Annotated in this window: 49 protein-coding genes (1 of these 49 only partly in view); 28 read left to right on the plus strand and 21 right to left on the minus strand. The window is 60.5% G+C overall.

Features of this window, described 5'->3' with window-relative positions; translation table 11 throughout:
* Window positions 1-100: 100 nt before the first annotated feature.
* The 10 genes from D8U69_RS07030 to D8U69_RS07075 form a co-directional block, all read right to left on the minus strand.
* Window positions 101-721 carry a TetR/AcrR family transcriptional regulator gene (locus D8U69_RS07030; RefSeq protein WP_130906989.1) on the minus strand — a complete coding sequence of 207 codons (621 nt, stop codon included), beginning with the start codon at window positions 719-721 and terminating at the stop codon, window positions 101-103.
* Window positions 722-781: 60 nt separating this feature from the next.
* Window positions 782-2,464 (minus strand): class II poly(R)-hydroxyalkanoic acid synthase, encoded by a 1,683-nt coding sequence (gene phaC, locus D8U69_RS07035; protein ID WP_056852251.1) that lies wholly within the window; start codon window positions 2,462-2,464, stop codon window positions 782-784.
* Between the two features lie 114 nt (window positions 2,465-2,578).
* On the minus strand, window positions 2,579-3,433 hold the full coding sequence (phaZ, locus tag D8U69_RS07040; protein WP_056852252.1) for a poly(3-hydroxyalkanoate) depolymerase: 855 nt from the start codon (window positions 3,431-3,433) through the stop codon (window positions 2,579-2,581).
* A 141-nt stretch (window positions 3,434-3,574) separates the two neighbouring features.
* On the minus strand, window positions 3,575-5,254 hold the full coding sequence (gene phaC / locus D8U69_RS07045) for a class II poly(R)-hydroxyalkanoic acid synthase (protein ID WP_130903897.1): 1,680 nt from the start codon (window positions 5,252-5,254) through the stop codon (window positions 3,575-3,577).
* A 261-nt stretch (window positions 5,255-5,515) separates the two neighbouring features.
* Window positions 5,516-5,887, minus strand: coding sequence for a DUF971 domain-containing protein (locus tag D8U69_RS07050; protein ID WP_056852254.1), 372 nt, complete (start codon window positions 5,885-5,887; stop codon window positions 5,516-5,518).
* Between the two features lie 119 nt (window positions 5,888-6,006).
* Window positions 6,007-7,344 (minus strand): HslU--HslV peptidase ATPase subunit, encoded by a 1,338-nt coding sequence (gene hslU, locus D8U69_RS07055; RefSeq protein ID WP_056852255.1) that lies wholly within the window; start codon window positions 7,342-7,344, stop codon window positions 6,007-6,009.
* 55 nt (window positions 7,345-7,399) lie between these two features.
* The gene (hslV, locus tag D8U69_RS07060; RefSeq protein WP_007975582.1) at window positions 7,400-7,930 is read right to left on the minus strand and encodes an ATP-dependent protease subunit HslV; all 531 of its coding nucleotides are present in this window, start codon (window positions 7,928-7,930) and stop codon (window positions 7,400-7,402) included.
* 232 nt (window positions 7,931-8,162) lie between these two features.
* Window positions 8,163-8,873: an SPOR domain-containing protein gene (locus D8U69_RS07065; RefSeq protein WP_056852256.1), complete on the minus strand. Its 711-nt coding sequence runs from the start codon at window positions 8,871-8,873 to the stop codon at window positions 8,163-8,165.
* 1 nt (window position 8,874) lies between these two features.
* Window positions 8,875-10,611, minus strand: coding sequence for an arginine--tRNA ligase (gene argS / locus D8U69_RS07070; protein ID WP_056852538.1), 1,737 nt, complete (start codon window positions 10,609-10,611; stop codon window positions 8,875-8,877).
* 270 nt (window positions 10,612-10,881) lie between these two features.
* On the minus strand, window positions 10,882-13,101 hold the full coding sequence (locus D8U69_RS07075; RefSeq protein WP_056852257.1) for a primosomal protein N': 2,220 nt from the start codon (window positions 13,099-13,101) through the stop codon (window positions 10,882-10,884).
* Between the two features lie 166 nt (window positions 13,102-13,267).
* Here D8U69_RS07075 and rpmE point away from each other — a divergent pair, with 166 nt between their 5' ends.
* The 3 genes from rpmE (at window position 13,268) to D8U69_RS07090 (ending at window position 15,761) form a co-directional block, all read left to right on the plus strand.
* The gene (gene rpmE / locus D8U69_RS07080; protein WP_008047849.1) at window positions 13,268-13,486 is read left to right on the plus strand and encodes a 50S ribosomal protein L31; all 219 of its coding nucleotides are present in this window, start codon (window positions 13,268-13,270) and stop codon (window positions 13,484-13,486) included.
* Window positions 13,487-13,521: 35 nt separating this feature from the next.
* The gene (locus D8U69_RS07085; protein WP_130906990.1) at window positions 13,522-14,310 is read left to right on the plus strand and encodes a thermonuclease family protein; all 789 of its coding nucleotides are present in this window, start codon (window positions 13,522-13,524) and stop codon (window positions 14,308-14,310) included.
* 182 nt (window positions 14,311-14,492) lie between these two features.
* Window positions 14,493-15,761 (plus strand): malic enzyme-like NAD(P)-binding protein, encoded by a 1,269-nt coding sequence (locus tag D8U69_RS07090; protein ID WP_056852259.1) that lies wholly within the window; start codon window positions 14,493-14,495, stop codon window positions 15,759-15,761.
* A 233-nt stretch (window positions 15,762-15,994) separates the two neighbouring features.
* Here D8U69_RS07090 and D8U69_RS07095 read toward each other — a convergent pair whose 3' ends face one another.
* Entirely contained in the window at window positions 15,995-18,436 is a 2,442-nt protein-coding gene (locus D8U69_RS07095) for a penicillin-binding protein 1A (protein WP_130906991.1), read from the minus strand.
* 212 nt (window positions 18,437-18,648) lie between these two features.
* Here D8U69_RS07095 and D8U69_RS07100 point away from each other — a divergent pair, with 212 nt between their 5' ends.
* From D8U69_RS07100 to gspM, 24 genes are all read left to right on the plus strand, one after another.
* Window positions 18,649-19,710, plus strand: a complete 1,062-nt coding sequence (locus D8U69_RS07100) for a pilus assembly protein PilM (protein WP_130906992.1) — start codon at window positions 18,649-18,651, stop codon at window positions 19,708-19,710.
* Window positions 19,710-20,276, plus strand: coding sequence for a PilN domain-containing protein (locus D8U69_RS07105; protein ID WP_130906993.1), 567 nt, complete (start codon window positions 19,710-19,712; stop codon window positions 20,274-20,276). The genes D8U69_RS07100 and D8U69_RS07105 overlap by 1 nt, the downstream gene beginning before the upstream one ends.
* A complete protein-coding gene (gene pilO, locus D8U69_RS07110) occupies window positions 20,273-20,896 on the plus strand; it encodes a type 4a pilus biogenesis protein PilO (RefSeq protein WP_056852263.1) in 624 nt (207 codons plus the stop codon). The genes D8U69_RS07105 and pilO overlap by 4 nt, the downstream gene beginning before the upstream one ends.
* Complete coding sequence (locus D8U69_RS07115) at window positions 20,893-21,420, plus strand: pilus assembly protein PilP (protein ID WP_130906994.1); 528 nt, start codon at window positions 20,893-20,895, stop codon at window positions 21,418-21,420. Before pilO ends, D8U69_RS07115 begins: the two co-directional genes overlap by 4 nt.
* Before the next feature lie 13 nt (window positions 21,421-21,433).
* Window positions 21,434-23,509 (plus strand): type IV pilus secretin PilQ family protein, encoded by a 2,076-nt coding sequence (locus D8U69_RS07120; RefSeq protein WP_056852265.1) that lies wholly within the window; start codon window positions 21,434-21,436, stop codon window positions 23,507-23,509.
* Window positions 23,510-23,513: 4 nt separating this feature from the next.
* The gene (aroK, locus tag D8U69_RS07125) at window positions 23,514-24,032 is read left to right on the plus strand and encodes a shikimate kinase AroK (RefSeq protein ID WP_056725695.1); all 519 of its coding nucleotides are present in this window, start codon (window positions 23,514-23,516) and stop codon (window positions 24,030-24,032) included.
* 151 nt (window positions 24,033-24,183) lie between these two features.
* Window positions 24,184-25,284 (plus strand): 3-dehydroquinate synthase, encoded by a 1,101-nt coding sequence (aroB, locus tag D8U69_RS07130; RefSeq protein WP_056852266.1) that lies wholly within the window; start codon window positions 24,184-24,186, stop codon window positions 25,282-25,284.
* Between the two features lie 10 nt (window positions 25,285-25,294).
* Window positions 25,295-26,887, plus strand: a complete 1,593-nt coding sequence (locus D8U69_RS07135; RefSeq protein ID WP_130903904.1) for an AAA family ATPase — start codon at window positions 25,295-25,297, stop codon at window positions 26,885-26,887.
* Between the two features lie 350 nt (window positions 26,888-27,237).
* Window positions 27,238-31,683: a glutamate synthase large subunit gene (gltB, locus tag D8U69_RS07145; protein WP_130906995.1), complete on the plus strand. Its 4,446-nt coding sequence runs from the start codon at window positions 27,238-27,240 to the stop codon at window positions 31,681-31,683.
* 33 nt (window positions 31,684-31,716) lie between these two features.
* A complete protein-coding gene (locus tag D8U69_RS07150; protein WP_056852269.1) occupies window positions 31,717-33,135 on the plus strand; it encodes an FAD-dependent oxidoreductase in 1,419 nt (472 codons plus the stop codon).
* A 246-nt stretch (window positions 33,136-33,381) separates the two neighbouring features.
* Entirely contained in the window at window positions 33,382-34,449 is a 1,068-nt protein-coding gene (gene hemE / locus D8U69_RS07155; protein WP_056852270.1) for a uroporphyrinogen decarboxylase, read from the plus strand.
* A gap of 293 nt (window positions 34,450-34,742) precedes the next feature.
* Window positions 34,743-36,209 carry an N-acetylglucosamine-binding protein GbpA gene (gbpA, locus tag D8U69_RS07160; RefSeq protein ID WP_130906996.1) on the plus strand — a complete coding sequence of 489 codons (1,467 nt, stop codon included), beginning with the start codon at window positions 34,743-34,745 and terminating at the stop codon, window positions 36,207-36,209.
* 49 nt (window positions 36,210-36,258) lie between these two features.
* Window positions 36,259-36,825, plus strand: a complete 567-nt coding sequence (locus tag D8U69_RS07165; RefSeq protein WP_347238261.1) for a cytochrome b/b6 domain-containing protein — start codon at window positions 36,259-36,261, stop codon at window positions 36,823-36,825.
* A 7-nt stretch (window positions 36,826-36,832) separates the two neighbouring features.
* Entirely contained in the window at window positions 36,833-37,348 is a 516-nt protein-coding gene (locus D8U69_RS07170) for a type II secretion system protein N (RefSeq protein WP_130906997.1), read from the plus strand.
* A gap of 8 nt (window positions 37,349-37,356) precedes the next feature.
* Window positions 37,357-39,285, plus strand: a complete 1,929-nt coding sequence (gspD, locus tag D8U69_RS07175; protein ID WP_130906998.1) for a type II secretion system secretin GspD — start codon at window positions 37,357-37,359, stop codon at window positions 39,283-39,285.
* A complete protein-coding gene (gene gspE, locus D8U69_RS07180; RefSeq protein WP_130906999.1) occupies window positions 39,282-40,763 on the plus strand; it encodes a type II secretion system ATPase GspE in 1,482 nt (493 codons plus the stop codon). Before gspD ends, gspE begins: the two co-directional genes overlap by 4 nt.
* A 3-nt stretch (window positions 40,764-40,766) precedes the next feature.
* Window positions 40,767-41,975, plus strand: a complete 1,209-nt coding sequence (gspF, locus tag D8U69_RS07185; protein ID WP_130903910.1) for a type II secretion system inner membrane protein GspF — start codon at window positions 40,767-40,769, stop codon at window positions 41,973-41,975.
* Between the two features lie 3 nt (window positions 41,976-41,978).
* The gene (gspG, locus tag D8U69_RS07190) at window positions 41,979-42,428 is read left to right on the plus strand and encodes a type II secretion system major pseudopilin GspG (protein ID WP_056852275.1); all 450 of its coding nucleotides are present in this window, start codon (window positions 41,979-41,981) and stop codon (window positions 42,426-42,428) included.
* A 3-nt stretch (window positions 42,429-42,431) separates the two neighbouring features.
* Window positions 42,432-42,899 (plus strand): type II secretion system minor pseudopilin GspH, encoded by a 468-nt coding sequence (gspH, locus tag D8U69_RS07195; protein WP_056852276.1) that lies wholly within the window; start codon window positions 42,432-42,434, stop codon window positions 42,897-42,899.
* The gene (gspI, locus tag D8U69_RS07200) at window positions 42,892-43,275 is read left to right on the plus strand and encodes a type II secretion system minor pseudopilin GspI (protein WP_130907000.1); all 384 of its coding nucleotides are present in this window, start codon (window positions 42,892-42,894) and stop codon (window positions 43,273-43,275) included. The genes gspH and gspI overlap by 8 nt, the downstream gene beginning before the upstream one ends.
* The gene (locus D8U69_RS07205; RefSeq protein WP_130907001.1) at window positions 43,268-43,801 is read left to right on the plus strand and encodes a type II secretion system protein GspJ; all 534 of its coding nucleotides are present in this window, start codon (window positions 43,268-43,270) and stop codon (window positions 43,799-43,801) included. The genes gspI and D8U69_RS07205 overlap by 8 nt, the downstream gene beginning before the upstream one ends.
* A complete protein-coding gene (locus D8U69_RS07210) occupies window positions 43,798-44,628 on the plus strand; it encodes a type II secretion system protein GspK (protein WP_130903913.1) in 831 nt (276 codons plus the stop codon). The genes D8U69_RS07205 and D8U69_RS07210 overlap by 4 nt, the downstream gene beginning before the upstream one ends.
* Window positions 44,625-45,734: a type II secretion system protein GspL gene (gene gspL, locus D8U69_RS07215; protein ID WP_130907002.1), complete on the plus strand. Its 1,110-nt coding sequence runs from the start codon at window positions 44,625-44,627 to the stop codon at window positions 45,732-45,734. Before D8U69_RS07210 ends, gspL begins: the two co-directional genes overlap by 4 nt.
* Complete coding sequence (gene gspM, locus D8U69_RS07220) at window positions 45,731-46,183, plus strand: type II secretion system protein GspM (protein ID WP_241667780.1); 453 nt, start codon at window positions 45,731-45,733, stop codon at window positions 46,181-46,183. The genes gspL and gspM overlap by 4 nt, the downstream gene beginning before the upstream one ends.
* Here gspM and D8U69_RS07225 read toward each other — a convergent pair.
* Window positions 46,176-47,453: an MFS transporter gene (locus D8U69_RS07225; protein WP_130907003.1), complete on the minus strand. Its 1,278-nt coding sequence runs from the start codon at window positions 47,451-47,453 to the stop codon at window positions 46,176-46,178. The genes gspM and D8U69_RS07225 overlap by 8 nt on opposite strands.
* A gap of 119 nt (window positions 47,454-47,572) precedes the next feature.
* Here D8U69_RS07225 and D8U69_RS07230 point away from each other — a divergent pair, with 119 nt between their 5' ends.
* Complete coding sequence (locus tag D8U69_RS07230; protein ID WP_056852282.1) at window positions 47,573-48,475, plus strand: LysR family transcriptional regulator; 903 nt, start codon at window positions 47,573-47,575, stop codon at window positions 48,473-48,475.
* Between the two features lie 142 nt (window positions 48,476-48,617).
* On the opposite strand, the gene D8U69_RS07235 is transcribed toward D8U69_RS07230, so the two are convergent.
* The 9 genes in view from D8U69_RS07235 to D8U69_RS07275 are tightly spaced (each overlapping or abutting the next) and all read right to left on the minus strand, a layout consistent with a single transcriptional unit that may run on beyond the window.
* Window positions 48,618-49,844 carry a beta-ketoacyl-ACP synthase gene (locus D8U69_RS07235; RefSeq protein WP_056852283.1) on the minus strand — a complete coding sequence of 409 codons (1,227 nt, stop codon included), beginning with the start codon at window positions 49,842-49,844 and terminating at the stop codon, window positions 48,618-48,620.
* Window positions 49,844-50,572: a 3-oxoacyl-ACP reductase FabG gene (fabG, locus tag D8U69_RS07240; RefSeq protein WP_130903916.1), complete on the minus strand. Its 729-nt coding sequence runs from the start codon at window positions 50,570-50,572 to the stop codon at window positions 49,844-49,846. Before fabG ends, D8U69_RS07235 begins: the two co-directional genes overlap by 1 nt.
* A complete protein-coding gene (locus tag D8U69_RS07245; protein ID WP_056852285.1) occupies window positions 50,569-51,030 on the minus strand; it encodes a hotdog family protein in 462 nt (153 codons plus the stop codon). The genes fabG and D8U69_RS07245 overlap by 4 nt, the downstream gene beginning before the upstream one ends.
* A complete protein-coding gene (locus D8U69_RS07250) occupies window positions 51,027-52,223 on the minus strand; it encodes a beta-ketoacyl-[acyl-carrier-protein] synthase family protein (RefSeq protein WP_130907004.1) in 1,197 nt (398 codons plus the stop codon). Before D8U69_RS07250 ends, D8U69_RS07245 begins: the two co-directional genes overlap by 4 nt.
* Entirely contained in the window at window positions 52,220-52,723 is a 504-nt protein-coding gene (locus tag D8U69_RS07255; protein ID WP_177434553.1) for a hypothetical protein, read from the minus strand. The genes D8U69_RS07250 and D8U69_RS07255 overlap by 4 nt, the downstream gene beginning before the upstream one ends.
* Entirely contained in the window at window positions 52,723-53,448 is a 726-nt protein-coding gene (locus D8U69_RS07260) for a class I SAM-dependent methyltransferase (RefSeq protein WP_130903918.1), read from the minus strand. The genes D8U69_RS07255 and D8U69_RS07260 overlap by 1 nt, the downstream gene beginning before the upstream one ends.
* Window positions 53,445-54,692, minus strand: a complete 1,248-nt coding sequence (locus tag D8U69_RS07265) for an NAD(P)/FAD-dependent oxidoreductase (protein ID WP_130907005.1) — start codon at window positions 54,690-54,692, stop codon at window positions 53,445-53,447. The genes D8U69_RS07260 and D8U69_RS07265 overlap by 4 nt, the downstream gene beginning before the upstream one ends.
* Window positions 54,679-55,839: a sodium:proton antiporter gene (locus tag D8U69_RS07270; protein WP_130907006.1), complete on the minus strand. Its 1,161-nt coding sequence runs from the start codon at window positions 55,837-55,839 to the stop codon at window positions 54,679-54,681. The genes D8U69_RS07265 and D8U69_RS07270 overlap by 14 nt, the downstream gene beginning before the upstream one ends.
* Window positions 55,836-57,671, minus strand: the 3' portion of a protein-coding gene (locus tag D8U69_RS07275) for an MMPL family transporter (protein WP_130907007.1). It continues 504 nt past the right edge of the window; 1,836 of the gene's 2,340 nt are visible here — the last part of the coding sequence; its start codon lies off the right edge, out of view — the gene reads right to left on this strand; the stop codon is at window positions 55,836-55,838. Before D8U69_RS07275 ends, D8U69_RS07270 begins: the two co-directional genes overlap by 4 nt.

Below are 57,671 nucleotides of genomic sequence, written 5' to 3' on the forward strand. Positions count from 1 at the left end.
GGGAACGATCACGCCCGATCTGCCAAGGTCGGGCGTTTTTGTTTGTGCACGGTTTTATGCGTTCCCTGCAGACGCCGAGCTTGCTCGATGCCTAAAGAGGCTAGTCGTGTTCTTCCAGATACTGCATCGCCATCTGCTCGGTCGCAGCTTTCATCGATGGCAGCAGGTGAGGCGCCACCAGCATCATGATCTGGTACACCACCAGACGTACTTCCCCCGCTCGATCAAGAATCCGCTGGTAGTCCAGTGAGAACAGCAGCGTCATGGTTATCTGCTCCACCAGTTGCCCCAGTGCCTGGGTATCGCTGACCAGCAGCCCTTGAGCTTGCAAGCGCGCCAGCAATGAAGCCAGCGTGCGTTTGAGCCCGTTTAGCAGGTTGCGAATGCCTTTGGCCAGTTTCGGCAGGCGTCCTGCCAGATTCGACAGGTCCTGGAACAGAAACCGGTAGTGAGCCAGGCGTTCGACGATCAGGTGCAGGAACAGCCAGTAATCTTCAGGGGCCAGCTCGACGTCCGCCGGTGGGTCGAGCAGCGGCGCCCATTCGGCCTGAAAGCGCTCGAACAGCCCGAGGATCAATGGCTCCTTGCCGTGGAAGTGGTAGTAGAGGTTGCCCGGGCTGATGCCCATTTCGTTGGCAACTTCCATGGTGGAAACGTTCGGTTCGCCCTTCTGATTGAACAACTGCAGGGCACATTCGAGGATGCGGTCGCGGGTTTTCATCCAGTCTTCTTAGTGTTCGGGTCCTGCCACGGCCGACATCGGCCGTGGTTCGTTTGAACGTCAGCGCACGCGCACGTAAGTACCGGGCGCCGCCTCCATCGGTGGATAGTTCTGGTTGCCGAGGGCCATGTGGGTTTCCTTTTGCGCACCCGAGCGTTGCTGTATCCAGGCCAGCCATTGCGTCCACCAACTGCCATCCACACGCTTGGCATCGTAATACCAGGCCCGTGGGTCGCTACTCAATTTGCCATTCTCGACGTAATTGGCTTTCGGGTTGCTCGGCGGGTTGAGGATGCTCTGCACATGGCCGCTGTTGGACAGGACGAAGCGACGTTCGCCACCCAGCAGTAACGTTGAGCGGTACACCGCATCCCACGGCGTGATGTGGTCGTTGATTCCGGCGACGCTGAAGCTGTCGACAGTGACCTTCTGCAAGTCGATCGGCGTGCCACACACTTCGAGACCGCCCGGATGGCTCAGCGGGTTGTGCTTGAAAAAGTCCAGCAGGTCACCATGCAGAGCCGCCGGCAGGCGCGTGTTGTCGTTGTTCCAGTAGAGGATGTCGAAGGCGGGCGGCTCCTTGCCCAGCAGGTAATTGTTGACGAAGTAACTCCAGATCAAATCGTTGGGGCGCATCCAGGCGAAGACCTTGGCCATGTCGCGGCCATCGAGCACGCCTTTTTGATAGGAGCGACGTTTGGCGGCTTCCAGGGTCTGTTCGTCGGCGAACAAGGTCGCCGGGGACTCCAGCTCGCTGTCGAGCAGGCTGACCAGGTAGGTTGCGCTGGAGACACGGCGCAGTTGGCGCTTGGCCTGCAGATGGCCTTGCAGGGCGGCGATGGTCAGTCCGCCGGCACAGGCACCCATCAGGTTGACCTCGCGGGCGCCGGTGATCGCGCGGCAGACGTTCATGGCCTCTTCGACCGCTTCAACGTAAGTCGACAGTCCCCATTCGCGATGGCGTACGTCCGGATTGCGCCAACTGATCATGAAGGTCTGCAAGCCATTCTTGAGCGCGAACTGGACGAAACTGTTGTGCGGGCTCAGATCGAAAATGTAGTACTTGTTGATTTGCGGCGGCACCACCAGCAGCGGTTTGGAGTACTGCTTTTCGCTCATCGGCTTGTACTGAATCAGCTCCAGCAATTCGTTGCGAAACACCACGGAGCCCGTCGTGGTGGCGACGGTCTTGCCGACTTCGAATGCCTGTTTGGTGACCTGCCGGGGCAGGCCGTCGTTGTGCAGCAGATCGTCAACCAGATGACTGATGCCGCGCACCAGGCTGTTGCCGCCGGTGTTGAAGATTTCCTTGATCGCCAGGGGATTGAGCAGGCTGTTGGATGGCGATACGGCATCGTTGAGCAGGGCGAAGGCAAAGTGCGCACGAGCACGATCATCAGGGCTCATGGTGCTTTGGTCGATCCAGCTTTTGACCTCTTTCTGCCAGCTCAGGTAGGCCTGCAGGCTGCGACGATAAAACGGATTGAGGCTCCATGCCGGGTCGGCGAATCGACTGTCGTGCGGATTGGTCGGGTGCAGGGTATCGCCCAACAACACTCGCCCTAGTTGCCCGCCCAGTTTCAAGGCATGCCGAGCCGTGTGTACCGGGTTGCGCAAGCCATGGACAGCAACACTGCGCAACGTCGAAATCAGATCCCGGCCGCGCAGACCGGTAATCGCACTCTGTGCGTTGATGAACACGGCGGGAGTGGGCAAAGACTCCCTCGCTGGTTTTTCACGCATCAGTCAACACTCCTTCGTCTTCAGGCCAAAAACAAACACACCGAACCAGAACACCATAGACGCTGTAGCGGGTTGTTGCGCGGCGCGGCATCCTGCCGACCGACAATGCGTCGGTTAACCGCCCAATGGCGCCGGATGCGGGTGCATCACGGCACGCTGCCGTTCTTCCTGGAGGAATTTCATGATGATCGGCGCCACCGCTTCGGCACGCGTGATCAGGAACAGGTGCCCGTCATCGATGATGTGCAACTGGGCATTGGGAATCCGCCAGGCCAGTAGACGCATGTTGACCAGAGGGATCAGCGGATCGTCGTCCCCCGCCAGCACCAGGGTCGGCTGATTGATCTTGTGCAGCCAGTGAATGCTGGTCCAGCCGAGCCCGGCGAACAGCTGCCAGTAGTAACCGAGCTTGCCCGCCGAACGCACTTTCGCCGCATGGCTGGCGGCCAGCGTCGGGTCGCGTCGGAACGCGCCGCCGTAGATCATCGGGGCAATGCGGATCACGTGAGACGGCTGGATGTAGCGTCGCGGGCTGGCCATCATCCACAGCACTTTTGGCTTGCCCGGCACCATCACCGCGCCTGCCGCCGTCGCCGCCAGCACCAGTTTCTTGCAGCGCTCCGGATAGTCATAAGCGAATTGCTGCGCAAGGGCACCGCCCCACGACACGCCGATCACGTTGACCTGACCATAGTCGAGATAATCGAGCATCCGCGCCGTCAGCTTGGCCAGGCCGGGAAAGCGATAAGGCCGGTTGGGCGTCGACGAACCACCGACACCGGGAACATCGAAAGCAATCACTTCCAGGTCCGGATCCAGCGCTGCCACAAACGGAAACACCAGCTCAAGGTTGGCGCCGATGCCATTGAAAATCAGCAAGGGCGTCAAATGAGGCTTGCCGGGACGTACCGCCGTGCGGAGGGTCTGACCATCCAGGTCGACGGTACGGAATATGAACGGTTGCGGCATGCTTCAAGCCCTGTGGGTGGATCGTTGTCCCTGACTCCCATTCCGTAGGAGCCGGCTTGCTGGCGATTGAATCTGCGCGGTGTACATGATGCACCGCGGTGCTCGCATCGCCAGCAAGCCGGCTCCTACAGGTCTGTGCGTCTAGCGTTCGTGTACATACGTGCCCGGTGCAGCTTCGCCCGCCGGATACGCCTTGTTGCCGAGTTTCGTCGGGGCCTTTTTCAGTTCGCCGGAACGCTGGGCCTGCCAGGCCTGCCAATGCAGCCACCAGGAATCGGTGTGTTTGGTGGCATTCTCTTGCCATTCATCTGCAGTGCTCGCCATTTCGGTGCTGGTCATATAGCGGGATTTCGGATTGCCCGGCGGGTTCAGGATGCTCTGGATATGCCCGCTGCTGGACAGTACGAATTCAACGTTGCCACCGAACAGTTGCGCCGACTTGTAGCAGGACTTCCACGGGGTGATGTGGTCGTTGGTGCCGGCCAGGCAAAAAATGTCGGCCGTCACTTGCTTGAGGTCAATAGCGGTGCCGCACACTTCCAGTGCATTCGGACGAATCAATGGATTGTTTTTGAACATCTCGATCAGGTCGCCGTGGAACGCTGCGGGCAACCGCGTGGTGTCGTTGTTCCAGAACAGGATGTCGAAGACCGGAGGCTCATTGCCCAGCAAGTAGTTATTGACCCAGTAATTCCAGATCAAGTCGTTGGGACGCATCCAGGCGAAGACTTTCGCCATGTCACGGCCTTCCAGCACGCCGGCCTGGTAGGAGTGGCGCTTGGCGGCTTCGAGCGTCTGTTCGTTGACGAACAGGGCGACGTCGCTGTCCAGGGTCGTATCAAGCACGCTGACCAGCAAGGTGAGGGCATTGACTTTGTTCTCGCCGATCGCGGCGTAATGACCCAGCAGCGCGGTGCAAGTGATGCCACCGGAGCAGGCGCCGAGCATGTTCACGTCCTTGCTGCCGGTGATTGCAGTGACGACGTCAACCGCTTCCTTGAGCGCATCGATATAGGTCGTCAGGCCCCATTCGCGCTGTTCCTTGGTCGGATTGCGCCAGCTGACGATGAAAGTCTGCACGTTGCTGCGAAGGCAGAATCGCGCCAGGCTCTTGTCCGGGCTCAGGTCGAAAACGTAGAACTTGTTGATTTGCGGCGGCACCACCAGCAGTGGCCGTTCGTAGACCTGCTCGGTGATCGGCCTGTATTGGATCAGCTCCAGCACGTCGTTGCGGAACACCACCGCGCCTTCGGTCACACCCAGGCTCTTGCCGACCTCGAACGCACCCATGTTGACCTGGCTCGGCATCCCGCCGTTGTGCACCATGTCCTTGGCCAGATGCGAGAGACCGTCGAGCAGGCTCTTGCCGCCGGTTTCGAAGAAGCGTTTGACCGCGGCCGGGTTGGCCGCGCTGTTGGTCGGGGCCATGGCTTCGGTCATGAGGTTAATCACGAAGTGCCCGCGAGCTGCATCGCTGGCCGGGAGGTTGCTTTCGTCAATCCAGTCGTGGAGTTCCTTGCGCCACGCCAGGTAAGTTTGCAGATAACGTTTGTAGAGCGGGTTCTGGCTCCAGGCCGGATCAGTGAAGCGACGGTCATCGCTGTTCGGTTGCAGTTCGGATTTACCGAACAGCACGTTCTTGAGTTCAAGACCGAAATGCGCAACGTGTTTCGCGCTGTGCACCGGTTGCTTGATGGCCTGCCTGAGCACCATTCGAGCAGAAGCCAGTAGATCCTTTCCACGCAGCCCAACGACAGGATTCAGTCCCAAGGTGTTTTCCGAGGCCTGATACTTCAAGTCATCGTTATTCTTGTTACTCATCTACGACGCTCCATTGTCCTGAGACGAGTACCCGGGGCCTCGCTGTGCAGTCACACAGCCAATGCCAGGTACTACTGCTCGGGGTGACCGTTAATACTGCATCGCTGCTTTTTGTTCGCAGAGAACACTGCAGGGAACTTGCCAGCTCCATTGGTTACCCGAGTTTAATTTTTTTCGCAAGCAGGCCAATCACCGGCGCTGAAGCGGAGCATTCAAACAGATGAAATTAGAAAATGCCCTCTAAAGAGCAAGAGGCTCAGGCTAGAGCATCAGCTTGACGACAGATTCGTTGGGGTCGCGGGTTTTTCCGGCGGCTTTGAGCTCTGCGAGATAATCTTCCCAGAGTGCGTCATGACGTCGCCCCAGCTCGTAAAGATATTCCCAAGTGAACAGGCCGCTGTCGTGGCCGTCGTCGAAGGTCAGTTTCAGTGCGTACTGACCGGCCGGTTCTACCTTGCTCAGTCCTACGTTGATCTTGCCAAATTGCAGGATGGGTTTGCCGTGGCCCTGGACCTCGGCGGAAGGCGAGTGCACGCGCAGGAATTCCGCGGGAAGGGTGTATTCCTCGCCAGACGCATATTTGAGCGTCAGGGTTTTCGAGGCTTTGTGCAGTTTGATGTCGGTGGGGATCATGACCGGGTATCCGTCTGTAGGCGTATGGTCAGCCACCTGTAGGAGCACGGCTTGCCGGCGATGGCGATTTCAAATGCGCCATCGCCAGCAAGCTGTGCTCCTACAAGGGGTCGCATGGCTTACAGGATATAACGGGACAGGTCTTCGTTCTGCGCCAATTCACCGAGGTGGCTGTTGACGTAGTCAGCGTCGATCTGGATGACCTTGCCGTCGTGGCTGCTGGCCAGGTCGCCGGCACTGAACGATACCTCTTCCAGCAGGCGCTCGAGCAGCGTGTGCAGGCGACGGGCACCGATGTTTTCGGTTTTCTCGTTGACCTGCCAGGCGATCTCGGCGATGCGCTTGATGCCGCTCGGCTGGAACTCGATGCCCAGGCCCTCGGTTTTCAGCAGTGCGCAATATTGCTCGGTGAGCGAAGCGTGCGGCTCGCTGAGGATGCGCTCGAAATCTTCCGGCGACAGCGCCTTGAGTTCGACGCGAATCGGCAGGCGACCTTGCAGCTCGGGCACCAGGTCGCTCGGCTTGCTCAGGTGGAAGGCGCCGGAGGCAATGAACAGGATGTGGTCGGTCTTGACCATGCCCAGCTTGGTGTTGACGGTGCAGCCTTCGATCAGCGGCAGCAGGTCGCGCTGCACGCCTTCGCGGGACACGTCGACGCCACCGGAATTGCCGCGCTTGGCGACCTTGTCGATTTCGTCGATGAACACGATGCCGTGCTGCTCGACCGCTTCCAGGGCCTTGGCCTTCAATTCCTCATCGTTGACCAGGCGGCTGGCTTCTTCGTCGCGCACCAGTTTCAGCGCTTCTTTGACCTTGAGCTTGCGGGACTTCTTTTTGCCCTTGCCCATGTTGGCGAACAGGCTTTGCAGCTGGTTGGTCATTTCTTCCATGCCCGGCGGCGTGGCGATCTCGATGCCGGCCATTTCGGCGACTTCGATTTCGATCTCCTTGTCATCCAGCTGACCTTCGCGCAGGCGTTTGCGGAACAGTTGGCGGGTGTTGGAATCGGCTGTCGGGGTGTCGTCGTTGCTGAAGCCCATGCGCGCCGGCGGCAGCAGGGCGTCGAGGATGCGCTCTTCGGCGGCGTCTTCGGCGCGGTGGCGAACCTTGACGATTTCCTGCTCGCGCAAGAGCTTGATGGCCGCATCGGCAAGGTCACGAATGATCGACTCGACATCACGGCCAACGTAGCCGACTTCGGTGAACTTGGTCGCTTCGACCTTGATGAACGGAGCATTGGCCAACTTGGCCAGGCGCCGGGCGATCTCGGTTTTACCGACACCGGTCGGGCCGATCATCAGGATGTTCTTCGGCGTTACTTCGACGCGCAGCTCTTCGGGCAGCTGCATCCGGCGCCAGCGATTGCGCAGGGCAATGGCGACGGCGCGCTTGGCATCGTCCTGGCCGATGATATGGCGATTGAGTTCGTGGACGATTTCACGGGGAGTCATGGACATAGTATTTAGCGGACCTCAAGCAAGAATGAGCCGTGGCGCGATGGCCTGCACGGGCTTACTCGGCGCAGTCCTGCTCCTCAATGGTCTGGGTGTGGTTGGTGAATACACAGATGTCGCCGGCGATGCCGAGAGCGGTCTCGACGATTTCCCGGGCCGACAGATCGGTTTTTTTCAGCAGCGCGCTGGCGGCTGCCTGAGCGTAGGCGCCGCCGGAGCCCATGGCGATCAAACCGTCTTCGGGTTCAACCACGTCACCGTTGCCGGTGATGATCAGGGACGCGTCTTTGTTGGCGACGGCGAGCATGGCTTCGAGGCGGCTCAAGGAACGGTCGGTACGCCATTCTTTGGCGAGCTCGACAGCGGCGCGGACCAGATGGCCCTGGTGTTTTTCCAGCTGGCCTTCGAAGCGTTCGAAGAGGGTAAAGGCGTCAGCGGTGGCACCGGCAAAACCGGCGATGACCTGGCCGTGGTACAGGCGACGAACTTTTTTCGCGTTGCCTTTCATCACGGTGTTGCCAAGCGAAACCTGGCCGTCGCCGCCCATGACGACTTTGCCGTGGCGGCGAACTGAAACGATGGTGGTCAAGGGAAGAGTCTCCACGCAGCGGGGCGAAAATGCCTTATGCCCCTTCATATGGGGGTGGTGGAGTGGATTTCAACTGCGGGACGGGAGAGGGGACGAGCGGTGTTTAGCGTGATCGTTCCCACGCTCTGCGTGGGAATGCAGCCCGGGACGCTCTGCGTCCCTCCCGGCGCTGGAACGCGGAGCGTCCCTTGAGGCGTTCCCACGCAGAGCGTGGGAACGATCGAACACGGCGTTAGCGGCTCTGGCGTTGTTGTAACAGCAGGTTGCTGAACCCGGCGCCGGCCAGTTGTTTCTGTGCAGTGGTCAGTTGTTCGCGATTGCTGAACGGTCCGACCAGTACCCGGTACCAGGTTTCGTCTTTCACCGTTCCCGATTCCACCGCCACCGCCTGGCCGAGCAGGATGATCTGCGCCCGAACCTTGTCCGCATCAGTCTCCTTGCGGAACGAACCGGCCTGCAGGAAGAACTTGGTTACCGGCGCGGCCTTGGTGACAGGTGGCGCGGGTGGCGGCGTAATGCCGGCCAGGGCTGCCTGGGCGCGGGCGGTGTCGATCTTCGCCGCTTCGGCCGGGGTCACCGGCGTGGTCGGAATGGCTGGCACTTGTGGCGTCGGCAGGGTTTTCTCCGGCACGGCATCCGGCGGCACGATGACTTCCGATTCCGGCAGCAGGGTGTAGAAGTCGTATTTCGGCTTTACCGGTTGCGTCGGGCTCGGCGGAGTCTTGTTGGCCTCGGCAATCTTGCTGGCTTTCTGCTGTTGCTCGACCTTCTCGCGCTTGACCGTATCGCTGCCTTTGCCCGGCTCCAGTTTCATCAGGAACACGATGAATGCACCGACCGTCAGGCCGATGGCCATCCACAGCCAACCCGGGATCGGTTGCTTCGCTGGAGCTTGGTAACGGCTGGCGCCACGTTTGGGTGCAGGTTTTTTCTTGGCAGCCAACTTACATGCGCTCCAGTGTTTCCAGGCCCAAGAGTTCCAGGCCTTGCTTGAGAGTGCGACCGGTCAGCGCGGCGAGGCGCAGACGGCTCTGCATTTGTGCCGGGGTGTCGGCGGCGAGGATCGGGCAGTTCTCGTAGAAGCTGGAGAACAGGCCGGCGACGTCGTACAGGTAGGTGCAGAGGATGTGCGGCGTGCCTTTTTCAGCCACATTGTTCAGGATCTCGCCGAACTGCGCGAGTTTCGCTGCCAACTCATGTTCGTGGGCCGCTTCGAGCACGATCTGGCCTTCGACTTCGCTGAAGTCCTTGCCGAGTTTGCGGAACACACCGGCCACGCGGGTGTAGGCGTACAGCAAGTACGGCGCGGTGTTGCCTTCGAAGTTGAGCATCAGGTCGAAGTTGAAGCTGTAGTCGCTGGTGCGATGCTTGGACAGGTCGGCGTATTTCACCGCACCGATGCCCACCACCTTGGCGATGTTGCGCAACTCGGCTTCGGCCAGCTCGGGGTTCTTGTCTTTCACCAGGGTGTAGGCGCGTTCCTGGGCTTCGGTCAGCAGGTCGATCAGCTTGACGGTGCCACCGTCTCGGGTCTTGAACGGACGGCCATCGGCGCCGTTCATGGTGCCGAAGCCCATGTGTTCCATCTCCATCGGATGGGTCACGAAGCCGGCCTTGCGCGCCACGGCGAACACTTGCTGGAAGTGCAGGGCCTGACGCTGGTCGACGAAGTACAGCGCGCGATCAGCCTTGAGTGTGCCGCTGCGGTAGCGCACGGCCGCCAGGTCGGTGGTGGCGTAGAGGTAGCCGCCGTCGGCCTTGACGATGATCACCGGCAGCGGGTCGCCATCGGCATTCTTGAACTCGTCAAGGAACACGCATTGCGCGCCGTTGCTCTCGACCAGCATGCCGGCGGCCTTGAGGTCGTTGACCACGTTGATCAGGTCGTCGTTGTAGGCGCTTTCGCCCATGACGTCGGCCATGGTCAGTTTGACGTTGAGCAGCTCGTAGATTTTCTGGCAGTGCGACAGCGAGATGTCCTTGAACTTGGTCCACAGCGCCAGGCAGTCGGCGTCACCAGCCTGCAACTTGACCACCAGGCCGCGGGCGCGGTCGGCGAACTCTGCGGATTCGTCGAAGCGTTGCTTGGCGGCGCGGTAGAAGTTCTCCAGGTCCGACAGCTCGTCGCTGGTGATCGGGTTTTCCTGCAGGTACGCCATCAGCATGCCGAACTGGGTGCCCCAGTCGCCGACGTGGTTCTGACGGATCACGGTGTCGCCCAGGAACTCCAATACGCGAGCCACGCCATCGCCGATGATGGTCGAGCGCAAGTGGCCGACGTGCATCTCTTTGGCCAGGTTCGGTGCCGACAGGTCGACAACGGTGCGCTGCAGCGGGCCAGCCTTGCGCACGCCGATATTGCCATCGGCCAGGGCCGCGTCGAGGCGTGAGGCCAGGGCATCGGTGTTCTGGAAGAAATTCAGGAAGCCGGGACCGGCGATTTCGGTCTTGCTGACGTTTTCGTCGGCCGGCAGCGCAGCGATGATTTTTTCCGCCAGGTCGCGCGGTTTCATGCCCGCCGGTTTGGCCAGCATCATGGCGATGTTGCTGGCGAAATCGCCGTTTTTCTTGTCGCGCGAGTTTTCCACCTGGATCGCCGGCGACAGGCCTTCAGGCAACACACCTTCGTTGACGAGTTGGGTGATGGCTTGTTGGATCAGCTGGCGAATGGTGTCTTTCATGGTCTTCTCTTTCGACCGCTGGCGCGGCGGGCGCATCATGCGCTGGTGGAAAAACTGGGCATTATCCGTTGCCGGAGCAGGCTTGCCAACCATTGTAGGTTCATTGCGGACTTACGGCAGACGATTAACCTGTGGCGAGGGAGCTTGCTCCCGGTGGGGCGCGGAGCGGCCCTGAATTCAGGCCCCGCGGTCTCACTGAACGGCTCGAGGTGCCATATTTACGACTGCTTTGCAGTCGAGCGGGAGCAAGCTCCCTCGCCACAGTTGCCATCAATACAAATCGACTGGATCAACATCCAGAGACCAGCGCACCGCACGCCCACTCGGCATCTGCTCCAGTACCAGCAACCAACTGGCCAGCAATCGATGCAGCGGCGCCCGGGCGGTCGCCTGCAACAGCAACTGCGCGCGATACCGCCCTGCCCGGCGCTCCATCGGCGCTGGCACCGGGCCCAGCAGCTCGATGCCGGTCAGGTTCTGTTCGATCAGCAGGCGCTCGGCCTCGCTGCACGCCTCATCGAGAAAGCCTTCCGCTTGCCCTGGTTTATGCGCTTCGGCGCGCAGCAACGCCAGGTGCGCAAACGGCGGCAAGCCCGCTGCGCGGCGTTCGCTCAAGGCTTGTTCGGCAAAGGCGAAATAGCCCTGTTCGGTCAGTTGGATCAACAACGGATGGTCAGCAAGATGCGTCTGGATGATCACCTTGCCCGGTTCTTCGGCACGGCCTGCGCGGCCCGCGACCTGAACAATCAATTGCGCCATGCGTTCACTGGCACGGAAGTCGCCGGAGAACAGCCCGCCGTCGGCGTCGAGAATCGACACCAGCGTCACTCGCGGAAAGTGATGACCTTTGGCAAGCATTTGCGTGCCGATCAAAATGCACGGTTGGCCTTTCTGGATGGTCGCGAACAACTGGTTCATCGCGTCCTTTCGTGAGGTACTGTCGCGGTCGACCCGCAGGACCGGATAGTCCGGAAACAGGATCGCCAGACGCTCTTCAGCCCGTTCGGTGCCGGCACCCACCGGGCGCAAGTCGACCTTGTTGCATTTAGGGCATTGGCGGGGTACGCGTTCGACATAGCCGCAATGGTGGCAACGCAGTTCGCCGTAACGCTGGTGCACGGTCATGCGTGCGTCGCAGCGCTGGCATTCGGACATCCAGCCGCAGTCATGGCAAAGCAGGGTCGGCGCAAAGCCTCGGCGATTGAGGAACACCAGCACCTGCTGACCGGCAGCCAGGGTCTGGCCGATGGCTTGTTGCATCGGTCCGGAAATGCCGCTGTCCAGCGGACGACTCTTCACATCCAGGCGCAGGAAGCGCGGTTGCTTGGCACCGCCAGCGCGTTCATTCAGTCGCAGCAAGCCGTAGCGACCGGTATAGGCGTTGTGCAGGCTTTCCAGAGAGGGCGTGGCCGAGCCGAGCACGATCGGGATGTTTTCCTGCCGTGCCCGCACCAATGCCAGGTCGCGGGCATGGTAGCGCAGGCCTTCCTGCTGTTTATAGGAGCCGTCATGCTCCTCGTCGATGATGATCAGCCCCGGATTTTTCATCGGTGTGAACAGCGCCGAGCGGGTGCCGATAATAATGTCGGCTTCGCCATCTCGGGCGGCCAGCCAGGCCTCAAGGCGTTCGCGGTCGTTGACCGCCGAGTGGATCAGCGCGATGCGCGCATTGAAGCGCTGCTCGAATCGCGCCAGGGTTTGCGGACCGAGATTGATTTCCGGGATCAGCACTAACGCTTGCTTGCCGGCCTCAAGGGTCTCGCGGATCAGCTGCAAGTAGACTTCGGTCTTGCCGCTGCCGGTGACACCGGCCAGCAGAAAAGCGTGATAACTGTCGAACCCGGCGCGGATCGCTTCGTACGCTGCACGCTGTTCCGCGTTGAGCGGCAATTCGGGCTGGGCCAGCCAGTGTTCATGGCGGACACCAGGCGCGTGGCGGCGGATTTCAACTTGCACCAGATCCTTGGCCAGCAGCAAATCCAGGCTGTCTTTGCTCAGCATCAGCTTGCTCAGCAACTGGTGAGCGACGCCATGGGGGTGCTGCGCCAGTGTCGCCAAAGCTTCACGCTGGCGCGGGGCGCGGGCGATACGCGGGTCATCGAGACTCGCACCCGGCGCGGCAGACCAGAAGCGTTCCTGCCGCGCTTCGGCCAGTTCGCCCTGGCGCAGCAATACGGGCAAGGCCCAGCTCAAGGTATCGCCGAGGCTGTGCTGGTAATACTGGGAGGTCCACAGGCACAACTTGAATAACGCCGGGGGAAGTGGTGGTGTGGCGTCGAGCAAGGCCAGCGCGGGCTTGAGTTTTTCCGCTGGCACTTCGCTGGTGTCGGTGACTTCCACCAGGATCCCGATCATCTCGCGACGGCCAAATGGCACTCGCAGGCGCATGCCGGGGTGCAACTGTTCGCGCCGAACGCCGGCCGGAGCGCGGTAGTCGAACAGGCGGCGCAGCGGCGAAGGCAGGGCGAGGCGCAGAATGGCGTCGGGCACGCGTTTTCTCGATGTAGGGGTGAAGTAGCAGGCCGCGAGCCTAGCAGACGACCGGTTTGAGGGACAGCTTGCGTGATTGGCATTGTCTGGTAGAATCCGCGGCCTAATTACGTGCGGTATTCAACAATAGTGTTGGGTGGCGGCACGCTAGCCTGAGGAAAACACCATGAAAGCTGATATCCATCCAGAATACCCAGCAGTTGCTGTTACCTGCAGCTGCGGCAACAAGTTCGAAACCCGTTCGACCTTCGGCAAAGCCCTGGCGATCGACGTTTGCAACGAATGCCACCCGTTCTACACCGGTAAGCAGAAGACTCTGGACACTGGCGGCCGCGTTCAGCGCTTCGCAGACCGTTTCGGTGCTTTCGGCGCGAAAAAGGCCTAAGGCCGATCAACTTGGGAGGCCGTTGCGGTTTTTCCATGCTGATGAAAAAGGCGTCCCTTGCGGGCGCCTTTTTTCTGTCTGCGATTTGGCTCTCAGCGGCCCAGGCCTTTTGTCCGGCTCCGGCCGGGCTGGCATCGGTCGCAGTCCAGCGAGTGGTCGACGGCGACACGCTGCGCCTGAGCGATGGTCGCAATGTGCGCATGATCGGCTTGAATACGCCGGAGTTGGGCAAGAAAGGGCGCTCCGACGAGCCGTTCGCCGTCGCTGCACGAAAACGCCTGGAAGATTTGGTGGCGGCGAGTGATGGGCGAGTCGGCCTGCGGCCCGGCAAAGAAAGCAAAGACCGCTATGGCCGGACGTTGGCCCATGTCTATGGTGCCGACGGCGCCAACCTCGAAGCGCAAATGCTCGCCGAAGGCCTGGGGTTTCTCGTGGCAGTCGCGCCGAATACCGATCTGATCGACTGTCAGCAGGCAGCGGAACGCAGTGCCCGCCAATCCGGACTCGGCGTGTGGCGCCAGTCGCCCGTGTTGCAGGCGGATCAAATCAGCGTTTCCGGATTCGCTCTGCTCAGTGGCCGTGTGAGCAGGGTTCAGCGCAATCGTGGCGGGATTTGGATCGAGTTGCAGGACTCGGTTGTATTGCGCGTTGCACCCAATTTGCTGACCCGATTCGATGTGGCCTCGCTGGAAAGTCTCAAGGGCAAGCAGATTGAGGCGCGTGGCTGGGTGCTGGACCGTTCCCGTCGTGGCGGTCTCAAGGAGGGTCAGGCGCGCTGGGTGTTGCCGCTGACCGATCCGGCGATGCTGCAAGTGGCACATTGATAAAAAATTGTAGACATTTTTTCTATCGATTGTGAACAGTCTATCCCTTGTGTTCCGTGGCTCTTGGGCCAAAGTCGTATGGCCGGGCGCTTGACAGGGGTGACCGGTCAGTCTTGTGGGGATTTTGCGAGGCGCGTATCCTCGCTGACCAGTCTGTCCAACAGTAAAAGCGGAATGCCAAAATGTCTGATCTGAAAACTGCCGCTCTCGAATATCACGCCCATCCTCGTCCAGGGAAGCTGAGTGTCGAGCTCACCAAGGCCACCGCTACCGCCCGCGACCTGTCGCTGGCCTACAGCCCCGGCGTAGCCGAACCAGTACGCGAAATCGCCCGCGATCCTGAACTGGCCTACAAATACACCGGCAAAGGCAACCTGGTTGCAGTCATTTCCGATGGCACCGCGATTCTCGGCCTGGGTAACCTCGGCCCATTGGCTTCCAAGCCAGTGATGGAAGGTAAAGGCGTGCTGTTCAAGCGCTTCGCCGGCATCGACGTTTTCGACATCGAAGTCGACTCCGAAAGCCCGCAAGCCTTCATCGACACCGTCAAGCGCATCTCCATCACCTTCGGTGGCATCAACCTGGAAGACATCAAGGCACCTGAGTGCTTTGAGATCGAACGCGCTCTGATCGAACAGTGCGACATCCCGGTATTCCACGATGACCAGCACGGCACCGCGATCGTGACCGCAGCCGGTATGATCAACGCCCTGGAAATCGCCGGCAAAACCCTGCCGCAAGCCAAGATCGTCTGCCTGGGCGCCGGTGCTGCCGCCATCTCCTGCATGAAATTGCTGGTGAGCATGGGCGCCAATATCGAAAACATCTACATGATCGACCGTACCGGCGTGATCCACTCCGGCCGTGACGACCTGAACCAGTACAAGGCTGTTTTCGCTCACGCGACCGAAAAGCGCACCCTGGCTGATGCACTGCAAGGTGCTGACGTGTTCGTCGGCCTGTCCGGCCCGAACCTGCTGAGCGCTGAAGGCCTGCTGTCCATGGCGCCTAACCCGATCGTGTTCGCTTGCTCGAACCCTGATCCGGAAATCTCCCCGGAACTGGCCCATGCCACCCGTAACGACGTGATCATGGCCACCGGCCGTTCGGACTACCCGAACCAGGTCAACAACGTACTTGGCTTCCCGTTCATCTTCCGTGGTGCCCTGGATGTTCGCGCCAAGCGCATCAACGAAGAAATGAAAGTGGCAGCAGCCAACGCCCTGCGCGAACTGGCCAAACTGCCGGTACCTCAGGAAGTGTGCGACGCCTACGGCGGCATCAAGCTGGAATTCGGTCGTGAGTACATCATTCCGAAGCCAATGGACAAGCGTCTGATCACCCTGATCTCCGATGCCGTGGCTAAAGCCGCAATCGAGACCGGTGTGGCAACCCTGCCGTATCCGAAGAACTACCCGCTCAAAAGCGTGGATGACGTGTTCAACGGCTAAGTCGTTGTAGCGCTTCAACCGAAAAGCCCCGGCTCGTTTTGAGTCGGGGCTTTTTTTTGTCTGGCGGGTGATCGTTCCCACGCTCCGCGTGGGAATGCCTCTGCGTTCGGCTCTGGATGGGACGCGGAGCGTCCCTGGCTGCATTCCCACGCGAAGCGTGGGAACGATCAATCCTGCAGGCACAAAAAAGCCCCGCACTTTCACGAAGGCAGGGCTTTCTGTTGGCGCTGAAATCAGAACAAATCGATCGGCGCCGCTTCATCCGCCGGCAGCGGGCTGCCCGGCGTAATGCCGTTACCCAGCTCGTTCATCGACGGTGGCGTGTCCTCGGCCTTGAACAGCTCGAAGTAGGCGCCCGGCGTGCCTGGAGTGGCGGCGCGGCCGCTGATCGGGTCGACTCGCAAGCTGAGGATGCCTTCGGGCTCTGGCTGCGTATGCGGCGGCAGGTCCTTGAGCGCGGCGGCCATGTAGTTCATCCAGATCGGCAGGGCTACGGTGCCGCCAAACTCCTTGCGCCCCAGGCTTTCAGGCTGGTCGAAGCCGGTCCAGACGGTGGTCACGTAATCGGCGTTGTAACCGGAGAACCAGGCGTCCTTGGATTCGTTGGTGGTACCGGTTTTACCCGCGATGTCGCTGCGACCCAAGGCCAGCGCACGACGCCCGGTGCCGAGTTTTATAACGTCCTCGAGCATGCTGTTGAGGATGTAGGTCGTGCGGCCATCAACAATGCGTTCAGCCACCGCCGGTGCTTGGGGTGTCGGTTGTGCGTTCATGGCATCGCTCGGCGTTGCGTTGACCGTGAAAGCTTCGGCAACTGGCGCGGCAATGCCGTCGGTGGCTGCGCCGCCCTTCGGCACGCTGGGCGGATTGGCGACGAAAAGCGTGTCGCCGTTGCGGCTTTCGATTTTGTCGATGATGTAAGGAGTGATCTTGTAGCCACCGTTGGCAAACGTGGCCCAACCGGTGGCGATCTCCATCGGCGTCAGCGTTGCGGTGCCCAGTGCCAGCGACAGGTTGGGTGGCAAATCCTGCTTGTTGAAGCCGAAGCGGCTGATGTAGTCGATGGTCTTGCCGACGCCCATCGCTTGCAGCAAGCGGATCGATACCAGGTTGCGCGACTTGTACAGCGCCTCACGCAAACGAATCGGGCCAAGGAAGGTGTTGGTATCGTTCTTCGGGCGCCAGACCTTGTCCAGGTACTCATCGACGAAAACGATCGGCGCATCGTTCACCAGGCTGGCGGCGGTGTAGCCATTGTCCAGCGCAGCGCTGTACACGAATGGCTTGAAGCTCGACCCAGGCTGACGCTTGGCCTGCAGTGCGCGGTTGTAGTTGCTCTGCTCAAAGGCAAAGCCACCCACCAGCGAGCGGATCGCGCCATTTTGTGGGTCGAGGGACACCAGCGCACCCTGAGCCTGGGGAACCTGACTGAACTTCAGCGAATTGTCCGGCTGGCGTTGTACACGGATCAAGTCGCCAACCTGGGCGACATCCGACGGCTGCTTCGGATTGGGCCCCATACTGTTGGTGTTCAGGAAAGGGCGAGCCCATTTCATGGTTTCCCAGCTGACGTGTTCCTTTCCGGTGCGGGTCAGCACCTGCAGCCCGGTCTTGTCGACCTGGGTAACGATGGCCGGCTCAAGGCTGCTGATGGTGCGCTGCTTGGTCAGTTCGGTGGCCCAGGCTTCGCGGGTCTTGCCCGGCAGGCGTGATTCGGGGCCTCGGTAGCCGTGACGCTGGTCGTAGGTCATCAGGCCTTCGTGGAGGGCGGTGTTGGCCATTTCCTGAAGGTTGCTGGGCACGGTAGTGGTGACGCGGAAACCTTCGGTATAGGCGTCGCTACCATAGCGGCCGACCATTTCGGCGCGGGCCATCTCGGCGATGTAAGGGGCGTTCACTTCCGGTGTCGGCACGTGATAGCTGGCGTTCAGCGGTTCGTTGATCGCCGCGGTGTAATCGGCTTCAGTGATTTTGCCCAGTTTGTACATGCGCCCCAGGATCCAGTCGCGCCGCTCTTTGCTGCGGGCCGGGTTGGCCAACGGGTTGAAACGAGACGGGGCCTTGGGCAGGCCGGCGATCATGGCCATCTGCGCCAGGCTGACGTCGCGAATCGACTTGCCGTAATACACCTGCGCGGCAGCTTCGATACCGTAGGCACGGTTGCCCAGGTAGATCTTGTTGACGTACAGCTCAAGGATTTCGTCCTTGGTCAGCTGGCGTTCAATCTGCAGTGCCAGGAGGATTTCCGTGGTCTTGCGGGAAAAGCTGCGTTCGCTGGTCAGGAAGAAGTTCTTCGCTACCTGCATGGTAATGGTGCTGCCGCCGGACTGGATGTGGCCACTTTTGACCAGTTGGGTCGCCGCGCGCATCAGGCTGCTGGGGTCGACGCCGTAATGGTTGGCGAAGTTGTCGTCTTCAGCACTTAGTAACGCATTTATGAAATTGGGTGGAATGTCGGCGAACTTGATCGGGGTACGGCGCATTTCGCCAAATTCTGCGATCAACTTGTTATCGCTGCTGTAGACCCGCAATGGAATCTGCAACTGAATGCTTCTCAAAGCCTCCACGGACGGCAATCCGGGGCTAAGGTAAAGAAACGCCCCGCTCAGACCCAGAAGCAGTCCGCAGAAAACCGCGACGATGGACCAACCGAAAAATTTCAGCAGACGAATCAAGGCTTTTGGATATCCAGGGCAAAAAATGAATTAGGCATCAGGGTTCAGGCTAAAGGCGAACGACCCGCGCTTGAGAAAGCGGAAAAAAACGCTGGGCATTATAAGCATTTTTCCGCCGCAGGCGTCATTGACGGCAGCTGTCAAGACGGGCGGAGGGAACGCAATACACATTACAGAGTCCGTAACTCACGGATAGTCATAGGGAATTGCTAGTGCCAGGACTCTTCAACAAAAAAGCCAATACGCTTTTAGGGATCGACATCAGCTCAACTTCGGTGAAGCTCCTGGAGCTGAGCCGTCAGGGCGACCGTTACCGGGTGGAGGCCTACGCGGTCGAGCCACTGCCTGCCAGTGCGGTTATCGAGAAAAACATCGCAGAGCTCGAAGGTGTGGGCCAGGCCCTTTCCCGCGTAGTGGTCAAGGCCAGAACCAATGTCAGGAACGTCGCCGTCGCCGTGGCCGGCTCGGCGGTGATCACCAAGACTATCGAAATGGATGCGGGGCTTTCCGATGACGAGATGGAAAGCCAGCTCAAGATCGAGGCCGATCAGTACATCCCTTATCCGCTGGATGAAGTCGCCATCGATTTCGAAGTCCAGGGCGCGTCGACACGTAACCCCGAGCGGGTCAATGTGCTGCTCGCCGCCTGTCGCAAGGAAAACGTCGAGGTTCGTGAAGCGGCATTGACCCTGGCCGGCCTGACTGCACGGGTGGTTGATGTCGAAGCCTACGCGCTGGAACGTTCGTTCGGCTTGCTGGCCAATCAGTTGGCGGCGTCGAAGGAGCGCCTGGTAGCGGTGGTCGATATCGGCGCAACCATGACCACCCTGAGCGTGCTGCACAAAGGGCGGATCATCTATACCCGCGAACAACTGTTTGGCGGGCGACAACTGACCGAGGAAATCCAGCGTCGCTACAACCTGACCGTTGAACAGGCGGGGCGGGCGAAGAAGCAGGGCGGGCTGCCTGACGACTATGAGCGTGAAGTGTTGCAGCCTTTTCGCGAAGCTCTGGTTCAGCAGGTATCCCGCTCGTTGCAGTTTTTCTTTGCTTCCGGTCAGTACCACTCCGTTGATCAGATCCTTTTGGCAGGCGGGACCGCTTCGGTTCCGGGGCTGGACCAATTGATCGAGCAGCAATTGGGCACGCCGACGCAGGTAGCCAATCCGTTTTTCGAGATGACCCTGAGCAGCAAGGTCAATGCCGCGGCCCTGACCAGCGATGCCCCGGCCATGATGATTGCCTGCGGGCTGGCCCTCAGGAGTTTCGACTGATGGCACGGATCAATCTTTTACCTTGGCGGGAAGAACTGCGCGAGCAACGTCGCAAACGCTTTCTGCTGACTCTGGTCGGCGTGCTGGTGGGATCGGCAGGCGCTGTGCTGATCGCCAATCAGGCCATCGACGGTGCCATCAGCCGTCAGATTGCGCGCAATGATTACATCGGCAAGCAAATTGTCGTGGTCGACGAGCGGATCAAGCAGATCAGTGAGCTCAAGGCTCGCCGTCAGCAACTGGTCGAGCGCATGCGGATCATCCAGGACTTGCAGGGCAACCGGCCGATCAGCGGGCGGATTTTTGATCAGCTGGCGCGAACCCTGCCGGATGGGGTGTATTTCACTGAAGTCAAAATGTCAGGCAAGACCCTGTCGATCACCGGTGCGGCAGAGTCGAACAATCGTGTATCCGATTTGATGCGCAACCTGGATGCCTCCGATTGGTTTGATGCCCCCAGCCTGACCGAGGTGAAAGCGACCACTGCCGGACAACTGGATCAAGCCAACGTCTTTCAGTTGAGCGTGCGGCAGACCCAGCCGGCTGCGGTGGAGGGCGGGAAATGACTCCGTCTGAATGGTTCGAAGGGCTGCGCAAGATCGATATCAACGAACTGGATACGAGCAATATCGGTTCCTGGCCGCCCGCGATCAAGGTGTTGGTGGGTGTGCTGCTGATGGTTCTGGTGTTGTCGCTGGGTTACAGCATGTCCACCAGCGAGCTTGAGAACCAGCTAGATCTCAAGCGTGAGGAAGAGTCGACCCTCAAAGAGCAGTTCGCCACCAAGGCGCACATGGCGGCAAACCTCGAGCTTTACACGCAACAGATGAAAGAGATGGAAAACTCCTTTGGTGTGCTGCTGCGGCAATTGCCCAGTGATACCGAAGTCCCCGGTCTGCTGGAAGACATCACTCGCACCGGTCTGGGCAGTGGCCTGGAATTCGAAGAAATCAAACTGCTGCCGGAGGTGACCCAGCCGTTCTACATCGAATTGCCGATCCAGATTACCGTCACCGGCGCTTATCACGACCTGGCGACGTTCGTCAGCGGTGTAGCCGGTCTGCCGCGCATCGTCACCCTGCACGATTTCGACCTGGCCCCGGCCAACCCTGACGGCGGGCCGAAACTGCGCATGAGCATCCTGGCCAAGACCTACCGCTACAACGACAAAGGGCTGCAGCAATGAGCCTTGTTCGCGGACTTTGCATGGTGATGTTGCTGGTCGTGCTCGGCGGTTGTAACAGTGGCGAAGACTTCAGCGACCTGGACGCCTACATGAACGAAATGCGTCTGCGAGCACCGGGGAAGATTGAACCAACGCCCACATTTCGGTCTTACCCGACATTCACCTACAACGCTGCCAACCTGCGCAGCCCGTTTTCCCGGCAAGTCAGAATCGACCTGGCCGGTCAGAAACACGGGTCGCGCAACGTCAAGCCGGACCCGAACCGGGTCAAGCAGTACCTCGAGGGATTCAATATCGAGCAGTTTGAAATGGTCGGCACAATTTCCAATGCGGCTGGCTCCTTTGCATTGTTACGCGGGGCTGGCGGAGTGCATCGGCTGAAGGTCGGCGATTACCTGGGGCGCAACGAAGGCCGGATAGTCGCCATCAGCAGCGCCCAGGTCGATGTGGTCGAAATCGTCCCGGATGGCCAGGGTGCCTGGCTGGAAAGGCCGCGGACCATCCCTTTGAAAGAGCACTCATAGTGGGATTCGAAAAATGAACAGGATTTTCTCCACCCTCGGAATGTCGCTATGGATAGCGTTGCTGTCGCCGATGGTACAAGCGGCCAACCTCAAAGCGCTCGATGTCGCTGCACTGCCGGGCGACCGCGTCGAGTTGAAGCTGGCGTTCGATGAGCCACCGCCGGCTCCCCATGGGTACACCACTGAGTCGCCAGCACGGATCGCACTCGACCTGCCAGGTGTGGTCAGCCAACTGGCCAGCAAGACTCGTGACCTGGGGGCGGGTAACGCCCGCAGCGCAACCGTGGTCGAGGCCAAGGATCGTACGCGGCTGATCATCAATTTGACCCAGCTGACGCCGTACGACACCCGAATCGAAGGCAATAATCTGTTTGTAGTGGTTGGGCAGGGTGGCAAAAGCGCGACTCGCAGGCCGGTTGCCACTACCACTGCCGCCCCGACCCCGGCACGCCCGGTTGCGACGGCAAGCAAAGCCATACGCGGAGTGGATTTTCAGCGTGGCACGCAAGGAGAAGGCAATGTAGTGATTGATCTGTCGGACCCTTCCATTGCGCCCGACATACAGGAGCGCGAGGGCAAGATCATTCTCGGTTTCGCCAGGACCCGTCTGCCCGAACCGTTGCGAGTACGCCTGGACGTCAAGGATTTCGCCACGCCTGTGCAGTTCGTCAATGCCAATGTCACCGGCGACAGAGCCACCATCACCATCGAGCCCAGCGGCGCCTTCGATTATTCGACTTACCAGACCGACAACAAGCTGACCGTCAGCATCCGCCCGATGACCGTCGACGACCTGCAAAAGCGCAATGCCGACCGCTACGCCTACAGCGGCGAAAAGCTCTCGCTGAATTTCCAGGACATCGATGTGCGCTCGGTACTGCAATTGATCGCCGATTTCACCAATCTCAATCTGGTGGCCAGTGACACGGTGCAGGGTGGCATCACATTGCGCCTGCAAAACGTGCCTTGGGACCAGGCGCTGGACCTGGTGTTGAAGACCAAGGGGCTGGACAAGCGCAAGATTGGTAACGTCCTGTTGGTGGCGCCGGCCGATGAAATCGCCGCAAGAGAGCGTCAGGAACTGGAGTCGCAGAAACAGATCGCCGATCTGGCACCGCTGCGGCGGGAGCTGCTTCAGGTCAATTACGCCAAGGCAGCCGATATCTCGAAGCTGTTCCAGTCGGTAACAAGTGCCGAAGCGAAGGTCGACGAGCGGGGGTCGATCACTGTCGATGAGCGCACCAATAACATCATTGCCTACCAGACACAGGATCGGCTCGACGAGTTGCGGCGGATCGTGGCGCAACTGGATATTCCGGTGCGCCAGGTGATGATCGAGGCGCGAATCGTCGAAGCCAACGTCGATTACGACAAGAGTCTTGGCGTGCGCTGGGGTGGCTCGATCCAGAATAAAGGCAACTGGAATACTTCGGGGGTCAGCAATGGTGCCAATTCGTCATCGACCATCGGTACACCGGGTAGCACCAGCACCAACTCGCCGTTCGTCGATTTGGGGGCGGTCAACAATACCTCGGGTATCGGCATTGCCTTCATCACCGACAATGTCCTCCTGGACCTTGAACTGACAGCCATGGAGAAAACCGGTAACGGCGAAATTGTCTCGCAGCCCAAGGTGGTCACGTCCGACAAGGAAACGGCGAAGATCCTCAAGGGCACCGAGATTCCTTACCAGGAAGCCAGTTCCAGCGGCGCCACTTCCGTGTCGTTCAAGGAGGCTTCGCTGTCGCTGGAAGTAACGCCGCAAATCACGCCGGATAACCGGATCATCATGGAAGTGAAGGTCACCAAGGACGAGCCGGACTACCTCAACAAAGTCCAGGATGTGCCGCCGATCAAGAAAAACGAAGTCAACGCCAAGGTCCTGGTCAACGACGGGGAGACCATCGTTATTGGCGGCGTTTTCTCAAATACTCAGAGCAAGGTTGTAGATAAGGTGCCATTTCTTGGCGATGTGCCGTATCTTGGCCGCCTTTTCCGGCGTGACGTGGTTTCGGAGAAAAAATCCGAGCTGTTGGTGTTTCTCACTCCGCGTATCATGAATAACCAGGCGATTGCTGTGAGTCGTTGATTCTGTGCGAAATTTGATTCTTGTAGGACCGATGGGCGCTGGAAAAAGCACCATCGGCCGGTTGCTGGCCAAAGAGCTGCGCTTGCCATTCAAAGATTCCGATAAGGAAATTGAATTACGCACGGGCGCCAATATCCCATGGATCTTCGATAAAGAAGGCGAACCGGGCTTTCGCGATCGCGAGCAGGCAATGATTGCCGAACTATGCGATTACGACGGCGTGGTGCTGGCGACCGGTGGTGGCGCAGTCATGCGCGAAGCCAATCGTCGGGCACTGCACGCCGGCGGACGCGTGGTTTATCTGCATGCTTCCGTTGAGCAGCAGGTCGGGCGCACTTCGCGTGACCGCAATCGCCCTTTGCTGCGCACCGCCGATCCGGCCAAGACCCTTCGGGATCTGCTGGCGATCCGCGATCCGCTCTATCGGGAAATCGCCGATCTGGTGGTGGAAACCGATGAGCGGCCACCGCGAATGGTCGTGCTCGATATTCTGGAGCGTCTGCAGCAATTGCCGCCCCGTTAAAGCGCTGCACGAAATGCGCTATCCTCGGCGTCCTGCCATGACCGCAATCGGTTGTGGCGGATGGCTACCGGACGGCGTCAGACCAGCAGGGGCCGTGGACATTCGTTAATTCAAGGCAGGACGCCTGATTCCATCTTCACTGTGGGGACACATGCAGACACTCAAGGTCGATCTAGGCGAGCGCAGCTACCCGATTCATATTGGCGAAGGTTTGTTGGATCAGCCTGAGCTGCTGGCCCCGCATATTCGCGGGCGGCAAGTGGCGATCATTTCCAACGAAACCGTTGCGCCGCTCTATCTCGAACGTCTGACCCGCAGTCTGGCGCAGTTCTCGGTGATTTCCGTGGTGCTGCCCGATGGCGAAGCCTTCAAGACCTGGGAAACCCTGCAACTGATTTTCGACGGTCTGTTGACCGCCCGGCACGATCGCCGCACCACGGTGATTGCCCTTGGCGGCGGCGTTATCGGTGACATGGCCGGTTTTGCCGCGGCCTGCTATCAGCGTGGTGTCGATTTCATACAGGTCCCGACCACGCTGTTGTCGCAAGTAGATTCTTCCGTGGGTGGCAAGACCGGAATCAACCACCCGCTGGGCAAGAACATGGTCGGCGCCTTTTATCAGCCGAACGTCGTGCTGATCGACACGACCTCGCTCAATACCCTGCCGGCCCGCGAACTGTCCGCCGGTCTGGCGGAAGTCATCAAGTACGGTCTGATCTGCGATGAGCCATTCCTGACCTGGCTCGAAGACAATGTCGATCGCCTGCGCAACCTGGATCAGCAAGCCCTGACCTACGCCATCGAGCGCTCTTGCGCGGCCAAGGCAGCGGTGGTCGGTGCCGACGAGAAAGAGACCGGTGTGCGAGCCACGCTCAACCTCGGCCACACCTTCGGTCATGCCATCGAAACCCACATGGGCTATGGTGTCTGGCTGCATGGCGAGGCTGTGGCTGCCGGCACCGTGATGGCGCTAGAGATGTCCTCGCGCCTGGGCTGGATCAGCGAGCAGGAGCGTGATCGCGGAATTCGGCTGTTCCAGCGCGCCGGGTTGCCGGTCATTCCGCCTGAAGAGATGACGCCAGCCAATTTCCTCGAACACATGGCAATTGATAAAAAAGTGATCGACGGTCGTTTGCGCCTGGTGCTGCTGCGCCACATGGGCGAAGCGGTGGTGACCGACGATTATCCGAAAGAGGTTCTACAGGCCACGCTGGGAGCGGATTACCGCGCCCTGGCTCAGCTTAAAGGTTAATAAGAACGCGATGACTAGTTTGCATGCCGACGAGGCTTTCCTCGGCCATTACCAGTTGAGTCATGACCCTTTCGCTCCACGGGTGCCTGGCTTCAAGTTTTTCCCGGCCCAGCGCAAACCCGTGCTGGGGCAGTTGCATCATCTGGCGCGCTATAGCCAGTTGCTGCTGGTGGTCACAGGCCCACAAGGCAGCGGCAAGACCCTGCTGCGTCAGGCCCTGGTGGCCAGCACCAACAAACAATCGGTGCAGAGCGTGGTGGTTTCCGCCCGTGGCGCCGGCGATGCGGCTGGCGTACTGCGGCAGGTGGCCCAGGCACTGGACGTTGCCCAGGCCGAGATCGGCGCAATCCTGGCTCAGGTGGTGCAACTGGCACTCACCGGTCAGGAAGTCTATCTGCTGGTGGACGATGCTGAGCAGCTCGACGAATCCGCGCTCGAAGCGTTGATGGCGCTGGGTGCCGGTGCACCGGAAGGTCGCCCGCACGTGTTCCTGTTTGGCGAGTCGTCGATGATTGCTCAACTGGAGCAGTTGAGCCTCGAGGAAGAGCGCTTCCACGTCATCGAGTTACAGCCGTACACCGAAGAAGAGACCCGCGAATATCTGGATCAGCGCCTCGAAGGTGCAGGTCGGGGTATAGAACTTTTCACCGCAGATCAGATCTCTGATATTCACGAAAGCTCCGAGGGTTGGCCTGGCAATATCAACCAGGTTGCCCGCGATGCAATGATCGAAGCCATGATTGCCAGCCGCTCAGCGGTGAAGCGTCCAAGTATGGGGTTCAATATGCCGAAGAAACACGTATTGGCGATTTCCGCCGTCGTCGTGGTCGCGGTAGCCGCCGCCTGGTTGATGCCAGGTCGCAGCAAAGCACCGACCACCGGTGCTCCGGCCAACGAGCAGGCGCAATTGCCGCTCGGCCAGGGCGCGCCTCAGGCGAACGGCGGCGCACCAGCCGTCGAATTCGCCGGCAATACGCAGCCGATGCCGCTGCCGTTGGTCGGTAATTCGCAGCCTGTCATGCGTGGTCCTCTGGCCGAAGCAGCGGGCGGTATTACCGAAGGTGACGATGGCGTTCCGCTCGAGGGCTCCAGCGAGACACCGCCGACCGTAACTACCACTGCGCCGCCTGCGGGCGTTCCGGCCGGGCCTGCGCCGACTCCTGCGGCCAAGCCGGTTCCGGCCCCGACGCAGGTCGCTACCGCCAAGCCTGCACCGGTTCCGGCGCCAGCCGCCAAGCCTGCTCCAGCTCCGGCCAAGCCGGCGGTCGCCGCAGCCAAGCCTGCCGAAAAACCAGCCGCCGCCACCAAGGCTGCCGGAGGTACCTGGTACGCCGGTCAGGCGCCGAGTAATTATGTGGTGCAAATCCTCGGTACCAGCTCCGAAACGGCCGCACAAAGCTTCGTCAAGGAGCAGGGCGGTGAATACCGTTATTTCAAGAAGGTCCTCAACGGCAAGCCACTTTATGTGATCACCTACGGCAACTTCGCCAGTCGTGATGCAGCCGTTTCAGCCATCAAGGCCTTGCCAGCGAAGGTTCAGGCTGGTAAACCTTGGCCTCGCACTGTCGCCAGCGTCCAACAGGAACTGGCAACAACTCGCTGAAGATTCGGCGGCCTTACCCAGGCCGCCTCTCCAAGCACCTCAAAATTTCTGCAAGCGCGCGCTGGCCCCACAGGCCGCGTGCCTTGTGGTGTCTGCGTCACAGTAGTCTTTGAGTCGTTGCGGTCAGAATTAAAAAAGTTTTGACTAGCACAGCAGATCGCTTTAAACCTTTCATGAATGCGACATAGATTTGCGACATTTCGTCGTCAAATTTGTGAGCCTCCGTGTCGGTGTGTACAATGACCTCCCTTTTGCCCCCGCAAAGCTGGCGTACGTCCAGCGTGGAAGGTAAGTGGTTGAATTGAAAAGAAATTTGCCTCGATAAGGGGCAGCCTGGTGAGAAAGTGTCTATGAAAGCAGGTCTGTACCAACCCGATGAATTCAAGGATAACTGCGGTTTCGGCCTGATAGCCCATATGCAGGGCGAGCCCAGTCATACCCTTTTGCAAACGGCCATCGAGGCCCTGACCTGCATGACCCACCGCGGTGGGATTAATGCCGACGGCAAGACCGGTGACGGTTGCGGTCTGCTGATTCAAAAGCCTGACGTGTTCCTGCGAGCCATCGCCCAGGAAACGTTTGGCGTCGAACTGCCCAAGCAATATGCCGTGGGCATGGTCTTTTTCAACCAGGACCCGGTCAAGGCCGAAGCCGCTCGCGAGAACATGAACCGCGAGATCCTTGCCGCCGGCCTGCAGCTCGTCGGCTGGCGCAAAGTGCCGATCGACACCAGCGTCCTCGGGCGCCTGGCCCTCGAGCGTCTGCCGCAGATCGAGCAGGTATTCATCGGCGGTGAAGGCCTGAGCGATCAGGACATGGCCGTCAAGCTGTTCACTTCCCGTCGCAAGTCGTCCGTGGCCAACGCTGCTGACACCGACCATTACGTGTGCAGCTTTTCGCACAAGACCATCATTTATAAAGGCCTGATGATGCCGGCGGATTTGACCGCCTTCTATCCAGACCTGAGCGATGAGCGCCTGCAAACTTCGATTTGCGTGTTCCACCAGCGCTTCTCCACCAACACCCTGCCGAAATGGCCGCTGGCTCAACCGTTCCGCTTCCTGGCGCACAACGGCGAGATCAACACCATCACCGGCAACCGCAACTGGGCCGTGGCTCGTCGCACCAAGTTCACCAACGATCTGATGGACCTGGAAGAGCTCGGTCCGCTGGTCAACCGCGTGGGTTCCGACTCCTCGAGCATGGACAACATGCTGGAGCTGATGGTCACCGGTGGCATCGATCTGTTCCGTGGCGTGCGGATGATCATTCCGCCAGCGTGGCAGAACGTCGAAACCATGGACCCGGATCTGCGTGCGTTCTATGAATACAACTCGATGCACATGGAACCGTGGGACGGCCCGGCCGGCGTGGTAATGACCGACGGTCGCTACGCGGTGTGCCTGCTCGACCGTAACGGTCTGCGTCCGGCGCGTTGGGTCACCACCAAGAACGGTTTCATTACCCTGGCTTCGGAAATCGGTGTCTGGAACTACCAGCCTGAAGACGTGCTTGCCAAGGGCCGTGTCGGGCCGGGCCAGATCTTTGCCGTTGACACCGAAACCGGGCAGATCCTCGACACCGACGCCATCGACAACCGTCTGAAGTCGCGTCATCCGTACAAGCAATGGCTGCGCAAGAATGCCCTGCGCATCCAGGCGACCATGGAAGACAACGACCACGGATCGGCGTTCTACGACGTCGATCAGCTCAAGCAATACATGAAGATGTACCAGGTCACGTTCGAAGAGCGCGATCAGGTGCTGCGTCCGCTCGGGGAGCAGGGCTACGAAGCCGTGGGCTCGATGGGCGACGATACGCCGATGGCCGTGCTGTCCCAGCGCGTGCGCACGCCGTACGACTATTTCCGCCAGCAGTTCGCGCAGGTCACCAACCCGCCGATCGACCCGCTGCGTGAAGCGATCGTCATGTCGCTGGAGATCTGCCTCGGCGCCGAACGCAACATCTTCCAGGAGTCGCCGGAACACGCCTCGCGCGTGATCCTCAGCTCGCCGGTCATTTCCCCGGCCAAATGGCGCTCGCTGATGAACCTCGATCGCCCAGGCTTCGAGCGCGCGATCATCGACCTTAATTACGATGAGAGCGTCGGCCTTGAAGCGGCGATCCGCAACGTCGCCGATCAGGCTGAAGAAGCCGTGCGCGCCGGTCGTACCCAGGTCGTGCTGAGCGACCGTCACATTGCCCCGGGCAAGTTGCCGATCCACGCGTCCCTGGCCACCGGCGCGGTGCACCACCGCCTGACCGAAAAAGGCCTGCGTTGCGACTCCAACATCCTCGTGGAAACCGCGACCGCTCGCGATCCGCATCACTTCGCCGTATTGATCGGTTTCGGTGCTTCTGCCGTTTATCCGTTCCTGGCCTACGAAGTGCTTGGCGACCTGATCCGTACCGGTGAAGTGCTGGGCGACCTCTATGAGGTGTTCAAGAACTACCGTAAAGGCATCACCAAGGGCCTGCTGAAGATCCTGTCGAAGATGGGCATCTCGACCATCACTTCGTACCGTGGTGCGCAGTTGTTCGAGGCCATCGGCCTGTCCGAGGAAGTCTGCAACCTGAGCTTCCGTGGCGTGCCGAGCCGCATCAAGGGTGCGCGTTTCGTCGACATCGAAGCCGAGCAGAAAGCCCTGGCCACCGAAGCCTGGAGCCCGCGCAAGCCGATCCAGCAGGGCGGTTTGCTGAAGTTCGTCCACGGTGGCGAATACCACGCGTACAACCCTGACGTGGTCAACACCCTGCAAGCTGCCGTGCAGCAGGGCGACTACAGCAAGTTCAAGGAATACACCTCGCTGGTGGATAACCGCCCGGTGTCGATGATCCGCGACCTGCTGAAAGTCAAAACCCTCGACACGCCATTGGATATGAGCGAGATCGAACCGCTGGAATCGGTGCTCAAGCGCTTCGACTCCGCCGGTATCTCCCTGGGTGCCCTGTCGCCTGAGGCCCACGAAGCCCTGGCCGAAGCCATGAACCGCCTCGGTGCGCGCTCCAACTCCGGCGAAGGCGGCGAAGACCCGGCACGCTACGGCACCATCAAGAGCTCGAAAATCAAGCAGGTGGCGACGGGCCGTTTTGGTGTGACCCCGGAATACCTGGTCAACGCCGAAGTGCTGCAGATCAAGGTCGCTCAAGGCGCCAAGCCGGGCGAAGGTGGTCAGTTGCCAGGCGGCAAGGTCAACGGCCTGATCGCCAAGCTGCGTTATGCAGTGCCGGGCGTGACCCTGATTTCGCCACCGCCGCACCACGACATCTACTCCATCGAAGACTTGTCGCAGCTGATTTTCGACCTGAAACAAGTCAACCCGAAGGCGCTGGTTTCGGTGAAGCTGGTAGCGGAAGCGGGCGTTGGCACCATCGCCGCCGGTGTGGCCAAGGCCTACGCGGACTTGATCACCATCTCCGGCTACGACGGCGGCACCGGCGCATCGCCGCTGACCTCGATCAAGTACGCGGGCGCCCCGTGGGAGCTCGGCCTGGCCGAAACCCATCAGACCCTGCGCGGCAACGACCTGCGCGGCAAGGTTCGGGTGCAGACCGACGGTGGCCTGAAAACCGGCCTCGACGTGATCAAGGCAGCGATCCTCGGCGCTGAAAGCTTCGGCTTCGGCACCGCGCCAATGATCGCCCTGGGCTGCAAATACCTGCGCATCTGCCACCTGAACAACTGCGCCACCGGCGTCGCGACCCAGAACGAAAAACTGCGCAAGGACCACTACATCGGTACCGTCGACATGGTGGTGAATTTCTTCACCTACGTCGCCGAAGAAACCCGTGAGTGGCTGGCCAAGCTGGGCGTGCGCTCCCTCGAAGAGCTGATCGGTCGTACCGATCTGCTGGAAGTCCTCGAAGGCCAGACCGCCAAGCAGCATCACCTGGACCTGACCCCGTTGCTGGGCAGCGACCATGTGCCAGCGGACAAGCCGCAGTTCTGTGGCGTAGACCGCAACCCGCCGTTCGACAAAGGCCTGCTGGCCGAGAAAATGGTCGAGATGGCTGCTTCGGCGATCAACGACCTGAGCGGTGCCGAGTTCGACCTGGATATCTGCAACTGCGACCGTTCCATCGGCGCGCGGATCTCCGGCGAAATCGCTCGCAAGCATGGCAACCAGGGCATGGCGAATGCGCCGATCACCTTCCGCTTCAAGGGTACTGCGGGCCAGAGCTTCGGCGTATGGAACGCCGGCGGCCTGAACCTGTACCTGGAAGGCGACGCCAACGATTATGTCGGCAAGGGCATGACCGGCGGCAAGCTGGTCATCGTTCCGCCCAAGGGCAGCGTCTACAAGACTCAGGACAGTGCCATCATCGGCAACACCTGCCTGTATGGCGCCACCGGGGGCAAGCTGTTCGCCGCCGGCACCGCAGGCGAGCGTTTTGCTGTGCGTAACTCCGGTGCCCACACCGTGGTGGAAGGCACTGGCGATCACTGCTGCGAGTACATGACCGGTGGTTTCGTCTGCGTACTGGGCAAGACCGGTTACAACTTCGGCTCTGGCATGACCGGCGGTTTCGCCTACGTGCTCGACCAGGACAACACCTTCGTTGACCGGGTCAACCACGAACTGGTGGAAATCCAGCGGATCAGCGGCGAGGCGATGGAAGCCTACCGCAGCCATTTGCAACGCGTGCTGAACGAGTACGTTGAGGAAACCGACAGCGAGTGGGGGCGTGAACTCGCCGAGAACCTCGATGATTACTTGCGTCGCTTCTGGCTGGTCAAGCCGAAGGCTGCCAACCTGAAATCGTTGCTTTCCAGCACCCGTGCCAATCCGCAGTGATATGCGCCTGAAGAGTTTGATGAGGTTTTAACAATGGCTGAACGTCTGAATAACGACTTCCAGTTCATCGATGTCGGGCGCAAAGATCCGAAGAAGAAACTGTTGCGTCAACGCAAGAAAGAGTTCGTCGAAATCTACGAACCGTTCAAACCCCAGCAGTCGGCCGATCAGGCCCACCGCTGCCTGGGTTGTGGCAACCCGTATTGCGAATGGAAGTGCCCGGTGCACAACTTCATTCCCAACTGGCTCAAATTGGTGGCCGAGGGCAACATCCTCCAGGCCGCCGAGTTGTCGCACCAGACCAACACCCTGCCGGAAGTCTGCGGCCGGGTGTGCCCGCAAGACCGTCTGTGCGAGGGTGCCTGCACCCTCAACGACGGTTTCGGCGCGGTGACCATCGGTTCGGTCGAGAAATACATCACCGACACCGCGTTCGCCATGGGCTGGCGCCCGGACATGTCCAAGGTCAAGCCGACCGGCAAGCGTGTCGCGATCATCGGCGCAGGCCCTGCGGGCCTGGGCTGTGCGGACGTGCTGGTACGTGGCGGCGTGACCCCGGTGGTGTTCGACAAGAACCCGGAAATCGGCGGTCTGCTGACTTTCGGCATCCCCGAGTTCAAGCTGGAAAAGACCGTGCTGAGCAATCGCCGCGAAGTCTTCACCGGCATGGGCATCGAGTTCCGTCTGAACACCGAAGTGGGCAAGGACGTGACCATCGAGCAACTGCTCGAAGAATACGATGCGGTATTCATGGGCATGGGCACCTACACCTACATGAAGGGCGGCTTTGCCGGGGAAGACCTGCCGGGCGTGTACGACGCGCTGGACTTCCTGATCGCCAACGTCAACCGCAACCTGGGCTTTGAAAAGTCGCCGGAAGATTTCGTCGACATGAAAGGCAAGAAAGTCGTGGTACTTGGCGGTGGCGACACGGCGATGGACTGCAACCGTACCTCGATCCGCCAGGGCGCCAAGTCGGTGACCTGTGCTTATCGTCGTGACGAAGCGAACATGCCAGGCTCGCGCAAAGAGGTGAAGAACGCCAAGGAAGAAGGCGTGAAATTCCTCTACAACCGCCAGCCGATCGCGATTGTCGGCGAAGACAAGGTCGAAGGCGTGAAGGTGGTCGAGACCCGTCTCGGCGAGCCGGATGCCCGTGGCCGCCGCAGCCCAGAGCCGATCCCGGGCTCCGAAGAGATCATCCCGGCCGATGCCGTGGTCATCGCCTTCGGTTTCCGTCCGAGCCCGGCGCCTTGGTTCGAGCAGTTCAGCATCCAGACCGACAGCCAGGGCCGCGTCGTGGCGCCGGAACAAGGTCAGTACAAGCACCAGACCAGCAACCCGAAAATCTTCGCCGGTGGCGATATGGTTCGCGGTTCCGACCTGGTGGTAACGGCGATCTTCGAAGGCCGCAATGCGGCTGAAGGGATCCTGGATTACCTGGGCGTCTGACCCCCGGTCGAAACTGCAACGCAATACCTGTGGGAGCTGGCTTGCCAGCGATGCAGAAACCTCGGTTTTCAACGTAGACCGAAGTGATGCCATCGCTGGCGAGCCAGCTCCCACAGTGCTTTGTGGTGTTGCGAGTTACGGGTTTCCCCGCGACAAATTGACCCGATAGACAAAAGGTGCGGCGCTTGCCGTGCCTTTTGCGTCCGGCTCTGAGAAAATGCCCGCACTTTTTTTCCGGATGCCGACATGACTGCCCTGAAGAACGACCGTTTCCTGCGCGCCCTGCTCAAGCAACCTGTTGACGTCACCCCTGTGTGGATGATGCGTCAGGCTGGTCGCTATCTGCCTGAATACCGCGCCAGCCGTGCCAAGGCCGGCGATTTCATGAGCCTGTGCATGAACCCGGCGTTCGCTTGCGAAGTCACGATGCAGCCGCTGGACCGCTATCCACAACTGGACGCGGCCATCCTGTTTTCCGACATCCTGACCATCCCTGATGCCATGGGCCAGGGCCTGTACTTCGAAACCGGCGAAGGTCCGCGCTTCAAGAAAGTCGTCAGCACCCTGGCCGACATCGAAGCCCTGCCGATCCCCGATCCACACAAAGACCTGGGCTACGTGATGGATGCGGTCAGCACCATTCGCCGGGAACTGAACGGGCGCGTTCCGCTGATCGGTTTCTCCGGCAGCCCGTGGACCCTCGCCACCTATATGGTCGAAGGCGGCTCGTCGAAAGACTTCCGCAAGACCAAAGCGATGCTCTACGACAACCCGCAAGCCATGCACCTGCTGCTGGACAAGCTCGCACAGTCGGTCACCAGCTATCTCAACGGCCAGATCATGGCGGGTGCGCAAGCGGTGCAGATTTTCGACACGTGGGGCGGCAACCTGTCGGCAGCGGCGTACCAGGAGTTCTCGCTGGCCTACATGAAGAAAATCGTCAGCGGTTTGATTCGAGAGCACGAAGGTCGCAAGGTGCCAGTGATCCTGTTCACCAAGAACGGCGGTCTGTGGCTGGAAAGCATCGCCGAGGCGGGCGCCGATGCACTGGGCCTGGACTGGACCTGCGATATCGGTAACGCCCGTGCCCGTGTCGGTGACAAGGTCGCGCTGCAAGGCAACATGGACCCGACCGTGCTTTACGCCAAGCCAGAAGCGATTCGCAATGAAGTGGGCCGCATCCTCGCCAGCTACGGCAAGGGCAGTGGCCACGTGTTCAACCTGGGGCACGGCATCACGCCGGAAGTCGACCCGGAACATGCCGGCGCGTTCTTGCGCGCGGTACATGAGTTGTCGGCGCAGTATCACGAGTAACTGTTTTTGCGGTAATTGACAGCCTGTCCGGCCTGGCGCCCGACAGGCTTTTTCATGCCCGCCTTTTGCTGTTTGCTTTTGGGTTACCGCTTGTAAGAACTATGTCGTCTCGTGTCAGAGTATTAGTCGTAGAGACTGTTCCCGCGGCTAGGAGAGACTTTCCCTACATAGAAAACGCCATCATCCAAGTAAGGTTTCAGACACTTGTTCATCCCCGAGGATGAGCAACATCGCAAACAGTGGCGCCAGCAATGCGCGCCTTAAATTTCGATAAGCAGTCTGGAATTCATTTGATGAAAAATACTTCTTACAAGGGAAGTGCGTTTGCTGCCTGCACTTCTTCAATGATCCTGTTATCGGCAATGTTGGCATCTCAAGGTGCTTTTGCTCATGGTTATCTGGAAACACCGCCGTCGCGTGCACTGGCCTGTCAGAAAGGTGTGAATACCAACTGTGGCGGCGCGCAATACGAGCCACAAAGTGTCGGTGAAACCTTCAAGGGCTTTCCCGCTGGTGTCGGTGGCGCGCCTTTGCAGGGGCCGGTCGATGGCAAGATTGCAAGCGGCGGTCACTCGAGCTTCTCCGCCCTGGACGCCCAATCAGCGACCCGTTGGCAACTGACGGAAATCAAGGACCGCACGATTGATTTCCAGTGGCGCTACACGGCCGCTCACCCAGCCACCAAACACGAATATTTCATTAGCCGAAACGGCTGGAACCCTAACGAAGCGCTCAAGCGTGCCACGTTCGAAAGCACGCCGTTCTGCACCATCGACGGCGGCAATCAGAAGCCGTCAAACAGTGACAAACACAACTGCACCATCCCTGCTGACAAATCCGGTCACCACGTCCTTTTGGCAATCTGGACCGTCGGCGACACCGACGCCGCGTTCTACAACGTGGCAGACGTGAACATCCTGGCAGAACCCGAGCTGCCGGGTGGCTGGGCTTCCGTGGGCAGCATTTCGCCTTCGACCGCGTTGCTGGTCGGGGACAAGGTCAAGGCACGTGCGTTCTCCGCCAATGGCGAGAACCCTGAATACAGTGTCGAGATTGCCATCGAGTCGGCCGATGAAGGCTCGCCCGCCAATTGGTCGTTCAAGTTGGCAGAAGCTATCAACAAGGCTCATAAACTGGTTCGCGCAGGCGTTCGCGATGAAAGCGGCAACATCGAACCGGTCAAAGGCAACAACAGCGTATACGCACAGAAAGAAAGCGGCGTGACCCGTTACGAAGTGCAATTGAAGATGGAGGAAGATACCGCGGCTCGTCTCTCGGTAGCCTCGCAACAAGCTGAGTATGTGTTGGACAAAGGCCTGGCCAAGGTCGATTTCAGCATCATGTCCAATCGCAAGATGAACGTCGAAGCGACGTTGTTCGACGCGAGCAACAAGCCGGTTGGCTCCACTTCTGCTCAAGTGGACAGCGGTGCTTCCTGGCTGGCGATTGATGTTCGCAGTAATCCTGGAGCCCATACCCTGACCCTGGTCGGCACAACCCTCGACGGTCGGACCACTCGCCAGGATACCCAGACCACGAAGTTGACGGGTGAAGGCGCTGGCGCCGACTACGACTTCGTGTTCCCGGAAGGCATCAGCGGCTACACCGCCGGGACCAAAGTGATGCATCCCCAAAGCGGCGACGTCTTTGAGTGCAAACCTTTCCCTGAGTCGGGTTATTGCAAGCAATTCAGCCCAAGCGCTAATGGATTTGAGCCTGGCGTCGGTGCGCATTGGCACATGGCGTGGAACAAACTCTAAATCCTTTCGCATGACTTCAGGTGGCCTGTGAAGGTCGCCTGAAGTTTTTTTGAACATCGAGTTGAAAATGACGGTTTTGGGTTACTCCAGGCAACGTGTGCTGCTGCACTGGATATCGGCCATGGTCATCGTTTGGACCTTGGCATCCGGTTTCTATGCAGCCGGCATTGATGTGCCGGCGCCGATCAAGCACCGGGTGGCTTTTATCAATGTTTCATTGACCACAGTGTTCATTCCGGTTTTCTTCTGGCGTTTGTTTATTTTTGCCTGGCATCTCCAGCACATGAATGTGCTGGCTTCAGCACTCATGGAACGGCTGGTATTGCTTGCTCACGTGCTGATTTATTTCACCGTAAGTCTGGTTTTGATCACGGGTGTCCTGATGATGGACCGCCCGATCGATGTGTTCGGCTTGTTCCAGATTGCTCAGCCGCTGGACGACGCCGACCTTCTCGCGCTGTTCACCACGGTGCATGTGTGGGCGTGTGGGGTGCTTGCGGCACTGATTGCACTGCACGTGGGCGCGGTGATCGTGCACGAGGCACGCGGGCACCGGATATTGCGCCGGATGTCTCTGCGATTGTGCGGCAATCGTTCTAACGAAAGGTTCGAGTGATCCGCCAATGAAGCATTCATTGAACGTAGCGGGCCGTTTTTGCCTGCTGATGGTGCCCATTGGCTACGCGGTATTTCTGCTGTGGCAAGAGTGGCGTTTTCGTGAACATCTGGCCATGCCTCTGCCGGTTCTTGCGGCAGCGCCGTCACCCTCCCAAGCGCCTTCGGATGCCACGGCCGTGGCAACCGTCATGGGGCTGATGAAAGGCACAACGTTGCTGGCCAGTGCCGAGCCGCTGACCTTGCAGGCCAGTTTTGTCGTCAGCAACGGTGCGTCCAGAGCGTTGCTGGTCGATGCTCAAGGCTCGCGCATGTATCAGGTAGGCGAGCGCTTGCCGGGTGGCAGCGTGCTGCGTCGTGTCGAGGCGAATCAAGTGGTGCTGTGGAACAAGGGGCGAGAAGAGCGACTCGCACTGCTACCACCCGCCGAGCGTTCTCTGCGTCAACTCGAGTCGCCGGACGACCTGCACGACTCCGCTGTTCCCGCGCGTTATCTACACCCGTTATCCGGGCCGTCAGAGTGATCACAGTCATGAAGCTTTTCCTTGGCGTACGTCGTTTTCGCCCGCTGCTTTTGCTTGCGTTGTTGTTGAGCCTGGCCTTCCCCTGGGGACTTCAGGCAGCAGAAGAAAAATGGCAGTTGGCGATGAACAACGCCGAGCTGCGGGACATTGTCGAGGAAATTTCCAGCATTCTCGGCACTACCGTGGTGCTCGATCCCAGGGTCTCCGGGCGCGTCACGGTGATGTCCCGTCAGGCCCTCGATCGTGAGGGTGTTCGGCGCCTGTTCTACTCGGTGCTCGATGCCCATAACTTCACGGTCATCGATGAAGGCGACCGGATCCTGATCACGCCCGTGAGCGAAGCAAAAACTCGTGCCGGCATCGGTTCGGCAAAAAACACCACGGCGTCGCAATTCGTCACTCAGGTCATCGAATTGAACACCAGCAGTGCCAACGACATTGCAGGCCTGGTCAGGCCACTGGTCTCGGTCAATGGCTACGTCGGGCCTTCGGTATCCGCCAATGCGTTGGTGATAACCGACACGGCGGCCAATGCGCAACGAATCGCCCACGTGGTGCGACAACTGGATTCCGGGCAGAGCAGCATGCACGCCGTGGTTCAGCTGCGCCACGCTCAGGTCAGCGACGTGGTGTCGGTGATGGAATCGTCACTGGGCAAGCGTAATGCCGATACCTCGATTCAGGTGTTGGCTGACACGCGAACCAACCGTCTGATCCTCATTGGTCCGCCGGCGGTTCGCCAACGCTTGACCGAGCTGGCTCGTGGTCTGGATATCCCGGCGACCGAGACCCCGGACAACGCCAGGGTGATCCGTCTGCGTCACAGTGATGCCAGGCAGCTGGCGGAAATTCTGGAAAGCATGGGCCAGGGCCGAAAAGTCGCTCCGGCCGTTGGCGCAGGCAAGGACATCGCGTCCAGTACGACATTCATGATCAAGGCCGACGAGAGCCAGAATGCGCTGGTACTGATTGCCGAGCCGGCACAGGTCCGGACCATCGAAAGCATCGTGCGTCAGCTGGATCAGCCGCGAGCGCAGGTGCTGATCCATGCTGCCATCGTCGAGATTTCCGGCGACATTGCCGAAGCCGTTGGCGTGCAGTGGGGCTTGAACACTGGTGACGCGAAAGGCTTCATCAACTTTCCCGGCACCGACATTCCTATCGTCGGCGGGTTGAAGTTCGACGAGAAAAAATCGGCGCCGGAAGGCGCGCTGCTGCACCTGGGCAGTGATCGTTTCGGCGCGTTGATTTCAGCGCTGGCCAGCAATACCCATAGCAACCTGTTGTCCACCCCGAGCCTGTTGACCCTGGACAATCAGGAAGCGGAAATCATCGTCGGCCAGAACGTACCGTTCAAAACCGGTTCCTACGCCACCAACAGCAGTGGTGCGGACAATCCGTTCACCACGGTTGAACGCAAGGACGTCGGCATCAGCCTGAAGATCAAACCCTACATCAACGAAGGCTCGACCCTGCGCCTTGAGGTCGAGCAAGAGGTGTCGGATATCGCGCCGTCGGTTTCAGGCATCGACTCTTCAGACTTGATCACCAACAAACGCGCGCTCAAGAGCACCATTCTGGCCGATGACGGTGAAATCATCGTTATTGGCGGCCTGATCCGCGACAGCGTGCGTACGCAAAAAAGCGGAGTGCCGCTACTGCGCGATATTCCATACCTGGGGGCGTTGTTTCGCTGGACCCGGGAAACGCAAACCAAAAGCAATCTGATGGTGTTCTTGCGGCCGACCATTGTGCGCAGTACAGAAGACCTCAGCGATGTCAGCCAGCGACGCTACAACGCACTGCGGGACTTGAGTCAGCCAGGGGCGCGGGAAAACAACTCGTTGCTCCTGCCAGCGGATGCGCGTCAGTTGTTTGAGCCGGTTTCCAATGCGCCGGTGTTCGACCTGCGCCAGTCGGCGCCACCGGCGCCATGAGCCGCTCGATGGAGGGTGCAGAGTCGTTGCCCTTTGGTTTCGCCCGGCGTTTCGGCGTGCTGTTGGTGTGGGAGGAAGGCGAGCCCCGCATTGTGCTGCGCAGTGATACACCGCTGACCGCGTTGGCCGAAGTCCGTCGGCGCTGTGCTCGGGACCTTCCGATGCGGCTGTTGCCTGCGGATGAATTTGCGACTCGGCTGGCGACGGCATACCGCGAAGGCCAGAGCGCTGCCGAGCAAGTCGCTCAAGGGTTGGACGAAGAACTGGACCTGCTGAGTCTGGCGGACCAGGTACCGCAAACCGCCGACCTGCTTGAACAACAGGGTGATGCGCCGATCATCCGCCTGATCAACGCGCTGCTCAGTGAAGCGGTACGTGAGCATGCCTCGGATGTGCATCTGGAAACCTTCGAGCAGTACCTTTGCGTGCGTATGCGCGTCGACGGGCAGCTGCGGGAAATGCTTCGGCCACGGCGGGAACTGGCGACGCTGCTGGTGTCGCGGATCAAGGTCATGGCGCGGCTGGATATTGCCGAAAAGCGGGTGCCGCAGGATGGCCGAATAGCCCTGCGATTGGCCGGGCATGAAGTGGATGTGCGGGTTTCGACGTTGCCCTCAGCCCACGGTGAGCGGGTAGTCTTGCGCCTGCTCGACAAACAGGCCGGGCGCCTGGAGTTGTCGCGTCTGGGGATGCCGGATGACATCCTCTTGGCGTTGCAGCAATTGCTGAGTAAACCCCACGGGATTTTGCTGGTGACCGGGCCTACCGGTTCGGGCAAAACCACCAGCCTGTACGCTGCGTTGAGCAGCCTGAACGACCAGACTCGCAACATCCTGACGGTCGAGGATCCCATCGAATACCACCTGCCCGGCGTCGGGCAGATGCCGGTCAATCCGAAAGTCGACATGACCTTCGCCCGGGGGTTGCGGGCGATTCTGCGGCAGGACCCGGACGTGGTGATGGTCGGTGAAATCCGCGACCGCGAAACGGCGGAAATTGCCGTGCAGGCTTCGCTGACCGGTCATCTGGTGCTGTCGACGTTGCACACCAACAGCGCGGTCGGTGCCGTGACGCGTCTGGTGGACATGGGGGTGGATGCCTATCTGTTGGCCTCGTCACTGGTGGGGGTGTTGGCCCAACGGTTGCTGCGAACGTTGTGCCCGCATTGCAAGGCGCCGTACGGCGCTGATGCGGCGGCTTGCCAGCGACTGGGGCTAAGCAGGGCGACGACGTTGCAACTGTTCAGGGCCGTGGGCTGTGAACAATGTCAGCACGGTTATCGCGGGCGGATCGGCATCTATGAATTGATCAGCGTGACGCCGGCAATCTCGACGCTGATTCATCAGGGTGCCAGCGAGCAGGCATTGACCGACGAGGCTCGCAAGGGAGCGCGCAGCCTGTTTCAGGATGGCCGACAGCGGGTGATCGACGGCCAGACCAGCCTCGACGAGTTGCTGCGCGTGACTCGGGAGGACTAGGACGTGCCGACCTTCGATTACCGCGCAGATGATGCTCAGGGCCGTCGATGCAAAGGGCGGCTGGAGGCCGATAGCCCTCGCCACGCCCGGCAACTGTTACGTGCGCGCGGGCTGTGGCCCCGCGACGTGAGTGAGATCCGGACTGCTGGCGGCATGAATTCCACACCGGGCGCTGGGCGGCTGAGTGCCGCCGATCTGGCACTGCTGACATTGCAGTTGTCGACATTGGTTCAGGCGGGTTTGCCTCTGGAAGAAGCCCTTGAGGCTGTCGCGAAACAAAGTGCCAGACGTCGGATTGCCGGGCTGCTGTCAGCCGTCAGAAGCCGGGTGATGGAGGGCCATGCACTGGCCGCGGCGCTGGCGCAATTTCCCAAGGCATTCCCTGAATTGTTCCGCGCCACCGTGGCGGCCGGTGAACGTTCGGGCCATTTGGGGCATGTGCTGGAGCAGCTGGCGGCGTATACCCAGGCCCGCCAGGCGTCGCGACAAAAAATTCAGATGGCGCTGGTGTACCCGTTGATCCTGATGCTCGCCAGCGTTGTCATCGTCGGCTTTCTGCTGGGTTACGTGGTGCCGGACGTGGTGAAAATCTTCGTCGACAGCGGGCAACCCTTACCCTGGCTGACCCGGGCCTTGATCAGTGTCAGTAACGGGCTGCGCAGCCATGGCCTGTGGCTGTTTGGCGCGCTGGCGATGGTGGGCGGCCTTTGGCGCTGGAGTCTGCGTCAGCCGCTCTGGCGGATGCGTTGGCATCGGTCGGTCTTGAATCTGCCGATCGCCGGTCAATTGCTGCGGGAAATGGAAGCCGCACGGTTCGCCAGCACCCTGGCAATTCTCGGTAAAAGCGCGGTTCCCCTGGTCGACGCACTGGAAATCGCCGCCGCTGTGATCGGCAACCTGAGCATTCGCGCGCGCATGGCCGACGTTGCCCGTGCGGTCCGCGAAGGCGGCACCCTGACCCGTGGCCTGGAAATCAGCGGCGATATCCCGCCGATGATGCTGCACATGATCGCCAGTGGCGAACGGGCCGGCGAACTCGACCGCATGCTCAGCCGCGCCGCCGAACAACAGGAAAGCAGCCTCGCCGCGCGGATCGCGCTGGTAGTGAGTCTATTCGAGCCCGCGATGCTGGTGCTGATGGGCGGCGTGGTGCTGCTGATCGTGCTGGCGATTCTGCTTCCGATACTCAGCCTCAACCAATTGGTGAATTGATCCATGAACGCTTTACGTCGCAGTCCTTTGCAACGCGGTTTTACCCTCATCGAAATCATGGTGGTGGTGGTCATCATCGGCATTCTGGGGGCCATTGTGGTACCGCAGTTCATGAGCCGTCCCGATCAGGCCAAAGTCACCGCCGCCAAAGTCGACATCCAGGCCATCGCCACTGCCCTGGAGATGTATCGCCTCGACAATTTCAACTATCCCTCGACGCAACAGGGGCTTGAAGCCTTGAGCAAACGCCCGTCCGGCCTGCCTGCAGCGCGCAACTGGAACCCCAATGGCTACTTGAAATCTGTGCCGGTGGATCCGTGGAATACACCCTATCAGTACCTCAATCCCGGTGTGCAATCGGTCGACGGCACTTACGATTTGTACTCCCTTGGTGCCGATGGCGTGGTGGGCGGTGAAGGGCATGCGGCCGACATCGGCAACTGGGGCGGTTGATTGATGCCGCGTCGTTGTCGAGGATTTACCTTGCTGGAATTGATGATCGTGATCGTATTGATCGGCGTGCTGGCGGGCATGGTCAGTTTCGCCACCGGCATGAACCCCGCGCAACAGGCTCGACGCGAAGCGGACGCCCTCGCCGGGGTCATTCGGCAATTGCGCGAAAGAGCGGTCATCGACGGGCAGGAATACGGCGTGCGCTTGAGTGCCGAAGGATATCGGGCGATGCGGCTCGAGGTGCGGGGTTGGGAAGCGCTGACCGCTGTTTATCGATGGCCCGATCATCTGCGGTTGCGCCTGAAGCAGGATGGTTATTCCGTCAGCCTGGGCGCTGACGAAGGCCCGCCTCAACTACTGATGCTGAGCAGTGATGAAACCAGCACGTTCACATTGACGTTCGAGGCCAGGGACCGGATCTGGTCGAGCCTTTCCAGCGATGGCATTGGTGAGGTGGTGATTGATGGTTAAGCCCTGTCTGGCCTCACGCATGGACGGCTTCACTCTGCTGGAGATCATGGTGGCGCTGGCGGTTTTTGCGACCCTGGCGACTGCTGTGCTGTCTGCGAGCCAATACGTGGTCAAGCAATCGGCTGTCGTCGAACAACGGCTGTTGGCGGCGTGGGTGGCGGACAATCAACTCAATGAACTGCGTCTGCAATCCGCTCCAGCCAATGGGCAGTCGCAGCACACGGTGCACATGGCCAGTCGCGACTGGCTGCTGCGCCAGCGTGTTGGTGACAGCTCGGAGCCGCGCCTGCTCACAGTCGACATTGAAGTCAGCCTGGCCGATCGTGACCAGTCCCTGCATCAAGTCAGTGCCTGGATCGCTGATCGTGATGAATAAGCAGATCGGGTTCACCCTGTTGGAACTGGTGATCGCCATGGCGATCTTCGCCGTGTTGGGGCTGGCCAGCTGGACGCTGTTCGATGGTGTGGTACGGGTGCAGCAGGGCAGTACTGCCCATGAGCGTGAGTTGCGTAGTTTGCAGCGCGCCATCGCCGTGATTGAGCGTGACGTGCTGCACATCACGCAACAGCCAGTCGTATTGCAACAGACACAATTGCAATGGCAGCGCGGTAATTGGCGCAACCCGCTGGACCTGCCGCGCAGCGAGCGGCAAGCGCTGACTTACCGTCTCGACAATGGCGCGTTGTGGCGAGAGAGCCGGGCAGAAGGCTCGTCGGTGGTGCAGCGGCAAAAGCTGCTCGATGATGTCCGCGACTTGCGTTGGCGTCTGTTCGACGCTCGCACCGGCTGGCGCGGCGACTGGCTTACCGCAGAGGCACCGCTGGCCCTGGAAATGCAGGTATCGACGGGACGATACCAGGCGATCCGTCGAGTGATGTTGTTGCCGGGTGCACTGTTGTGAGGACACGCCAACGCGGTGTGGCGCTGATCAGCGTGTTGCTGGTCATGAGCCTGGCACTGGTGATCATCGGTGGCGTGCTGCGCAGCCATCGACTGTTGCTGCAAAGCACCGGGCAACAACTGCATCAACTGCATTTGCGTCAGCTCGGCATGGCCGGAGAAACCTTGGCGCTGTCATTGTTGATGGCACAGCACAAAGACAGCGACCGTCTACCTGATCAGATCCCGGCTTTCGTCATGGAGGACGCGCAGATCAGCTTTGCCATCGAGGATCTGGCCGGACGCTTCAATCTTAATGCCCTGTTGATTCAGGGGCAGGTTGATCAGGTCACGCTCAAGCGTTGGGCGCGCTTGTTGGCGCTGCTGGAACTGCCCGAGCTGCACCTGGAGCAAGTCGGTGCCTTGCGAGATCTGAGTCAGTTGCGCCTATTGCCCGATATCGACGGTGAACATCTGCGTCGACTGGAACCTTGGGTCGCGTTGTTGCCCGTGGGCGCTTCGCTGAACATCAACACGGCCCCGGCGCTGCTTCTGCGCACACTGGACGGTGTCGAAGCGGCCGCAGCGGATGCATTGCTGCGCCAGCGCTCGACGACGCCCTGGTCGAGCGTTCAGGCCTTCACCCAGGACCCGCTGTTGTCAGGCAAAGGCTTGAGCAGCCACGGCCTGGGCATCGACAGCCGCTGGTATCGAATCACCGTCCACGTCACCCACGGGCAGAGCCGTCTGCGCTTGACCACCGATGTCGAACGCGACCCCAAGACGCGCCAATTGAACATTCTGCAACGGCGGTTACTGCCGTCGAACAGCAACGAGATAGCGCAATGAAAAACTGGCTCTACCTGACCCCGCAAGGCCTGGCTGTACCTTCGGCGCAGTGGCCCTGCTGCAGGTGGTCTGCAACCGGTCAACGACAACCCATGACCCTGAGCGACGCAGCACAGACACTGAAAGGCCAACCCGTAGATCTGTTGCTTCCCATGGAATTGTGCAGTTGGCTGTGCAGTGAACCCTGGCCGTCCCGACGCGCTCCCGATGCACAAACCCTCGCTTTCGCCATTGAAGAGCAATTAAGCGAAGCACTGGAGCATCTGCACCTGAGCATTGGCGTGCGTGACCCACTGGGGCGTTATCCGCTGATGTTGATTGACCGGGAGCAATTTGCCGCTGTACTTGCGCTGCTGAGAGAGGCGGGAATTGACGTGCGCTCGGTGTGTATCGACGCCGACGTATTGCCTCGGGATCAAGCGCTCGGCATCTGGTGGTTTGGCCGTTGGATGCTGGGTGGGGGGCTGCCCGCTCGCCTGACACTGACCGATGACGGATTGGCGTTGATGAGGCCTCATTTGCCCTCGGACATCCAATGGCGCGATGAGCGTCAGGCAAACATCGAGTGTGATCAATGGTTGATGCGGGAACAGGGCCAGGCGATCAATTTGTTGCAGGGCGATTTCGCCCCACGGGGTATCCGCCTGCCTTGGCGCCTCGGCGTAATCGCGATGCTGCTGCTTGCACTGCTGAACTGGGGCGCGAGTGAAACGCGTGTCCGTTTTCTCGACAATCAAAGTCGTCAGCTCTACAGCCGCAGTGAGCAACAGTTCAAGACGTTGTACCCCGAGCAGACCCGCATCGTCGACCTCGCGGCACAACTCAAAAACCTGCAAAGCCAAGGCGCACAGGCGCAAGGCGGGCGGATTGCAGGATTGGTCAGACTGGTCGAGCAAGTGATCGGTGCCAGCGATGTCGAAGTCCGGCGCATCGAGTTTCGCGAGGGCGATGGCTGGCGAATCCAGCTGACGGCCAGCAACTTTGCCGAACTGGAGCTGCTGCGCGAACGGGGTCGACAGCAAGGTCTGCCGGTTCGGCTCGACAGCGCAAACAAGGAGCACAACAACCGGGTGCAGGCGACTCTGACCGTGGAGCAAGGCGCATGAAATTGAGCGGATTGAGCACAATCGCTGCAAAGTTTCAGCGGCTTTCTTTGCGCGAACGAAGACTGCTATTGGCACTGGGTGTTTTAGTGGTGGGCGTTCCGGCATACCTGCTGATTTGGCAGCCAACCCAACAACGACTCGCAACAGCCGAACGCCGCTATCAACAACAATGGACACTCGCGGCGCAATTGCAGCAGGCACAACCCCTTGGCGTTGCGCAATCAGCCAACCAGCCGCTGTCACGGCGCATCAGCGACAGCGCTACGGCGGCAGGCCTTGAATTGCATCAGATGGACAGCGACAACGATCAATTACGCCTGACCCTCAGCGGCGACGCCATGGCGCTGTTGCCATGGCTGGACCGCCTCGAACGCGACGGCTCCACACTGCAATCGCTGACACTGGAGGCGCGCGATGGATTGCTGGAGGCGCGGGTGGTGCTCAGATAGCAGCGCTTGCGGGTAACGGCGGCAATTTCGCCAGTTTCAGCGCCACCAGCAGTGCAATCACCAGCAGTGAGCCGATGAACAGGCCGATGCCGTTCCAGCCGCCCAGGTGCCAGAACACCCCGCCCGCCGTGCCGGCAATGCTCGATCCAGCGTAGTAGCTGAACAGATACAGCGACGACGCCTGTCCTTTGGCCCGGGTGGCACGGCGGCCGATCCAACTGCTGGCGACCGAGTGGGCGCCGAAGAAGCCGAAGGTGAAAATCAGCATGCCGATAATCACCAGCGGCAGCGGGGTAAACATCGTCAGGGCGAGGCCGCCGAGCATCAGCACGATGGTGCTCCAAAGCACTTTGCGCCGTCCGAGCTTGTCAGCCAGCGAGCCGATTTTCGCCGAACTGTAGATACCCGACAGGTACACCACCGAGAGCAGGCCGACGAAGGCTTGTTCCATGTGATACGGCTCGGCCAGCAAGCGATAGCCGATGTAGTTGAACAGCGTGACGAACGCGCCCATCAGCACGAACGCTTCGAGAAACAGCAACGGCAGGCCGGCGTCGCGAAAGTGCATGGTGAAACCGTCCAGCAGGCTGCGCGGATGCAATGAGCGGGCGCGGAAATTGCGTGATTCAGGGAGGGATTTCCAGAACACTGCCGCGGCAATCAGCGCCAGGCCACCGATCACCAGCATTGCCGTGTGCCAGCTGACGAAGTCGATCAACACCCCGGTAATCAGCCGACCGCTCATCCCGCCGATGGCGTTGCCGGCGATGTACAGACCCATGGCCAGACCGATGTGTTGTGGGTGAATCTCTTCGCTCAAATAGGTCATCGCGACCGCCGCCAAGCCGCTCAATGACAGCCCGATCAGCGCACGCATGACCAACACGCCGTGCCAGCTCGGCATCATCGCGCTGGCCATGGTGCACAGGGCGGCGGCAAACAGCGCCGCAACCATTACCGGCTTGCGTCCGATACGGTCGGAGACGGGACCGGTGATCAGCAGGCCGATGGCAAGCATGCCCGTAGCGATCGACAGAATCAGGCTGCTCTGCGCCGCGTTGATGGAGTATTCGCTGGACAACAGCGGCATCATCGGCTGCACGCAATAGAGCAGGGCGAAAGTGGCAAAGCCGCCACAGAACAGTGCCAATACCGTGCGCATGAACGCCGGCGTGCCTTTTTCGATGTAGATCTCCACCCGCTCAGTGACGACATCGTCCTGTGCAGCGGGTGGAACTTCATGGGTGAGTGGGGCGACAGCAGTTTTCACGTTGAACCTCGGAGCAGCGCAGCCGGTCAGGCAATGAAAAAAGCATATAGCTGGCTAATGATTCAATCCAATATATTGTTCGACCTGTTTGATAGCTTTAACGACCTAATGAGGTTTTCATGGAATTGCGTCACCTGCGCTACTTCATCGCCGTTGCCGAAGAACTGCATTTCGGCCGCGCCGCACAGGTGCTGGGCATATCCCAGCCACCCTTGAGTCAGCAGATTCAGGCGCTGGAGCAGGAAGTCGGTGCACGCTTGTTCGAGCGGACCAATCGTCGGGTCGAGCTCAGCGAAGCCGGTCGATTGTTCCTCGAAGAGGCGCGACTGGTACTGGCGCAGGTCGACAAGGCGGCAGATGTGGCGCGCCGGGCGCAGTTGGGTGAGCTAGGCGAACTGAAAATCGGCTTTACCTCTTCGGCACCGTTCAACTCGACGATTCCCCAAGCGATTTTTTCGTTTCGTCAGCGTTTCCCCGCGGTGCATTTGAACCTGCGGGAAATGAGCAGTACCCAAGTGGCCGATGCCTTGGTGGATGAGTCGATCGAAGTCGGGATCATGCGACCGCTCGGACTGCCGGATTGCCTGAGCGTCGTCGAGTTGATGCGTGAACCGCTGGTGGCGGTACTCAGCTCCAAGCATCCGCTGGTCAATGACAGTGAGGAAGGATTGTTCCTGTCTGCGCTGGCCCTCGAACCGTTCGTGTTTTTCCCGCGCAGCTATGGCAGCGGGCTCTATGCACAGTTGCTCAGCCTGGCCCGAGACGCCGGTTTCAGTCCGCACTTTGCCCAGGAAGCAGGCGAAGCAATGACCATCATTGGCCTGGTCGCTGCGGGGCTCGGCGTGTCGGTGCTGCCGGCGTCCTATCAGCGGATGCGGATTGATGGCGTGGTTTATCGGCCATTGCTTGATCCGGCGGCGGTGTCGGCGGTGTGGCTGGTGCAACGCAAGGATCAGAAGTCAGCGATGGCCAAGGCATTCGTGGAGCTGTTGACGCGCAAGGTTGAGCCGTTGAAAACATGACGGCTGCGCCGTCAATCGCGGGCAAGCCTGCTCCCACGGGGTTCGATGTGAGCCTCGCTTCTGCGGACGACACAAGCGGGCTTGCCCGCGAAAGCGTCCGCAAGTACACCGAAAATTCAAAGTCGTTCGGTAGTTTGCCGCGTTACGCCCAGCGCTTGAAAATCAGCGAAGTATTCACCCCGCCAAACGCAAAATTGTTGTTCATCACGTAACGGTTGCTCATCTGCCGGAACTCGCCGCGCAAGTAGTCCAGCTTGCCGCAATGCGGGTCGACGTCGTCGAGGTTGAGGGTATGGGCGTAGAGGTCGCGGTTCATCATTTCGATGCTGAACCAGGACTCCAGCGCACCGCAGGCGCCGAGGGTGTGGCCGAGGAAGCTCTTTTGCGAGCTGATGGGCATGTGTTCGCCAAACAGGCTGCTGGTGGCCAAAGTTTCGGCGATGTCGCCCTGTTCGGTGGCAGTGCCGTGGCCGTTGACGTAACCGATATCCGACGGTTGCAGCCCCGCGTCTTCCAGTGCCAACTCCATCGCCCGGCGCATGGTGACTTGTTCGGGACGGGTGGTGTGCTGGCCGTCGGCGTTGCTGCCGAAACCGACGATTTCGGCATGGATGCGTGCGCCGCGCGCGAGGGCGTGCTCCAGCTCTTCGAGCACCAGCATGCCACCCCCTTCACCGATCACCAGGCCGTCGCGGCCGCTGTCATAAGGACGTGGCGACAACTGCGGGGTGTCGTTCTTCAGGCTAGTGGCGTAGAGCGCGTCGAAAACCATGGCTTCGGTCGGGCACAGCTCTTCGGCGCCGCCGGCGAGCATCAGCGGCAAGCGGCCGAACTTGATGGCCTCGTAGGCATAGCCGATGCCCTGGCTGCCGCTGGTGCAGGCGCTTGACGTCGGGATCAGGCGGCCGGTGAGGCCGAAGAAAATGCTGATATTGGCCGCCGTGGTGTGCGGCATCATCCGCACATACGAGTTGGCGTTCAGGCCCTCGGCCACCGAATTGAGCAGCATGTTGCCGAACGCCTTGATCTCGTCGGTGCTGCCGGTGGACGAACCGCAGGCGACGCCCATGCGTCCATCCTTGATCGATTCGTCGTCGAGCAGTCCGGCGTCCGTCAACGCCTGTTCCGCCGCGCCGACTGCCAGCCGGGAAACACGGCCCATGCTGCGCAGTTGCTTACGGGTCCAGTGGCTCGGCACCTTGAAGTCGTCGATAGGCCCCGCCAGGCGCGTGTTGAGCTCGGTGAATCGATCCCACTCGTCCATCCGGCGGATGCCGCTGCGGTTGGCGGCGAAGTTGCCGACGATGGTCTGCCAATCGCTGCCGAGTGAGGTGATGCCGGCCATGCCGGTGACGACGACGCGCTTCATCAGCACAGGCCTCCGTTGACGGCCAGAACCTGCCGGGTGATGTACGAGGCTTCCGCGGACATCAGGAAATTCACTGCGCCTGCCACCTCTTCAGGTGTGCCCATGCGTTGTGCGGGAATCATTTTCATCAGTTCTTCCACCGGCACGTTTTCGTCGAGCATGGCCGTGTCGATCAGGCCGGGGGCGACACAGTTAACGGTAATTTTGCGCTTGCCCAGTTCAATCGCCAATGCTTTCGCCGCGCCGATCAGGCCGGCCTTGGAGGCGCTGTAGTTGACCTGGCCCCGGTTGCCGATCAGGCCGGACACCGACGTGATGCAGACAATCCGCCCGGCGGCGCGACGACGGATCATCGGCATCATCACCGGGTGCAACACGTTGTAGAAACCGTCGAGGTTGGTGCGCATCACCACATCCCAATCATCCTCGCTCAGTGCCGGAAAAGCACCATCACGGGTCAGGCCGGCGTTGAGCACCACGCCGTAATAGGCGCCGTGGGTTTCGACGTCGGCCTCAAGCATCGCTTTGCACATGGCGCGGTCGCTGACGTCGAATTGCAGGATGCGTGCCTTGCGTCCCAAGGCTTCGATGTCGGCTTGCACGGCCATGGCCTCGGTCAGTCCACTGCGGCAATGCAGCACGATGTCATGCCCGGCCTGGGCCAGGCGCAAGGCGATGGCGCGGCCGATACCACGGCTGGAACCGGTGACCAGTACGGATTCAGTCATGACTGGACTCCTGCGGGTTCATGAAGATATTGAGCCGCCTGCGGCGGGCGGTACACGTTCAGGCGGGCGGTGGCGTGAATGCCTGGCCCGTCGATGTGGCATTCGAACACGCCCATGCCGTTGTCGTCCTCCAGCGAGCGGATGCCGTGGATGGTCAACTCGCTGCCGGCCGGGAAGTTTTCGACGTTGCACTCGAACTTGCGGCTGCCGAGCAGAAAGCCCAAGGCCACCGTTTCGCCGCGCTGGCGCGCATGACAACCGGCGAAGGCGGCGACGCTCTGGGCCATCAGTTCGATGCCAACCCAGGCCGGCAAACTGCCGTCAGGCAGGCTGAACAAGCCATCAGGCTTGACGGTGAGGCGGGTGTGAATCTGCTCGTCATCGAATGCCAGGATCTGATCGATAAAGATCATGTCGCCGGCGTGAGGCAGCAGTTCGGCGAGCGGCCAGTCAATCATGGGGCGTCTCCGATAATCAGGCTGACGTTGTTGCCACCGAAGGCAAAGGAATTGCTCATCAGGAAGCGAGGTCCTGTGGACGCCATTCGATCGGCCGGGGTCACCCATTTCAGGGGCGGTAACGCCGGGTCCGGTTGGCCATCCCAGATGTGCGGCGGCAGGGCGTGCGCGTGGTTGTCCTTGCTCAGGCTCAACCAGCAGAACGCCGCTTCCAGTGCCCCGGCGGCGCCGAGGGTATGACCGGTCATGGGTTTGGTCGACGAGCAGGGGACACCTTGCGCAAACAGCGCATTCACTGCCTGACTTTCCATGGCGTCGTTGTGCTGGGTAGCGGTGCCGTGCAGGTTCAGGTAGCCGATTTGTTCGGGCTGTAATTGGGCCTGGTTCAAAGCCTTGCGCATCGCTTGTCGGGCTCCACGGCCGGTCGGTTCCGGCGCGGAAATGTGATGGGCATCGGAGCTGGCGCCGCTGCCCAGCAAGGCAATCGCCTGGCTGTCACTGGACTGTTTGCTCATCAGGAACAGCACCGCCGCTTCACCGATGTTGATGCCGTTGCGGTTTACCGAGAACGGATTGCAGCGTTGCCCGGACACCGCCTCCAACGCTGAGAAACCATTAAGGGTCAGCTTGCACAATGTGTCGACGCCACCGCACAGCACCACGTCGCAAACGCCCAGATCGAGCAGTCTCCGGGCGCTCATCAATGCCCGGGCGCTGGAGGTGCAGGCGGTGGAAATCACATAGGCGGGACCGCTCAGTTGCAACCAGTCGGCGAGGAAATTTGCCGGTGCGCCGAGTTCCTGTTGCTCATAGTCATATTCGTTCGGGAACTGCTGCTCGCGCACGTACTGAGCCAGCCCCTGACTGGCCTCATCGATGCCCGAGGTGCTGGTGCCGAGCACCACGCCGATGCGATGACGACCGTAGGTCTGGATCGCTTGATCGATGTCCTGGCGAATTTGCAGGGCGGCTTCGAGCAACAGTTGATTGTTGCGGCTGCGCTGCCGACTCAGCTGTGGCGGAATCGCCGCAAGCTCGCCCTGCACCGCGCCTACGGGCAACGAACGCTCCGGCACCCAGCCAGTTTCACTGCGCATGCCGGAGCAGTCGCCAGCGAACAGGTTGCGGGCGACTTGCGCCTTGCCGCGCCCCAGCGAGCAAATCACCCCGAGGGCGTTCAGGTAGGCCGTCATGGGGTGTCACCGCTCAGGGGCGTGATTTGATAATTCGGGCCTTTTGGCAAATTCAATTCGAAGCTCGAGGGTTGTGAATAATGAACGTCCCAGCGCGCTGGCAGCGAACGTTGCGCGCCGTGTTGCCAGGCGCTGGGGTAGTTGCTGTGTAATTCGTCTTTCGGGGTCAGCGCGAACAGCAACGCGGCGAACAGTTCTCGGGCTTCCGGGTTGGGCGGCAGCAGGCCATCGGCGCGCCACGAGCCGTCGACCAGGTTCTGGCGTGCCTGGGGAATGCCCAGCAGGTCCATCATCGACCAGCGAATGGCCGGACCTTCACGCTGGATCACCAATACCCAGTCTTGACGCTGTTCGGCCTGCAAGCGCTGGATGTGAAATTGCAAAGGCAACGAAAGGCTTGGGGTTTGTTCGGGCAGCGGCGGCTGGCTGGCACAGGCGCTGAGCAGCAGGACTGCGACCGATAGAAGAAATCGCATGGCGAAGCGGTTGACGAAAAACATCACACAGCACCTTCAAGAGGTTTGCGCGCCACCACATTGACCAGCGTTTCTTCCCGTTGGCCAAAAGGCTTCGGTTGGCGCAAGCCCATACGTTCAAGCAGGCCGAAATCCCTGGCGCGGCTCCACCACAGGTACGGATAGGACACGTTTTTTTCCGTGAATTGAAAACCCTGTCGACGAATCATCGCCAGATACTGCGCGGCACTCTTTTGCACGTGCATCGGGTGGCGGAACAACCAGCGAATCACCCAGGTATCAATGTAAGCCTCGGTGGATTCCGCGAACAGCAGGTAACCACCCGGCTTGAGCACGCGATAGAACTCGGCGAGTGCCTGTTCCTGCTCGACCAGATGATGGAATGTCTGGTGGCAGAACAGCAGGTCGACGCTGGCGTCGGGCACGGCCAGGGTCGCGCAATCGCTGCCGAGCAATTCTACCGTCAAACCTTGGCCAGCTGCTTCTGCGCGGCTCTGGTTCAGGCTTTGCGGGTCGGCGTCCACGCCGATCAGACGCTCGGGCATGAAGGCCTGTTGCAGATAGCGAAATGACTTGCCTTGACCGCAACCGGCGTCCAGCAACACCGGACGGCTTGGCAACACGTCGCCGAACAGGCGCTGCAGATCATTGATCGCCACGCGCAGCACATGATGCTGCCAGGTGTGGCTGCGCAGGAACCAAAGCCCGAAACGGGTCTCTTCGACGTAAGTGTTGCTCAAGTAGCTCATGTGGCGTCCCTTGAACACAGCTGCGACAACATCCGCAGTCGGCGTTTGGGTTCGGCGACGAACGGGTTGCGCTCATCCCAGGCATAACCGGCGAGGATCGAACTGATCATGCGGCGAATGTCCGGGGCACCGCCAGGGAAATAAATCACGTCCTGGAAAGTCCCGGCATACCAGCCCTCGACGTAGCAGCGGAAGGTATCCACACCGCGCTTGAGCGGTTCGGCGAACTCGCGTTGCCAGTCGACGGTTTCGCCTTGCAACTGACGGTGCAAAACCGCAGCGGCCATGCTCGCCGAACGCATGGCGATGGTCACGCCGGAGGAAAACACCGGATCGAGGAATTCCGCCGCGTTGCCCAGCAAGGCAAAACCCGGCCCGTGCAGGGTTTTGACGTTGGCCGAGTACCCGCCGATGGTACGCGCCGGTGTGTCCCAAACGGCGTTGGTCAATACGCCGGCGAGGCTCGGCGTTTCGGCAATGAAGCCGCGCAGGCAATCGTCCAGATTGTCGGTGCGACCCTCGAAATGTTCCGCTGAAGCGACCACGCCGACCGAGCAACGTCCGTTGCTGAACGGGATGGTCCAGAACCACACATCGCGCTGGGTGGGATGGGTGGTGACGAGGATTTTGCTGCGGTCGAAATTCGGCGCGTCGATATGGTCTTCGACATGGGTGAACACGGCCTGGCGCAGCGGGAAATTCGACGGCGCCTCCAGGTCGAGCAGGCGCGGCAGCACACGCCCGTAACCGCTGGCATCAAGCATGAAATCCGCTTCGATCCGATACTCACTGCCATCCTCACGCCTGACGCCGAGCAGTGGCTTGGCTTGATCGATATCGACGCTGACGATGGTTTCGCCGTAGCGGATCTCCACGCCCTGGAGGGCGGCCTGATCGGCCAGCAGCTTGTCGAAGTCGGCGCGCTGGACCTGAAACGTTGTCGGTTTGCCTTGGGTGAACGTATCGCCGAAATCGAAGCTGCTGTAGCGCTCGCCCCAGGCGAACGCAGCACCGGTCTTCAGCTGGAAACCGGCCGCATTGACGGCATCGAGCATGCCCGCTTCTTCGACGAAATCCAGGCAATGCGACAGCAGGCTCTCGCCGATGGAAAACCGGGGGAAATGCTGTCGCTCAATGACCAGCACGTCATGGCCCTTGCGTTTGAGCAGCGCAGCGGCGATAGCGCCGGAAGGGCCGGCCCCGATGACCACGATCGGGCGACGTTGCAATTCAACGGTTGGCATGAGGGCTCCTTGCCGGGGCGGCAGCGTTCAGGGGAATTCGGTGCATACCGGCGAGTGCCGGCAGCAGTGTCGCGACCAGGCCCATCAGCATCAATGCAAAGTACAGCGCCGGGCTGATCAGCTGTTGTTGCAGCAGCAGGTTGAGAAAGACGATCTCACTCAAGCCGCGAATGTTCAGCAGCACGCTTTCGCGCCAGCGACTGGCGCCCTGGAACGAGGCGCCGGCCCAGCCCAGGCCGATCCAGTTGCCCAGCAGTTTGCTGGCGATCGGCAACAGCAGCAGCGCCACCAGTTGCAGCCAGCCAAGGCTGTCCATCGCGCTGTGCACGTTGATCTGCACGATGCCGAAGGTGAGGATCAACGGGATGGCGATGTAGGTCTGCAGGCGGCTCATCCAGATCGCCGGCAGCGGCAGCACCAGCGGCGCCTTCAGCGCGGCCATGATCAACACATAACCGATGCCGAAAATCAGCGCATTGAGCTTGTAGTGTTCGGCGACCACCAGCAGGGCGAAAAAGCCCAGGCTGTAGAGCCAGGTCTGGCGCAGTCCGAGTAGCCGCAGCAACACGGGCAGGCAGGCCCCGGCCAAGGGCAGCAGGAGACTGCCCAGGTGCAGGCTGCCTTGGGCGAGGGCAAAGAGGGTCCAGCAGGCGAGGTCGATCAGGATCGCGGTCTGTACCAGTCGACGGGTGGCGGCTGGCGGGTAATCGATGTGTCGCAGGTACAGGTACAACACTGGAATCGCAGTGATGGCAAACAACAAACCAACGGCCAGCGAGCTGATCCACGGTTGCGGCGGCAGCAGCCAGACCGCGGTGGCGAGGCCGCAGACGAACGGAATACAGAAACTCGGCAGAGCGATTTTCAGGCTTCGGCGGTCCAGTTGCAGATCGATCACATCGCTGAGGATATAGCCCAACAGCAGTGCAAAACTCAGGCTGTAGAGGTTTTTCAGCCAGATGGGCGACACCAGCGCCGCGCCGCTCAGTTGCCATTGCGGCTCGATCCAGAAGAACATCAACAGCGGCAGGCCAATGGTCGCCAGCAACAATTGGCTGACGATCGGGATCAGGCCGACGTGGCGACCGACGCGAGTCGCCACGGCGAACAACGCCAGGGCCATTAGCCAAAACACAACGATCATCATGTTGTCGGCTCCGCAACAGGTAGCGCATGCATGTGGCGCCCGGCCCAGGGGGCAAGCAGGAAACTGAAGATCAGCCCCAGGCTAACCGACAAGCCGAAATTACTCACCGCGGGCGTACTGGACACCGCCAGCAAGCCGAACGACAGCCAAGTGGTCAATGCCGCCAGCAAGGTGCCCAACAGGCTCACGGCGGCGCCACCGACCTGTTCGCGCATGAGGATCGCGTAGTCGACGCTGATCGCCGTCACCAGCAGCAGGCCGAACAGGCTGAACAGCGTCAGCGGCTGCCCCAGCCAACCGAGGCTGGCCAGGCTGCACAGTGCGGCCAGCAGCGGCAGGGACACAATGCGCAGTGCGCCGCCAAAGCCGAACGGCACGACCAACACCAGCACGATCAGCACACAGGAAGCGAGTTTCAGTTCGGCAGCGCTGATTTGAGTGGCAGCGAAAACACGGTTCAGCTCACCCAGTCGATCCACCAGTACCACCCCCGGTAAATCTTCAGCCTGGACTTGCAGCAAGTTCGGGTTGGTGATGCCTTGCAGGCTGACCATGGCCGCTACGCCGTCATCGGTCGGCCCCAGCCACAACAAGCGATAAGGTTCCGCCAGCGGCCCGGCCAGGGCACTGTCGATGTCTTCGACGGGCAGTGCTTGCAGCTGGGTCAACTCCGCTTGCAACGCCGCGACCGGCACGCCGACATCCAGCAGCGGCTGCCAGAACTGCGGCAGTTTGCCCAAGGCTTGGCGAACGTGTTGCTGGTCATTTGACGGGCTGACCAATTGGTCGAGCGACAGATAGCCCTGAAGTTTTTCCAGATTGACCAACTGATCCAGACGTTCGCTCAAGGCACTTGATCGTTCGAGCAATTGCTGTTGGTTGGCGGCCCGCACCAGGAAGAACTGGCTGGTGGGTTGATAGCCGGTGATCCGTGCGATGGTTTGTGCTTCGTCGGTCAATTGCTGCGGTGCACCGACCCATTGGCGAATGTCGTTTTTCGTTTGCAGTTGCAGCAGGCCAGCGACACAGAAAGCGAGCAGCAGCACCAGCAGCACCGGCGTGCTCAGGATCTTGAGCAAGTCTTCGCGACGAGCCAGCAAAAACTCGGAAACCTGCAGCGGCCATTGCGCCGGGCGCAACTCCACACCCTTGAGCAGCGCCGGCAACAGGCATACGGCGGACAGATAAGCTCCCAGCAGACCGGCGGCGGAGAACACCGCAATCTGGGTCAGCGCGGGGAACGGCGTCCAGGCCAGGGCCAGGTAGCCGATGGCGCTGGTGATCAGGCTCAATGTCAGGCCCGGCAAAGTCAGGCGTAGCGCTGGCCAGCTTTGCCAGGGTTTCAGGCTCCAGCTCTTGGACAAATAGTGCAATGGATAATCGACCGCGACGCCGATCAGGCTCGACCCCAGCACCAGGGTCATCACGTGCATATGACCGAACAGTGCCACACACGCCACCGCGCCGAACAGCATGCCCACCAGCACCGGGACAAATGCCAGCAACACACGCCAGCGGCGGAAGGCCAGAAGCAACAGCAACAGGATGCCGACGGTGGCACCACCGCCGACCCAGGTCATCTCACGGGACGCCTGTTTCTGACCATTGGCGGCATAGAGCAGGCCGCTGGCGGCCAGCAGTTGCACGTCAGACGTAGCGGCTTCTTCGCGGCTTTGTGCAAGCAGATCGGCCACTTGCAGCGGCAGGCTCATGTCGAAGGCGTTGCCGGTGGTGCGGGCGCGCAGCAGTACCCAGCTCTTGCCGTCGGCATCGGCAATCAACGCGCCGCTGCCGAGGTCCAGTTGCACCGCACCGTGCTGCGGCTGGCTGTT

The sequence above is a fragment of the Pseudomonas sp. Sample_16 genome (assembly GCF_004307665.1).
Lineage (GTDB): Bacteria > Pseudomonadota > Gammaproteobacteria > Pseudomonadales > Pseudomonadaceae > Aquipseudomonas.

Coding starts and splice junctions, on each gene's coding strand:
- D8U69_RS07030 (WP_130906989.1), bottom strand. CDS start 721: ATGAAAACCCGCGACCGCATCCTCGAATGTGCCCTGCAGTTGTTCAAT.
- phaC (WP_056852251.1), bottom strand. CDS start 2,464: ATGCGTGAAAAACCAGCGAGGGAGTCTTTGCCCACTCCCGCCGTGTTC.
- phaZ (WP_056852252.1), bottom strand. CDS start 3,433: ATGCCGCAACCGTTCATATTCCGTACCGTCGACCTGGATGGTCAGACC.
- phaC (WP_130903897.1), bottom strand. CDS start 5,254: ATGAGTAACAAGAATAACGATGACTTGAAGTATCAGGCCTCGGAAAAC.
- D8U69_RS07050 (WP_056852254.1), bottom strand. CDS start 5,887: ATGATCCCCACCGACATCAAACTGCACAAAGCCTCGAAAACCCTGACG.
- hslU (WP_056852255.1), bottom strand. CDS start 7,344: ATGTCCATGACTCCCCGTGAAATCGTCCACGAACTCAATCGCCATATC.
- argS (WP_056852538.1), bottom strand. CDS start 10,611: ATGAAAGACACCATTCGCCAGCTGATCCAACAAGCCATCACCCAACTC.
- rpmE (WP_008047849.1), top strand. CDS start 13,268: ATGAAAGCTGATATCCATCCAGAATACCCAGCAGTTGCTGTTACCTGC.
- D8U69_RS07085 (WP_130906990.1), top strand. CDS start 13,522: ATGCTGATGAAAAAGGCGTCCCTTGCGGGCGCCTTTTTTCTGTCTGCG.
- D8U69_RS07090 (WP_056852259.1), top strand. CDS start 14,493: ATGTCTGATCTGAAAACTGCCGCTCTCGAATATCACGCCCATCCTCGT.
- D8U69_RS07105 (WP_130906993.1), top strand. CDS start 19,710: ATGGCACGGATCAATCTTTTACCTTGGCGGGAAGAACTGCGCGAGCAA.
- pilO (WP_056852263.1), top strand. CDS start 20,273: ATGACTCCGTCTGAATGGTTCGAAGGGCTGCGCAAGATCGATATCAAC.
- D8U69_RS07115 (WP_130906994.1), top strand. CDS start 20,893: ATGAGCCTTGTTCGCGGACTTTGCATGGTGATGTTGCTGGTCGTGCTC.
- D8U69_RS07120 (WP_056852265.1), top strand. CDS start 21,434: ATGAACAGGATTTTCTCCACCCTCGGAATGTCGCTATGGATAGCGTTG.
- aroB (WP_056852266.1), top strand. CDS start 24,184: ATGCAGACACTCAAGGTCGATCTAGGCGAGCGCAGCTACCCGATTCAT.
- D8U69_RS07135 (WP_130903904.1), top strand. CDS start 25,295: ATGACTAGTTTGCATGCCGACGAGGCTTTCCTCGGCCATTACCAGTTG.
- gltB (WP_130906995.1), top strand. CDS start 27,238: ATGAAAGCAGGTCTGTACCAACCCGATGAATTCAAGGATAACTGCGGT.
- D8U69_RS07150 (WP_056852269.1), top strand. CDS start 31,717: ATGGCTGAACGTCTGAATAACGACTTCCAGTTCATCGATGTCGGGCGC.
- hemE (WP_056852270.1), top strand. CDS start 33,382: ATGACTGCCCTGAAGAACGACCGTTTCCTGCGCGCCCTGCTCAAGCAA.
- gbpA (WP_130906996.1), top strand. CDS start 34,743: ATGAAAAATACTTCTTACAAGGGAAGTGCGTTTGCTGCCTGCACTTCT.
- D8U69_RS07170 (WP_130906997.1), top strand. CDS start 36,833: ATGAAGCATTCATTGAACGTAGCGGGCCGTTTTTGCCTGCTGATGGTG.
- gspD (WP_130906998.1), top strand. CDS start 37,357: ATGAAGCTTTTCCTTGGCGTACGTCGTTTTCGCCCGCTGCTTTTGCTT.
- gspE (WP_130906999.1), top strand. CDS start 39,282: ATGAGCCGCTCGATGGAGGGTGCAGAGTCGTTGCCCTTTGGTTTCGCC.
- gspG (WP_056852275.1), top strand. CDS start 41,979: ATGAACGCTTTACGTCGCAGTCCTTTGCAACGCGGTTTTACCCTCATC.
- gspH (WP_056852276.1), top strand. CDS start 42,432: ATGCCGCGTCGTTGTCGAGGATTTACCTTGCTGGAATTGATGATCGTG.
- gspI (WP_130907000.1), top strand. CDS start 42,892: ATGGTTAAGCCCTGTCTGGCCTCACGCATGGACGGCTTCACTCTGCTG.
- D8U69_RS07205 (WP_130907001.1), top strand. CDS start 43,268: ATGAATAAGCAGATCGGGTTCACCCTGTTGGAACTGGTGATCGCCATG.
- gspL (WP_130907002.1), top strand. CDS start 44,625: ATGAAAAACTGGCTCTACCTGACCCCGCAAGGCCTGGCTGTACCTTCG.
- gspM (WP_241667780.1), top strand. CDS start 45,731: ATGAAATTGAGCGGATTGAGCACAATCGCTGCAAAGTTTCAGCGGCTT.
- D8U69_RS07230 (WP_056852282.1), top strand. CDS start 47,573: ATGGAATTGCGTCACCTGCGCTACTTCATCGCCGTTGCCGAAGAACTG.
- D8U69_RS07235 (WP_056852283.1), bottom strand. CDS start 49,844: ATGAAGCGCGTCGTCGTCACCGGCATGGCCGGCATCACCTCACTCGGC.
- fabG (WP_130903916.1), bottom strand. CDS start 50,572: ATGACTGAATCCGTACTGGTCACCGGTTCCAGCCGTGGTATCGGCCGC.
- D8U69_RS07245 (WP_056852285.1), bottom strand. CDS start 51,030: ATGATTGACTGGCCGCTCGCCGAACTGCTGCCTCACGCCGGCGACATG.
- D8U69_RS07250 (WP_130907004.1), bottom strand. CDS start 52,223: ATGACGGCCTACCTGAACGCCCTCGGGGTGATTTGCTCGCTGGGGCGC.
- D8U69_RS07255 (WP_177434553.1), bottom strand. CDS start 52,723: ATGTTTTTCGTCAACCGCTTCGCCATGCGATTTCTTCTATCGGTCGCA.
- D8U69_RS07260 (WP_130903918.1), bottom strand. CDS start 53,448: ATGAGCTACTTGAGCAACACTTACGTCGAAGAGACCCGTTTCGGGCTT.
- D8U69_RS07265 (WP_130907005.1), bottom strand. CDS start 54,692: ATGCCAACCGTTGAATTGCAACGTCGCCCGATCGTGGTCATCGGGGCC.
- D8U69_RS07270 (WP_130907006.1), bottom strand. CDS start 55,839: ATGATGATCGTTGTGTTTTGGCTAATGGCCCTGGCGTTGTTCGCCGTG.